This is a genomic window from Paenibacillus sp. MAHUQ-45, from assembly GCF_058133325.1.
The window spans coordinates 345,124-402,794 of record NZ_JBYUPV010000002.1; the positions used below are offsets into that span (position 1 = coordinate 345,124).

Here is a 57,671-nt window from a genome sequence, read left to right on the forward strand (position 1 = left end):
GGCACCGTCGGGAACGGGAACTCTTCCATGTCTCTGGGAAATGTGTTGAGAGATACCGTCCTCAAACAAGAGGATCTTAAGAACATTATTCATTTAATAGAAGCGGGCAGCTATATGCAGGGAAAACACCTTGTCGAGAACGGTCAGGCCTCCGTGTTTGTTTATGTACCGGAAGATTTTACGAAAGCGGCCTTAAGTAATGAAAAAACGAAAATCGTTCTTATTGGTGATAACGATAAAACGTTGGATAAAGAAATCATCGCGACGATTCTGGATCAGTTCGGTGCAAGCATTAGGACTATGAACGTTGAACAAAGGACGATTCTTCAGGCCATCAGTAGCAAGGGCAATGCTATTCCTAAGGACAAAGTCGAGCAAGTGATGAGCCAATTGTCGAGCAGTGCGGAGCTTTCTCTGAAGATCCCTAGCGTCACAACCAATGAAGCAGCTGCGCCTATAAGCGCCATGCAATATTACTCGATCGCTATGGTTGTAATGTTCTCCATCATGACAGCATTTGTACTGGTTCACAGCATCGTAGATGAGAAGCAGAGCCATACCCTGTTCAGAATCAGGTCTACACCAACGCTCAACATACAGTATGTGCTGGGCAAGCTATTTGGCATTATTTTAGCGGTGGTCATGCAAATGAGCATTGTGATCATTATTAGCCGGGTTGTATTCCAGATGAAGTGGGGGAACCCCCTTGAACTCTTTGTAATCACAGTGGTTTATGCGTTTGCTATTGGCAGCATTATTCTTCTATGGGGTTTTACTGCAAAAGACCATGTGGCGGTGTCCAGCATGGCTTCTCCTGTGCTGTACATTTTCAGCTTTTTGGGCGGCAGCTTTATCAGTAAAAGTGGATTACCAGACAGCTTACGGTTCTTTCAGGAGATCATCCCGAACGGAAAAGCGATAAATTCCTATTTGAAGGTTAGCCAAGGTGTTGGCCTTGATGGCATGTATATTGATTTGTTGGAGCTTGTAGGGATAGGCACGATATTTATGATCTTTAACATTATGGTATACAGCGGAAAAGGATGGAATAAACGTGCAATTTATAGTCATGGTAAAAAATCAACTGACGCTGATGTTTCGGAATAGAATCGCGGTACTTGCGACGATTTCGGTGCCCTTAATTCTGACCTTCTTATTCTCTTTTGCACAAGGGAACAGTCAGTCAAGCTTATACGTTGCCGATGCCGACCATAGTGTGTATTCGCATCAACTCATGGATATGATCGGGAAGCATGAGGATGTGAAGATTGTGCATTCTGATGAAGCTACGATCACAAAAAAGGTGGATGAGCAGGATATCCCCTTTGCTTTGGTGGTGAACCAGGGCTTCGGCAATTCTTTGTTATCACATAAAGATTTGCCTATCCACTTTGTACAAAATTATGAAAACGGTGCAGGCACCATTCTGAAAGAAATCATCAAAGGAGAAGTTAGTACACTTCAAAAAGTCGTCAGAGATGCAGCCGTAGTCTCTGTTGATCTGAAGCTGGATGTCTCCGAGCTTACAACAAGTGTAATGAAGGGCATCAATGAAGACTCTAATATCACAATAGATGACCAAACCTTAAATAGTGGAGAGAAGACCCATGATAATGTTACAGCAAGGTTAATAGGCTTCCTTGTTATGTTCATTTGGTTTGTCGTCATTCAGGGATTGCGAACTTTCATCGATGAAAGAGAGAACAATACGCTGAGTAGACTGTTAAGTACACCCATCGACTACAGGAAGTATCTGCTGTCCAAAATGACGGCGACTTATCTATTTGGTGCCACTCATGTACTGGTCATATTACTTGCCGGCAAGTATTTGCTGAAGGTCAGCATCGCGGACAATATGCTGGCGATAGGGGTTCTGTTCGCCGCTTATTTATTTGCGTTAACCAGTATCACTTTGGTTGTTATCCCGTTTATGAGAAGTCAGAAACAATTTACGTCCCTCGCTTCAATGATCATAGCCGTAACGGGTATGCTGGGCGGTTCATTTTTCTCCATGGAAATGGCACCGAAAATCATGCAGATGATCTCTAAGTTCACTCCGGAATCATGGGCCATACAATCCCTATCAGCGGTTATTTTCGATCACCATGCCATTGGCTCACAATGGGTTCCGCTGGGTGTATTCGTGGGGATTGGCATGCTGGGATTAGCTGCTGGCCTACTCTTTATGAGCAGGGAAATCAAACTGCTGAAAGGTTGAATTAGGATTGAAAATATTAGTGGGGAAGTGATTGGACAGGATGGAGCTTATAGGCGTTGTGGAATTAATAGTTGGGATTCTCATTAACGTATTCATTGAAACACTTGGGCGGATTATTTTTAGAAAAGATGACAGGACGTCCAGAGTAATACTGAGAATCATTGGGATCTACCTTATTATCAATGGGGTTTCCAGAGCGTTTCACGTATGATTCAGGTATATTTTGTAAAGGGCAGATTTATTGACAGCCGTAATTATATGTAATATAAATTAATGACTAACTAGATGTGATATTGAGGTGTGGACGTGGATAACAATTCTGTGACTGATTTTTTGCAGAAAATGAAAGGGGAGGGAAGGAGTCCGCTGAAGGTACTGCCGAAGAATGCGGCCATCGGTGCGGTTGGCGGATTTATTGCGATTGCTCTTTTGTCGTTTTTGACGAAATTTACTCTGGAAGCATGGATCATGGCACCATTCGGAGCAAGCTGCGTGCTAGCCTTCGGTGTGTGGGATGCCCCATTGTCACAGCCCAGGAACATCATCGGTGGACATTTGATCTCTACATTGATTGGTTTGGTCTTGTATCATCTGTTCGGACAGGGGATAGTGGTGATGGCTGTCGGAGTAGGACTTGCGATTGGACTGATGATGCTGACCAAAACAACACATCCCCCGGCAGGTGCAGACCCGCTAGTTGTGATTACGGCCGGTAGCGGTTGGTCTTTTCTATTCACACCAGTGTTGGCTGGGGCAATCGTCATTGTTCTTGTAGCCTTGATAGTCAACAACCTAGACAAAAAACGCCGGTATCCGACGTTTTGGAGATAAAGCCAGTATTCAATTCACGGCTGTAAGAAAGCCAAGGTATAGTTCAAGAAAAGCTGAAGGGCGAAACACATTTGCGGCATGACCGGCACTGGGGATTTCATAGTATTTGATGCGCGGGTTCAACTCGTGAAGGTCATACAAGCAGGATTTATACAATTCATCCCGTTCCCCCATGACCCATAGAATCGGAATTTGCAGGCGGGCGATGATGTGCTTGATTGGAATCTCCAAGCGGTGCCGGATCGCCTCCTTGATAATCGACTCCTCCAGTTTCAGACCCCATGTGTAGTAGATACCTTCCGAAACGACTGAGTAATGATTGTCCCAGAACTTTCCTTTGGGATAGATGGCGCGTGCATAATCCTTTAGCCAGCTTTTATAGTTGGAGCTTTTCTTATGATAATGAGTATGAAACACATCGAAAAGCTCGGAAGGATTGTTATAATGCCCGCCAATATAGCAAATGCTCTGCACGTACTCCGGGTATTGCTGTGCGAAGAGTATACCGATATACCCGCCATAACTCAAACAGCACAAATGAGCACGCGTAATGTTATTAGCTTCGTAGATTTCTTTTAACTGCTGAACGAGCAACTCCATGGAAAAAGCTTTTTTCTCTCCACGGTCATCTCCGTGTCCAATCAGGTTGTAAGCGATGCACCGGTAGGTTTTGCCGCATTCCGTAATCTCTCTCTTGAAGCCGCTGATCGTGCCTACCAGGCCATGCACAAAAATAATGACTTCCCTATCCTCAACATCAGTATGATTTGTCTTTCTCTTTAGGAGTATCACTGTTTTATGAACCTACCGCTTTGTGGTTACCCTGTTCAGGTAAATTTACAATCCAGAGTCTGACGGCAGCTACCGCTATACCTAGCAACAACATAACTATGCTTTCTTTACTGGCATTTTTCATAGGGTAATCGCTCATCCTTCCCTGTATTATAATGTTGTGTAGAGTGATCCGAATTACATAGTTTCTGTGATGTTATTGAAAATCATCAATCAGACTATCCTCTAGACGTTGAAGCTCCGCGTGACCGAGGAGGGGTTGAAATGAAGCATCATTCATTCTTAAAGCATTTCTTCTGCGAAATGAGTATAAAATATTTGTTTTGCAAAAAGCAAATAAATACGATGACTATGAATTAGCAGAACTGCTGGGATTTCCTCAAGGGGGAATTGAGATGAAACTATTGTATGAACAGCATTCTAACTGGTGAGCCTGTAGACTAAAGCCCATTGCGGCCTTCGTTTACAGGTTCTTTCGGTTGCAATGATTGTTGACTTAAAGTGTCCTTTAAGATGTATGCTGTGATTAAGCTTTCGCTGGATAGCTTGTAAAAAATGAGTAAACTAAAGAAAAAGGAGCATGAGGAATGTGAGTGAACATAGAATGCAAGTGCCCCTACAGTCGGGGTTTGGTGCTACAACGACTGCGCAAGAGGTCATCGGGAATGTGGATTTGAAGGGCAAGGTCGTCATTGTAACGGGTGGCTATTCTGGGATTGGTCTTGAAACGACCCGTGTTCTGGCGAATGCTGGAGCTAGTGTGCTTGTTCCGGTGCGTAACATAGAGAAGGGGCAGGAGGCGTTAAGTGGTATTCCCGGTGTGGAGCTGGATACGATGGATTTGATGGACCCGGCGTCTATTGACGCTTTTGCCGAACGGTTTCTCGCCACCGGGAGACCTTTGCATATTCTTATTAATAGTGCAGGCGTCATGGCTACTCCACTAAGACGCGATGCTCGCGGATATGAGTCGCAGTTCTCCACGAATCATCTCGGACACTTCCAATTGACGGCAAGACTTTGGCCAGCCTTAGAACAAGCGAATGGGGCACGGGTGATCGCTGTCTCTTCACGGGGGCACAGGCTTGGCAGTGTTGAGCTGGATGATCCCAATTATGAGCATAGGGAATACGATAAATGGAAAGCCTATGGTCAATCCAAGAGTGCCAATATATTATTTGCGCTGGAACTCGATAAACGCGGGAAGTCCCGAAGCGTCCGCGCCTTCTCGCTTCATCCGGGACTGATCCCCGATACTGGCCTCGGCCGGGATTTGACCTCTGAAGAAATTGGTCCCAGACCTGTAAAGGACGAGCAGGGCCGTACGCTAAGCAATGAACAAAATGCCCACTTTAAGACGATTGAGCAAGGTGCGGCTACTAGCGTGTGGTGCGCAGTAAGCACACAACTCGAGGGGCTTGGCGGCGTCTATTGTGAAGATGTGGATATCGCCGAAGCCGTTCCCGCTGACAGTCTTAAACCTTCGGGAGTGCGTCCTTGGGCAATTGATCCAGAACTGGCCACCCGGTTATGGACGCTGAGCGAGGAATATACAGGTGTGCAGTTTATAATCTAGTTCTATTGCGGGAAACCGTGAAGGAATAACAGGAGAAGTACAGATCGTCCTAACCAACGAAAGTTGGATAGACGATCTGTTCTTTTATTTGAGACCGATCGGTGAAAATAATTATTTACCGATCGGTCTCAATATGTTAATATCACTTTGAGAGGAGGCAAGAGAGGGATATAACTAAAATAATATAAAAAATTTTTACTATATATGAGAATGATCATTCTCGATAGAATGCGGCATTCAAAATGAAACTACACATATACAAAGGAGCGAGTGACAATGGGTAAATTGGATGGGAAAGTAGCATTGATTACAGGGGGAAATAGCGGTATTGGTTTGGCTACGGCAAAATTGTTCATCGCAGAAGGAGCCAAAGTAGTAATCACCGGCCGCAACCAGGTCACATTGGACGCGGCGGCAGCAGAACTGGGCGAGAATAGCCTGGCTGTTCAGGCCGATGCGGCAGACCCAATAAGTGGCGAGCAAGCTGTAGCAGCTGCAGTAAAGAAATTTGGCCGATTGGATATTGTATTCGCCAATGCTGGTATTTCCGCACAAACACCAACAGGTGAGACAGAACTCTCCGTCTTTGAAACAGTACTAAAGGTTAACGTTACGGGGGTCTTTTTTACCGTTCAAGCGGCTGTGCCTCATCTAAAAGATGGGTCTTCTATCATCTTGAATAGTTCGGTGCTTGCTACGGCTGGAAGTCCTGGATATGCTGCATATGCAGCCAGCAAAGGGGCAGTAGGCAGCATGGCAAGAGTGCTAGCCTCCGAACTGTCACCCCGCGGAATTCGTGTGAATACGATCTCTCCAGGGGCGACACGCACACCGATTTGGGGACAATCTACTACAGAAGGGATGAATCAACTGGAGTCTGTCCTGTCCCGCTCGATCCCCCTTAACCGTCTCGGTGAGCCGCAGGAGATTGCTAGTGTTGCCTTGTTCCTGGCCTCTGATGATTCTTCTTATATTCAGGGAACTGAAATTAGCGTAGATGGCGGTGCGGCTGCTTCTCCGTTCGGCGCTCCAATCTATCTGAAAAAATAAGTGTCGCTTCATCTAAAAAACTTACAATTTGTCTAAGGCTGTTTCCTTGCATGCTATGGGGAAGCAGCCTTTTTGGCTTAGATGCTAAGAAACGGGAAAGGAGGGTGAAAAGTAGCATCTGTAATAAAGTGATAAGAAACCCCTGATTGACCTGTCGGGACTCTGAGGCCTTTTGGCATGTTTTTATAGTTCTCATGTTGGATTTTCCCACCATGTCTTTCAATTGTTGATAGCGTTATCAATGCTTGATTTAACTGGGTTTTTCTCAGAATTATCGGTGAGATAAGCTCGCAAAACCCGCTAAAAAGCAGGTTAAAAATTAAAAATTGAGTCCGATATTAGTATAACCAATTAATTTTTTTGGTGGGATATATTACTAGAATAAAGGAGAGAATTTATGTTGTATTCGTACCACAGGAAGAGGAAAAACAGTTTGAAAAAGACGGTTATTGCAGGACTGATCAGTGCACTCGCACTCACAGGCTCCTTCAACCTTCAACCGCAACTAGTGCAAGCACAATCCGTACATAAGCAAGCCGAGCAGGAAAACTATCTTATGTCTCTAAATCGTCCTGTATATGCTTCTTCATCATCAGGTGCTCACAAGCCCGATCTGGCTGTTGACGGCAACAAAGACTCCAGATGGGAAAGTATCTGGGGTGTAGACCCACAGTGGATCTACATAGATCTTGGGGCAAGCGCTTCGATCTCCCGTGTCACCATAGATTGGGAGAATGCCTACTCCAAAGCATTTGAAATCCAGGTATCCGATGATGAAAAGAACTGGACACCTGTCTATTCAACTAAGAACAATCAGAGCACGAAGACGGATGAGTCCTTCTCTGCCAAGGGACGTTATGTTCGTCTATTCAGCACAGAGCGTTCACAACCGGCCTATGGTATTTCGATTTTTGAATTCCAGGTATTCGGTACGGGTGGAGTCAATTTACCTCCCAAGCCCGCTGCACCGAATATTGCTCTGAATAAGCCTGTAACGGTTTCCTCGGAAGAGAATGTTGAGAAGGGTAAGGAAGGATTGCCAGAGAAGGATTACCGGAAGGAGAATGCGACCGACGGGAGCCGTGGTACACGCTGGTCCTCCAAGCATACGGACTCGGAATGGATCTACGTGGATCTGGGTCAGAAAAGTGAAATCGGTAGCGTCGTTCTGGATTGGGAAGGAGCTGCCGGACGCGCGTATGACATTCAGGTGAGCGATGATGCGCAGAACTGGACCACGGTTTACCGTCAGATGAATGGTTTCGGCGGCAAAGAAACCATTGATCTCTATGCCGATGCGCGCTATGTGAGAATGCTCGGGCATGCTCGTACTACAGAGTTTGGCTACTCACTGTTTGAATTCGAGGTGCATGCATACCGCGAAGGAGATTCAAAGCCAGTGCATGAGATTCCCGAGATTCTGGCTCCAGCCGCTGTCAAGGTAGGTGCAGGAAGCTACGAGATTAACGATATTACACAATTGTCGCCAAAATCTCCGAAGTACCGCACTGCTGATATCCAGTCGCCAATTCCGTCTAACGGATGGTGGCAAAGTATTCTGATCTCTAACTTGGGCGATGGAAACAGCCTCATCACACTTCCATTTAAGAGCCATTACACGAAGCAGGGCTTGGCGATTCTGAATCCTGGAGCCGGATATACTTCTGGCGATGGTGGCTCGATGAATGCGGACGGAGATCCGGATCTCTATCTCAGCACCAATAGCATTAGCCCGGCGGATATGAAGACCAAAGTCTCCGGATACGGTGATTACTCCGCGAGTGTTATTCTGAGTGATGACGAAACAGCTAAAATCAAAACGACCTTCGTCAAAGGTTCGCCTTATATTTACAACACTTTCGAGAACCCAGACGCAGTTATTCTTCAATCACCGGCAATTACAGGTCTGTTCGATGACCAGGGTCAGCCGCTGCAAGTAGAAGACGGCGAGACCTGGACGGCTGATCATATCGGGATTACCGTGACCAACAAAGATAAGGCGCCTAAGCCGCAGACGTTTGTACGTAATTACGGTGTGTTCGTTCCTCCAGGTACGACATTCACGAAACTGGGCGGCATGCTGAAAATCAAGCTTGGTGAAGGAGATTACCTGTCTCTGGCTGCACTGCCTTCCGCAAGCGACCTGAAGTTGTATTATCAGCACGGTTATGCTTTTGTCACCGACACACAGGTAGACTATAACTATGATCAAAATCAAGCACTTGTAAATACCAGCTTCACTGCGGTGACTGAGTTGAAACGTCCTGGTTTCTCTGACGAAACGCTTGCAGCACTATTGCCTCACCAATGGAAAATCACGAACTCGCCGCTTACCGATCTGACCTATCCTTCCATTAGAGGCGATATGAAGGTGCATAAGGGCAATGTCTTCACAACGACAGATCGATTTAACGGGATTGTGCCGCAATTTGCAGAGCCGAACAATTCCAGCTATTCTCGTTCTGAGCTGATCGCTTATTTGGATATGCTGGATGCAGATATGGCCGGAGGCCTGATGATTCTCGATCCTTATTGGCAGGGTAAGAAGCTTCACCCACTGGGAGTCGGAGCGTTGATCAGTGACCAAATTGGCGATACCGAGAGAAGAGATCGTTATTTGGGTTGGATTAAAACGATCCTGACAGATTGGTATACGTACTCCGAGGATGAACCGAAGCATTCTCACTACTTCCACTATTCACCAGAGTGGGGCGCGCTCATGCCTTACCATAGCGGATTCGGCATGAATGTTGGCTTAACCGATCATCACTTTACTTACGGATACTACGTCTTTGCTTCTGCTGTTCTGGGACAATTCGATAAGGAATTCGTAGCCGATTATGGTCCGATGGTAGAGACACTGATTCGTGACTATGCGAACCCTTCACGTACGGACAACCTGTTCCCGTGGTTCCGTAACTTTGATCCATATGAAGGTCACTCTTGGGCAGGCGGTTATGCCGATAACCAGAGCGGCAACAACCTCGAAGCCGGTGGAGAGTCGCTATTCGGCTGGGTAGGCGAATATATGTGGGGTGAAGTTACCGGAAACGATACTTACCGTAATGCGGGGATTTGGGGCTTTACCACTGAAGAGAAAGCTGTAGAGCAATACTGGTTCAACTATGATAAAGACATCTGGCTCAAGGATTATCCGCATCATATTGTAGGCCAAGTCTATGGTAGTTCCTACTTGTATGGAACCTTCTTCTCTGGAAATCCGCAGCATATTTACGGTATTCACTGGCTGCCAACCGCAGAGTGGATGACTTATTATGGTCGCGAGCCAGAGAAAGCGAAGGCGCTATATGATGGTCTCGTTATCGATAACAACGGACCTGAGGACGTCTGGCAGCATCTTATTTGGCCATTCCAAAGTCTGAGCGAGCCGCAAGCCGTTCTGGCCAAGTGGAATCCGAAAGATATGCAGAAGAATGAAGTATTCAATACCTATTGGTTCGTTAATAGCATGGCTTCGCTTGGAAATCGTTCCACAGATATCTGGGCTGATGATCCAGCAGCAACCGTATACTACGATGGAACGAAGTATACTGCGCAAGTGTGGAATCCATCTGAAGTGGACAAAACGGTCAACTTCTATAATGCAAGTGGCAAAGTGGGAACGGCAACGGTCTATCCTTCCGCTATCGTCTCTGTAGATCCGACCAAAGAAACCAAGCTTACCGGTCCTGAAGCTGGTGCTGGTGTTCGTTACCTGGATCGTTCGGCATGGACAGCCAAGGCATCCAATAGTGCAGGCGGTGAAGGGCCTGAGAAGATGCTCGATGGCAAACTGGATACTCGTTGGTCCAGTGGTACAGCTCAAACCGACAAGATGTGGGTTCAAGTAGATATGGGACAAACAGAACAATTCGATACACTTTTCGTCAACTCAGGGACTAACTATGGCGATTATGCCAACAGCTATGCGGTTTATGTCTCCGAGGACGGAGAGGATTGGGGACAGCCAATAGCTAGCGGCGTAGGTACAGCACCAAGTATGGCGTTGTCTTTCCCACTGCAGACGGCCAGATATGTTAAAGTAGCTTTGCAGGATTCTTCCAACAGCTGGTGGTCCATTTCCGAAATTTCAGCTGCACAACTCAATAAAGGGAAAGAACCCTTGCAGGAGACTCCAAGCATTCCTCTAGAGGATCGCTCTCAGTGGAAGATTACGGCTTCTTCCAGCAACGGTGCAGAAATGACAGCCAATCTGGTAGACGGTAGCAACGATACCCGCTGGAGCACTGGAAAAAAGCAGACGAATGGCCAGTGGTTGAGCGTTGATCTGGGGCAGACACAGACTTTTAATACGCTCTTGTTGAATTCCGGCCATTCTAACTCGGATTACGCCCGGGGCTACCAAATCTATGTATCGAACGATGGTGTGAATTGGGGCCAGCCTGTAGCAAACAGAAAAGGAACCGAAGGTTATCAACGTATAACACTGCCGGAGCAAAAGGCACGTTACATCAAGATACTTCAAACCGGGCAGGCCAGCAACTGGTGGTCTGTCGCAGATCTTGAAATTCGTAATTCCGGAATTGCCAAGCGACAAGCTTTGCCAAGTGAAGCTCCAGAGAATGACGCTCCGATCGTCCTGGACCGTGCGGCATGGACGGTTACAGGTTCTACTTATGGAGACTCAAGTCTGCTGAATATCCTAGACGCGGACAAGCATACAAGCTGGACCACTGGTGCGCCACAAGCGGCAGGTCAATGGCTCCAAGTAGACTTGGGCAGCGTTACTAGCTTCAAGCAAATTGAGCTGGACTCTGCTTCCAGACCGGATGATTATGCTGCTGCTTATCGGGTATATGCTTCCCAAGATGCCGTGCAGTGGACAGAAATTACTTCCGGAACAGGTAGTACTGCTGTTCAAAGTTTGAGCTTTCCTGAGCAGCAAGCGAGATATTTCAGAATCGAGCTGGCAGGTCCGTCGAATTATTGGTGGTCGATCTCTGAATTGAATGTCTACAAATAAAGTGGATATGTTAGAATGGGCCTTTGGTTCATTTTAGAAAATGCAAAACTCAACAAAACAGCGATTCCCCGTTATCAGGGAGTCGCTGTTTTGCATTGCTGCTCCATTGCAGCAGATAAAAGTTGTTGCCTTACAGCCACTCTTGGAACTTGCGGATGTACCATTTCTTAATGAGTTGTGTCACCACGCAATAAGCCAGCAGAGTAGCAATCAGCCAAGGGAAGTAGGAGAATGGCAGAGGCTGAAGGCCGATGCTTGCTCCGAATCCGCTGAACGGCAGATAGATACCAAGCGCCATAATCACACCGGTCAAGATAATGACAGGCGCGCTGGCCCGGCTTTGGATGAATGGAATTTTCTCAGTGCGAATCATGTGTACGATCAGTGTCTGTGAGAGCAATCCTTCGATAAACCAGCCGGATTGGAACAGCGTCTGATGATCCATGGAATTCGCCGAGAAGATATACCACATCAACGCATAGGTCGTGATATCAAAAATGGAGCTGATCGGGCCAATAAACACCATGAATCTGCTGACGGATTTAGCATCCCATTTTTGCGGTTTCCGCAGGTATTCTTTGTCCATTCGGTCCCATGGAATAGAGAGCTGTGACACATCATAGAACAGGTTTTGGATCAGCAGGTGGATTGGCAGCATAGGCAGGAACGGGAGAAATGCGCTGGCTACCAATACACTGAACATGTTGCCAAAGTTGGAGCTGGCTGTCATCTTGATATACTTAATCATATTACCGAAGGTAATGCGGCCTTGAATGACACCTTGCTCTAGCACCATCAGACTCTTTTCAAGCAAAATAATATCTGCAGATTCTTTGGCAATATCGACAGCTGTATCGACAGAAATACCGACATCCGCTTCTTTCAGGGAAATGGCATCGTTGATGCCGTCTCCCATGAAGCCTACCGTGTGACCATTGCTTTTCAGCACACGTACAATGCGTGCCTTTTGCATCGGATTCACCTTGGCGAAAACAGTTGTTTTCTCGGCGACTGCAGCCAATTGCTCATCCGTCATATCATCGATAAAGCTACCGATCAGAATATCATTAACTTTGATGCCTACATCCTTACAGACTTTCCGTGTTACGGCAGCGTTGTCGCCGGTAATTACCTTAACGTCCACACCGCTTTCCTTCAGCGCACGGATGGCGGTTTTGGCTGATTCTTTCGGCGGATCAAGGAAAGCCAGATATCCGACCAGAACGAGCTCCTGCTCATCAGCAATTCCGTAAAGTTCCTCTTTGGCTTCAGTTTCCTTAATCGCCACAGCAAGCACGCGCAGGCCATCTTCATTCATCTGCTGTACCAGAGAATGCACTTCCTCAATAAGCTCTGCAGTGAGAGGGATTTTGCCTTTAGCGCCATCCAAGACATGCGTACAAATGCTCAGCATTTCTTCCATAGCACCCTTGCTAACCAAAAGATGGTTTTTATCCGTTGTTTCGAGAACTACAGACATGCGCCGACGATTAAAGTCGAAGGGGATCTCATCGACCATGCGATAGTTATGTTCTGCGCCCAGTGCAGGCGTCAGCTCGGCATGCTCGAGAACGGCAACGTCCAGCAGGTTTTTGAGTCCGGTCTGATGATAGCTGTTCAAGAAGGCGTACTCCAGTACCTTGCTGTTCTCCTTGCCATGAACGTCGAGATGTTTCTCAAGGATAATCTTGTCTTGGGTTAGCGTTCCTGTCTTATCGGTACATAAAATGTCCATGGCTCCAAAGTTTTGGATCGCATTCAGGCGTTTGACTACGACTTTGTTGCGGGCCATCGTTGCGGCGCCCTTGGCCAGATTGCCTGCTACAATAACCGGAAGCATCTCGGGAGTCAGGCCAACAGCTACTGACAGACCGAACAGCAAAGCTTCCCACCAGTCTCCTTTAGTAAAGCCATTGACGACGAAAATAATCGGTACCATGATCAGCATGAAGCGGATCAGGACAAAAGTAATATTCTTTACGCCCTTGTCAAAGCTGGTAAGAGGAGATTTGCCAAGCAGCGTACCCGCCATGGAGCCAAAATAAGTGCCCGAGCCTGTTGCAACAACAACAGCTGTAGCAGTACCACTGATAATGTTGGTGCCCATGTAACACATATTTCTCAGTTCAAGCGCGTTCAGAGGTTTATTCTGCTTGCGTGACTGTGAGATGGCTCCACGGGGAAGGATGTCCAGCTTCTCCACGGGCATAGCTTCACCGGTCAGGGCAGATTCAGCAACATGCAAATCTTTTGAAGCAATCAGTCTTACGTCTGCTGGTACCATATCGCCTGCTGAAAGATGAATAATGTCGCCAGGCACTAGAAGCTCCATATTAATATCTTTCCGCTCCGATTTACGGGTTACCGTGGCGGTCGTTTTCACCATAGCCTTCAGCTTCTCAGCGGTTCGTGAGGAGCGGAATTCCTGCGTAAAGGTGATTATTGTACTAACAGTAACCATAGTAACGATGATAATAACGGCTTGAACATCATTGTCAACAAAATAGGAAAAGGCTGCGAGTGAGAGCAGGATTAGAATAAACGGATTTTTGAAGCAGGACAGCAGCTGAATGTACCAGGCAGGTGTTTTGTCATGAGCAATCTGATTTTCGCCGTATTTCTCCAGTCTCCGCTTCGCTTCATCTTCCGTCAGTCCTTGCTGATGAGTGCTGTAATCCTCCATGAGATCCTCTTGTGAAGAGATGGAAGCTTGAATGAGACGTTCAGCAATGGTTTGAGTCATATTGTCTTTGCCTTTTGTGTTTTTGAACATGTGAATTCCTCCTTGCGCAAACAATTACGGTCTGCGTCTTGTAGCGGTATGAAGTGCAAAAAAGCTCTCCCTGAGATCAGAGAGAGCTTTAGATACACCGCTTCTTTTCACGCTCACATGTCAAAAACGCATACTTAAACAAACCCGGCGGAGATACTTTTTTCGCAGGGAATGAAGCAGTGTAATGATTGGAGCGTAAAGAGAACGCGGTTCTCTCTCTGTACAAACTTGTGATTTACAACGATTCTCCTACAACTCGGACTGCCATCCATGTGGTATCCCCCCTTAATCAGTCAAATAAAAAACCCTCTAGACAAACTAGAGGGTTAAATAAACGCGCAAAAAAACAGCGTATTCCCCCTAGTCGAGCTTTGGCACTATACAACGTAAAGAGTGATTACACTCTTAGCCACATTATGAAAAGCCTTAATCCGGCAATCCCTGTTCTACCCATGGGCATCTTTCGATATTTCTGGGCAGTGGCCTATGTTCATATAGGAGCCTCACCTAACGAGGACATATTCATTTCCTCTGCAATAGTAATCCTTGAAAATATTAAAGTCAAGAGGTTTTTTTGAAATATTACTCTATATATGTATGTGTTAGGAGAACCGTGTGTGATTACTATTTTGATAGTGAAATGCCTATTGACAACCTGCGCTTGCCAGCGTAAAATCACCTAGGAATTGAATAGTCCTCGTTAGGCGAGGCTCCTATACAAACACAGGCTGCTGCTCGGGAACATCGAAAGATGCCTACGGGTAGAACAGGGATTGTCGGCATAAGGCTTTCCATAAGGCAGCTAAGAAATGATGATATTTCTTTACGTTGTATAGTGCCAAAACTCAACCAGGGGGGAGCCGGAATCTTTTTTGCGTGCGTACGCTTAAGCTGCCCTCTAGTTGATCTAGAGGGTTTTTATTTATGAAAGGGGGAATATCACATGGACAGTAGTAGGTATTCAAAAGCAGTTTATATGGATCATTACTTGGTTTTAAGAAGAAAAAAGACTGGCCGTTTACTAGCGCTGCGTTCATGTGCCCCTGGTTGGTTCGAGCTTTTCGTTTCATGGAACGAAAGGACAGTACCGTGCTGACAGGTTTATTTGGTATGCAGATCTAGTGAATATCATATGGCCGTTCGAAGCTCTTCTTAACTGAAGGGCTTTTTTTGTTTTCCCGAAAAATACGTATAAGAGGAAGTGGAAATCATGATGATGGAACTGGAAATGATGATGAAATTGGGCCTGGCGCTGCTGTTCGGAATGCTTATTGGTATAGACAGACAGATCAAACACAAGCAACTTGGCTTGCGCCCTAGCATGGTAATCTGTATTGCTAGCTGTCTGATCACCATTGTATCCAATCAGGCATTTAGCAAATTTGGCGGTCCGAATCATCCCAATATGGACCCGATGAGACTGGCGGCTCAGGTGGTGAGTGGTGTTGGTTTTATCGGAGCAGGCGTTATTCTTCGCAGAAGTAATGAGGTCATTTCCGGCCTGACTTCAGCAGCGCTGATCTGGTCGGCCTCAGGCTTAGGGATTGCTATCGGGGCGGGATTTTATGCAGAAGCTTTTGCCGGCGTGATGTTGCTGATTCTTGCGGTCAATGTCATCCCAATGCTGATCAAATCTGTAGGTCCAGAAGCACTGAGTCGGCATGATGTGGGTGTCAAAATTGTAGTTGAGCCCAACTATCGGATGACTGAATTGATCCAGATGATAGAAGGCAAGGACCAAGAGTCATTGTCCGCTAAGCGCGAATTCAAAATCCGTTATATGAAGCTGAAGGATCTCGATAATCAGTGCCAGCTGATTGATCTGACGCTGTCTGTGCCCGATAAGCAATACACCACCGAAATCTATTACTTTATTAAGAAAATCGATCATGTACAAAGCGTAGAAGTAGAACAATTGTAAGTGAAAAGGAGGAATGAACATGCTCAAGCTGCATCAATACAAATTCCGTGAGGAATACACTTATTACATGCTCCAAGCACTGAAAGAGGGCGAACGGGAAGGATTTCGCAAGGATTTTTTGAATTTGCATCCCTCGGATCAGACCGATTTTTTCCTCACCCTGGATCAGCAGAGACGCGAGCGGATCTACACGCTACTATCGCCTGCTGAGTTTGGGGAAATCTTCAGTGAACTGGCACCGGCGCGGCAAAAGAACATCATTCAGGAGCTGGATCAAACGTATGCTGTCGAGATGCTGAACGATTTGCCTTCGGATGATGCTACCGATTTCTTCGGTCTGCTGTCACATACACAGGCTGATTTTTTCCTTGATCGCATGGAGAAAGAAGAAGCAGAGGACATTAAACATCTGCTTGCCTATCCTAAAGGCTCTGCGGGTTCCTTAATGACAACCGATATTTATACAATTGACGGGGCAGATACAGTAATGAAGGTGTTGAACGATTTGCGACTAATGACCAGCGATGCGGAGACGATCTATTACCTGTACGTTACGGATCATAACAAATGTTTGTTGGGCGTGGTTTCCTTACGGCAGTTGATCGTTGCTTCGGAAAAGCAGTTGATTCTGGATCTTATGAGCTCCAAGCTGATCGCAGCTTCCCCGGATACACCTCGCACAGAGATTGTGGAGATTATTAAAAGATACGGTCTGCTCGCCGTCCCTGTGGTAACGCCTGACAACGTACTTATGGGCATTGTCACATTTGACGATGTGGTATAATTTTCATATTAAACCATAATTACAGAGAAGGGATCTAAAATGAAAATAATGATTATTGGTTCCAATGGTTCAGGTAAATCAACGTTTTCAAGAGAACTGGGAGAAATATTGCAGCTGCCTGTGTACCATTTAGATTTGTACTTTTGGAAGCCGGGATGGGTTCAGACTCCGAATGAGGAGTGGGTTGACCTGATCAAAGGCCTGGTAGAACGAGAGGAATGGATCATCGATGGTTATTATGGAAGAACGCTAGATATTAGAATGCAGGCAGCGGATGTCATCGTATTATTTGATTTGTCTCCATGGATCACTACCTACAGAGTGATTAAGAGGCGAATCCAATATCATGGCAAGAGCAGGCCGGATTTGAATGAAGCATGTCCGGAGTCGATCGATTGGGAATTTATAAAATATGGCTGGAATTTCAGGAAAGAACGGCTGCCCGGAATCATGGATAAGCTTCAAAACTACTCCGATCAAACTCAAATTATTATCATAAAAACGCCCAAAGAAGCGGTACAGGTATTAAATGAATTTAGAAGCAAAGGTAGGGGAGTTTCAACATGTTCTCGAAATTAAAGCAATGGTTTAAATCGTCCAGTAAAACTACCCGTCCAAAGCCACAGAAATCATCCAACCCAAGAGCATCCACAAGATCAAATGCACCAAAAACCCGGAGAATCGAAGCCTCCAGAATAGGTGAACTAGGGGAATATAAGATCAACATTCAACTGGACCAGCTGCCCAGAGACACGAAATACATTAGCGATATTATGATCCCAAATCCTAATTCTCAGACTGGATATTCGCAAATCGACCACGTTGTTATTTCACCGTACGGCCTGTTCGTCATTGAGACTAAAAACTATAATGGCGAGATCAAAGGAACCCGGTCTGATAAGTATTGGCGCGTAAGCAACAGATTCAACATGTACAACCCCTTGAGGCAGAACTATGGACACATAAAGGCTCTAGAGTTGGTCTTGCACGGATTTCCCGGGTTAACCTACATATCTATGATTTCCTTTACGATGCGTTGCCGTTTTAGCATTGATCCGGAATTGCGCAAGATTGAGTCCAATGAGCTGATTATATATGATACAGAACTGTCCGAGTTTATTCAGCGAAAGACCAATCGGCTGCGGCAGACATTGGCTACACATGAGCTTACAACGGATCAGATTCAGAAGATTTATGATAGTATTGCAAATGCAAATATTCAAGATACCGCATTAAGAGCAGCCCATATTGGAAAGATAAAACAGTCTCAATAATGGGCTGACCAGCCCACCTCAATTATAAAAAAACATACCAATTAAACAACCGACCCTCATGCAGGCCTTTGTAATCACAAGGGTCTGCATGAGGGTCGAAGTTGTAGTTGGGCAGGATACTCACATGAAAATAAGGAGTAATATGCCGGCTACGAAGCAGTAATATGAGAAGTATTTCAAATTCCCCTTAGCCATGATTCCCATAAACCAACGCATGGAGAAATAAGTCACGATTAATGTAGTAATAAATGCTATCGCATAAGGAATAGCCAACGCTGAGCGGTTCGGATCATGGGCAATATCGGAGACGCCCAATACCAGTCCGCCCAAACTAACAGGAATATAGAGCATGAACGAAAATCTTAATGCTGTTTCCTGCTTCATCCCCACAGCGATGGAGGAGATGACGGTGGCACCGGAACGGCTAATACCAGGGATAAGAGCTACAGCTTGGGCAAGACCGACCAAGACAGCATCCTTTGCTGTTAAATCACCATCCTGTTTGCGACCGCGAAGATTACGAATCAGCCACAGTGCAACACCCGTAACGAGCAATGCGATGGAAACCGTGTGCACGGAAGAGAAAATCTCCTCAATCTGATCTTTAAACAATGCGGCCACGATTACCGCGGGCAGAGTGCCAATGACGACATACAAAGAGAAGAGGAAGTCCGACTTGTATTCTGGTTTACGAGTGCGGATGAATCCAAAGAATCCACTGATGAGTCTTCCTATATCTTTTCGGAAAATAAAGCAAATCGCAATCAGTGAAGCTGTGTTCGTCAAGATTTCAAATGACAATCCGTTTTGTTTTAAACCTAGCAATTTTTGTGCAATAATCAAATGTCCACTCGAAGAAACGGGGATTGGCTCAGTTGCCCCTTGTACAATTCCTAGAAACAGGTATTTAAGCCACAGTATAATATCTTCCATTTTACCTCCCAATATATTTGTAATCTTTGTCATCATATCGTATTTGTTGGGGGGATGACAATAGAACCTTAGAGCCAGACGACAGTCCAGCAGCGTCAATGGAGGGTAACAATCTCTTTTTTTACCTATCAGATCAAAGAAGGCAGGGGATTGTAATATTCATCCAGAATTAATGTGGTGGGGTGAAGATGAACAATGAAAGATCAACAAATCGACACGGTATGTAGTAATTTACAGCTTGGGGAGATCGTGAATGGTCCTGTGGCGTTGTCCGGCGGGTTGATGCACCGTATGTTTGAGATTGTGACGACAACTGGAAAATATGTTATTAAAGCATTGAACCCGGAAATTATGCGCAGACCAACGGCTATGCAGAACTATGTGAGCTCTGAACAGATTGCTAATGCTGCCGCCGCAGTTCAAATCCCGGCTCTTCCAGCTAAACAATATCATGGAACTTCTATTCAGCAAGTGGATCAACAGTTCTATCTTGTATTCGATTGGATACCGGGCAGGAGTCTGAAGCCTGACGAAATACAGACAGATCATTGTGAAAGAATAGGTTCCATACTGGCAGATATACATAGGACCGATTTCTCAGCATTGGATCTAAGGAATAACAGCTCAGAGGTTCGACAGTTGATGGACTGGAGCTTTTATTTGAACAAGGGAAAGGTAAGTCATTCAGAATGGGTTGATCTCCTGCATGAAAACATCGACGAACTTTATGTTTGGGATACTTTAGCTATTGAATCAGCCAAGCTGCTTACGCAAAGCACGGTTGTTAGTCATGGAGATTTAGACTCCAAAAATGTGTTGTGGAACCAGGATGATCCGATGCTGATTGATTGGGAGTCAGCGGGCTATAGAAACCCTATGCAAGATTTAATTGAGACTGCTTTGTATTGGTCTGAAAATGAACATGGGGATATTGATAAGCAAAGATTCTTTGCTTTTTTAGGTGGCTATAGAAGGAAGTACGGAACGCTACAAGCCAACTGGAGCATCGTATTAGCGAACGGTTTTTTAGGTAAGTTAGATTGGCTGGAATATAGCTTGAAGCGGTCGTTATGGATAGAATGTACGGATGAAACAGAACAGCAGTTAGGAACTGAACAGGTCTCAGGGACGATCAACGCGATTAGACGATATGCGGAAAAGATAGCTGAGATTGAGAAATGGCTGAACGAAGATATGCGAATAAAATAAGGTCTCAAATATATAGCATCCTTAATTAGAATTGGTCTAAAAAGAGAAATACTCTTTTCGAAAATATTATTATTATATAGTCAAATCACACAAATGGTGGTGGTATGCGTGTTCCTCAAAAAAGCTACATTTTGGCTTTCGCTTGCAAGTATTGCAATCTGCTTGCATAACTATTTAGGATATGATAGCAAAAATATTCTTCTATTTATTTCAAATCCCATATTGGTTAATACGATTTACTTGGAGCCGTTTAACCATTGGTATTTCAACTATGAAAGTGCAACGATGAACAGTGGTAGTGCCGATATTTCCGTTGCCTTTCCCGCCTATGTCATTCATTTTCTTTCATACTTCGTAGTAGGGTTACTTATTGATGGTTTAGTCAGATATAGAAAGCGGAAAACTAGAGGCAAAGTTGATAATTAACATGCCAACCTCATGATTGCGATAGTCATATGATTCGTCTTCTTATAAGCATTAAAAGACACTCCTGCAAGAGCGTCTTTCGAGTGAATCACTGTTGTAGATAAGTTTTCACAGTTAAAGTAACGTTGCCAGAACCTCGCTGACCACTAGCTTTTACGTTAAATTTATCATCAGGTCTTGTAGGGTTATAAACTCCTGTAAATGTTCTGGCTTTACCAACCTGAACATTTGAGAACCATGTAACAACTTGTCCGGTTGTAATATTGTTTAAGCTAAAGTTAACACCAATAATTGTGCCTGATGAATATTCGACGTAGAAATCAGGCTCACTACTTGTAAATGAAAAATCCGAACCAAGTTGCACACTCTGAGTACCATTAGTGTTCTTAGATACGCCTTTAGTGCCGTTAGTGTTCTTCGGTACCCCTTTAGTACCGTTAAAAATATCGGTGCCAGTGGTTGCTACTCTTGAAGAAACGGTTTCTTCAATTGTATTATCACCATAAACTACACTGAAATTTGGTGATAATGTGTAGCCATCTGGCGTTAATCCATTTTTTATTGGTATCAACAGGTTTCCATATTTGTCATAGACATTGCCATTCACTAACTGATACCCTTTGCTTAAAGTGTTAACTTGTTCTTGTTTGACAGAATTATTATTAATAATACCATTAGCAGAGGCGACAGCACTGATTCCTAGGGTTAATACACCAGCAAGTAAAACGACACGGATTTTTTTGATTTTCATCAGAAAAACCTCCTGTTAAGAAATAGATTCATTTTCATTTTACTGCTCTCAATCACTAACCTCCTCATACCGGATATCGATCGGCTCCCCGTTTGTCTTGACCAGATTAATACTCATTGGAGCACGGTCTATGCTCCCTCCGCTAAGTAATAAGTGATTTCCGCCTTCCACTTCATATTTACGGATGTATAACCCGGAACCGATATCTTCAAAAGGATAACCCTCGAAATCTGACCATGTTAAATGCTCTCCTTTTTGAGCTAAAGTGTGCAGCTTGTGCAAGGAGATAACTTTATCATCGCCTGGCTCACGCTTAAGGCTATAGGTTGAAAAGGTAATCACAACAGCCAAAAGTGCCGCAATCCCCAAGAGATATTTCTTATTCATGTGAAAGAACCCCCTTCTTTTACAGGAACTATTCCCATTATTTTACCATACTCCATCCTGTCAGTCCCGCGAAGAAACTGCAGATGGCTGAGAATGGGCAGACTCCAATCTGGAAAGAGAGTTAGACTAGATGAGCAAACAAACGGGTCTTCTAATATGCAGTTTTCTGTTGCTAGTGATTCTATCTGCTTGTAGTAGCGGCGAACAAACAGTATCTAGTGAAAAAAGTATTGACAGAGGTAGTAACTCCGGGGCATCTGTTGGTACAGAAATGATGGATACCAAGAGAATCGTTGAGACCGAGCAGATCGTTATGAAACCAGAGAGGGTATATAAAGTGGTGATTGACCCGGGTCATGGCGGTGAAGATCCCGGGGCCACCGCTGTTAATGGCCACTTTGAGAAGGAATTCACGTTAAGCATGTCTAAAGCCATCGCTGATGTACTGGAGCAAGACCCAGAAATACAGGTTGATCTGACACGGACAGATGATACATTTATATCCACTCATGAACTGTATAGGCCCAAGTTGGCCAATGAGCTGAACGCCGACCTGTTTATCTCCATTCATGGCAACACTTTCGACGATTCTTCGGTGTCTGGTACGGAATCCTTCTATTATCATGACGAATCTCTGGCGTTCGCCGAAGTCATTCACAGGCATGTTGCAGCGGCTACGGGCTTCAAGGATCGCGGGGTCAAGAAAGCAAGTTATTTTGTGCTAAGAGAGACGAATATGCCTGCCACACTATTGGAACTGGGATATTTAACGAACCCGGGGAATCAGGGACAGATGTGGAGCTCTGCTTTTCAACAATCGGTTGCTTCTGCTATTCATGAAGGAATCAGAGAGTATTTGAAGCTGGACTGAACCCGGAACTCTTGTCGAGATTTCGAATGAACGAAGTAACATTGCCCAAGCAGCAGGCTCCTTGTGGGTTATTAATCTCACAACCACAGCGCTTCGCTTGAACTTGTTCACGAATATGGTCAGTTGGTTTTGGTTGTTGATTTTCTTGAATCGCTTGTATGATTTGTTTTCTTGTCCATCCAAAACAATAGCAAACAGGCACATCCAAGTCATCGTCTTTCTGAAACACAGAAACTTTGAGCTTATCTTTGTTATAGGTCTGTATATCGTTAAAATAAACCACTTCACAAGATGGATTAGAACAGAATACGTATGACAATTCGGGATGAATTGTTTCTAACGCTGTTGGTTGTAGCATGGCTTTTAGTGTAATCAGTTGAACGCTTTTTCCCTTTTGCTGACAAACAGGGCATTGGCTAAGCATTGCAGATTTATCGGCAGTCGTTTGACAACAGCTACTCATTTCTAACCACTCCTTATGCTTTGTACTCTTACTACTATAATAATCATTTGCCCATAATGGCAATAATCTTTTAGAAATGAGTCGTATGAAGAGGAAATATGTAGAAGAAAGTTGAAAACATATGCTAAGATAGAGCTATCATTCCAAATGAGGTGAATAATATGCTGCATCAGATTAGCGGGGGTACATCTTCTCTTGAACTTTATGATGATTACCTCGTAATAAAGCCAAGTAATGTACAGAAATTGGGCGGACAGACTAAGACTATTCCATTGGACTCTGTAGTAACTATTAGTATAGTTAAGCCATTTTTAAAAGTTCCCTATTTACAAGTCATTACCCCTAACCTTGAAACCTCTAAAAAGGATAATCTGAAAGGTGCAGACGCAAACGTCGTACTCATTCAACCAGGAAAAATGAAAACGGCGGAGAAGATCCGTGATTACATCGCAAGTTATAAATCAGGTCAAGTCAAGCGTTCGGCATCTCCGGCTTCTAGCGGATCGATTGATGATTTGCGGCAACTCGCTGAGCTTAGGGATTCCGGTATTATTACCCCACAAGAATTCGAGGCAAAGAAGAAGCAGATTCTTGGATTATAGAAGACTTATAGAAAAGGTATCTTTGTAGATCACAAGGGTGCCTTTTTTGTGTATTTCTTCATATAATGTAACGTTCTCTGGCATTATGATGGAAATAAATTGAATACAGGGAGGGACGGCTGTGTTTCATCCATGGAGTCTTGTGATACCGCTGCTGATATTATTGCCCAGTCTACTATTCTTTAAGTTAGAGCCACGAAACATGCCCAGTGAAAAGAATAAGAAGCTGCTTTACACGGTAGCAGAAGGTGTTGGAAGGGTTGGGGTAATTGTAGTTCCCTTATTCTTCGCAATACATCTTCAAGAAACTTACGAAATCATTTCACTAGTCGGGATGGTATTGGCTCTTTTACTGTACTATTTTGGGTGGGGGAGGTACTTTAGAAATGGTAGGGAGTATAAACTGCTCTATTCGCCAATGCTGGGTGTTCCTGTACCACTAGCGATTAGTCCAATTGTTTATTTTCTATGCGCCTCCGTGGTCCTGCACTCTGTATATATGCTGATCTTCAGCGTTATTCTGGCGGTAGGGCATATACCGAGCAGTCTTAGGGAGTGGGAGCGGAGTAAAGTTATATAAATTATGAAAGCGAGCAACTCATGAATTATAAAAATGAACAATATAAAACCCTGCTTGATAAGGGGAATGCAATTGCGGAAAGCGGCAACCCAGAGGGGGCTATCGAGTTTTTTCAGCAGGCAAGGGAATTATTACCGGAACGTTCAATTCCTTATTTCGTTATCGCCAATGCATTGGCGGATTTGGATAGGCATGGTGAGGCTATTGGTTTTTATAATAAAGCTATTGAAATTTTAGAGAAGCCGTACTATTTGTACAATAAAGCTAATTCGCTGGTGAGCCTGAACAGATTGGATGAAGCAATAGAATGCTATGGAAAAGCAACCGAGCTAGACCCTGCATTTGGTTCAGCTCATTTCAATAATGCTAACGCTTTAAAAGAGCAAGGGAGATTTGACGAAGCCTTAGCAGCCTATGATCAAGCTATAAAGGACAGTCCTGATCATTCGGGGGCGCATTATAACAAAGCCAAGCTTTTATATAACTTAGAGTTCGATAATGAAGCAATTGAGTCTTTTGAAAAGGCTATATTACTTGACCCGACTAACGGAGATATTCACTATGACCTGGGGATTGTCTTTTATGTTCAAGGACAGCTGGAGCAGGCAGTGCATTGTTTTGGAAAAAGTATCGAACTTAATCCAACAGACCTGGATGCCCGCTATAACCATGGAGTGGCTCTGACTAAATTAGTCCGAAAATAAACTCTACTCATTCCGGTGTTCAGTAGACAAAATACATCACTTAACCGGCTGCTCTGTTTTCACCTCAGCGACCGGACAGAAACCCGGATTGGTCATACATAACTCTTCAGCGAACTGGGGCTGGAGCCTGGAGAGTTCTGCAAAATAGCTGCTGATAATATGATTCTCCCCTACAGAACCGTTCTGGAAGGACAGCGAAATTAGGGTCGGAACATGTTTGTAGTAGTACTTTTTTTCCTGTTTGGGCAGCTTGAAGACCGTCGGCGGAGCATAGGTAACGACATCGAAGAGATTGGCATAGCGGGAGCTTTTCCGAACATAATTTGTAAAAGCTTGCACGAACTCAGGATCACCTACACGGGGAGACCCATATGTAAACAGGTTCGGGTTGGTGTGATTTGTGTTTGCCGCAACATCTATAGCACACAAAGTCGCCAGTGCTGCTCCGAGGCTGTGGCCGGTAATGTATAATGCCTTATTTGGAGACAGCTTACTCAGGGCGGAGAGAATTTCCTCGCGGGCCGAAGAATAGATGTTCGTGAAGCCACGATGTGTAAGACAATCTTCCTTAATATAATCGAACTTTACTTGTGTGGCCATGGCATCAGAGATCCAATTGCTCGTCGAACTGGTGCCCCGAAAAGCAACAATAATCGCAGTCGCCGATTCCAGGATAAACCCGAAGCGTTCCCAAACGTTGGTGATAGATTTCGCCTGAATTGTATCAACGACCGAGTAATTCAATGGCACAACAAAGGAACCGTCCTTATTGCTGTACTGGTCATAGGTCTGTTTACAAATGGCAGCCAGAAAGATCGCCCATTGCTCCTGAATATTCATGTACCCATCAGCCTCCCACCTTTCTTTTCTACACTATATTAGCGGGATAAAGGAGAGGTGCCTACGTTGGATTCCATTATATGTTTTGTTTCTACAGGGCAGCCTTAAGGCTGTCTTTTTTGGTGCATCAGTTGGGAATGGAATCGGGCCTGACTGACCCATCTTTGGTCCATCTCCGGGTGGAGGCGGGAAATCATTCTGTGGATGGACTTTAGGCTATCAACATTCCGTTACAATCAGTGTATAGCTTGTCAATAATCATAGAAAAGAGGAACGTTATCCAGAATAAATTATTTAGATGTCAATGCATCAGTCTGCTGTAAGATCTGGTTTGGCTTGTTGAGTTTAGAATTTCTTAAATTCAACATACTGATTAATAACGGATGGTTAGAAAGGAAGGTAACAAATATGCGACGCTTTAAAAAGCTATTGTTGGTTCTACTTTCCATAGTTTGTGTACTGCTGCTCGGTGGAGTGATATATGCGGCAACACCGCTATCGTCCTGCCAATTTACAGATCATGTGGTCTCCGATGTATCCTCTGAAGGTGTGGGGGGAAGCGCGACTGCAACGGGAAATCGGTTAATGAATGAACATGTTCAGTATGTAGAGACTAGTGATCATGTGCGGTTAGCTTATCGTGAATATGCTCCGGCTAAACCGAAGGCAGTGGTGATCTTTTATCATGGTTCAGGTGCTAATAGTGCAGCCGGTTATGAGCCGATTGGAGAAGGTCTGAGTACGAAATATGGTATAGCAACCTACTTACCGGATATCCGGGGACATGGTCTGTCTGAGGGGCCAAGAGGGGACGCGCCGAGTAAAGAACGGGTATACGATGATGTGAATGTGTTAGTTGACAACGCGCATAAAGAATTTCCTGGTTTGCCTGTTTACTTAGGTGGTCATTCCGCAGGAGCAGGGTTGATCGTCAATTATATTAATTCGTCTGCCCACCAGTCAGTGGACGGCTATGTGTTCGTTGCGCCAGACTTTGGACTGCGGTCGAACACAATGTATGAGGGTAATGGTAATTTTGCAACGGTATGTACCAAGGCGTATATCGTCAATGGACTTACAGGAGGATTGTTTAAAGGACATGCTGTAGGGGTGCGTTACAATTATTCTGAAGAACAGTTGAAGTCAGACATTGGATTGGTGCAGAATAACAGCGTCATTATGTCACTGGCCCTGAATCCTCGTCATCCTTCGGAGGAGGTTGCTGCAATCGACAAGCCTTTCGGGTTGTGGGTTGGGGCAGACGATGAGATCATGAATCCGCAGAAGGTTGTTGATTATGCAAGCAATGCCAAGCAGGTAAAGGACCAGTCGTTCACGCAGATTGTGCCTGGCGAAAAACATTTAACCATCCTGAATGATACAGCAGATCTAATAGGTCCTTGGGTGCTTAAAAACCACTAAAGACATTATGGAGAAGGAAATTCGTAGTTTAAAGTTCTATGTTGGTTATATAAAAATTTAGGGTGGAGGCTTAAATTGTGACTACAAACCAAGTGTCTTCTTTATCAATTAAAATACTGCGTTCAATTCTCCTTATTATTGGAGGTTTGGTGAGTATCGTGGTAGTATTTGCTGCCCTCACTCTACTTGTTCCCATTAAAGGGAGTTCATTAATAATCATTGGAATTATGACTTGGTCGGTATTGGGTCCGCTCTTTGTTGTTGCTAGTTTGGCTGTGGTTATCGTTACTTTGGTGTTGCGCAAAAAGGTGAAACGATGGTTTGCGAATACAACCGTTGTTTTGTCCGTGCTCGCGTTATTGTCCTCCAGTGGGATCGTTGGGAATTTTATAAAGGAAACATATGACAATGGCGGCTCGATAAATGTGCTATCGACGATTTGGCCATTCTCGACAAAACCTGCCGTTCCTGATCTCACGGAAACTTATCAGGTGGCTGATGGTAAAGAGCTGAAGGCACTCGTGTATAAGCCTTCAGTCCATACCAATGCAGCACCGGTTATCATGTATATCCATGGCGGTGGTTGGATCAGCGGCCAGGCATCAGATTTGTCTTCCACCATGAGGTGGTATGCAGATCAAGGTTGGCTGGTGGTAAGTGTAGACTATCGATTAGCTACAGATCAATATGCAACATGGGATAAGGCGCCTGCTGATGTTGCGAATGCGCTAGCTTGGGTTTCCAAACATGCAGGAGAATGGGGTGGAGACAATAATAGGTTAATTGTAATGGGAGACTCAGCAGGCGGTAATCTGGCTGTCAACCTCGGTTGGGCGGCAGCAATTAACGAGGCTATGCAAGATCGTCCTGATTCTATAACAAATCCAAAGCCGAAGGCGGTAATCGCTGGATATCCTGTTGTGAATCCCGGTTATTCTTATGACCACGGGCAAAAATGGTGGAATGGTCAAAGTCCAAAGGATTTTACAGCAGATTACATCGGTGGTTCACCTGAAGAGCACCCAGAACGGCTTTCAGCCATCTCCTCATTATCCTACGCATCTCCTTCTGCACCACCTACACTTATAGTTGCAGCAGAAAACGATGACTTTATTCCAGCACAAGGAACTTATGAGGTAGTACAGAAAGCAAAGGATATGGGGGTTAACATAACATTAAGAAAATTCCCATCTACGCATCATGGATTTGATGTAATCCCGGGAACCCTTGGAGACATGGCTAAAAAGTCAGTTGTCACTCAATTTCTAAAAGAACAAGGACTTGGTCCAAATTAAAAGTAAGACCTATTTAGCTAAACAACAGTCTTGGACAAGTAGCCGTTACTATAGCGGTTGCTTGTTCCACCTTTTCAAATGAAATCTAATGAAAGTGACCGCCAGAATCAGAAGAAACGGCAGGACATAAGCCAGATTGTTGAGCAGTGGCCATGTGAGGTTAACGAGCTCCTCAAGTTCAGCCTCCTTGGTATAAGTCGTTACCGATAGCAGCAGGCAGATGAAGGCAACGGGAAAGGCCAGCAGGCGTTCATTTTTCAAGCGGAGAAGGTCTCTAAGGGTTTTTATTAGGATCAGCAGAAGAATTGAGGCTTTGAAATAAAAACCGACGATGAGCGCAAAACCAATGACAGACTCAATCCGTTCAATAATCTCCTGAAAATAGATCAATCTGGCCAACTGGTATAATGAATACTTCAAATCCCCGGAAAGGGGGCCCAGAACCATAATGCTGCTAAGAACTGATGCAATCAACGTCAGGGCGTTGACAATGAGCGCAAAATACATATGCTTGCCGAGCTTGGGCTTGTCTTCACTTTTCACGAACGGCAAAATAATGGAGAATACAATAAGCTCGGAATAGGGAAATCCATAGACGACATAGGCAGCATTGAGGATCGGTCTGATTCCATCAGGCATCACAGGGAGCAAGTATTCCGGGTGATACAAGCCGCTAACGAGAACCCAAACCAGGACGATGCAGCCAAACATCAGCGTTAAGAAAAAAGTAGCCATGCGTGCGATTACTTCAATTCCAGCCAAAGCCGTTAAAGCAATCGTCACAAAGAACATCGTGTTGACGGCATAGGTGGGGGTTTCTTTTAACATCGTAGTTTTGAAAAAGGTTCCAATCTCCAGCACAATCCCCGCGATATTCCAGAATAGTACACATGAAAAAGGAATTAATAGCAGAAGGGTCGGAATGTTGCCTAACACGGAGCGGCTTTGTTCCACTAGTGACAGATTTGGCGCTTTTCGGTTCAAGTAAAGAATGCCAGATAGCAGCAGCATCCCCATCACAGAAGCAATTAGAAGAGAAGTCCAGGCTCCATTGCCGGCAACGTTAGTGAGTGGTGCAGGGACGATGACGATGGAGGAGCCTGTCATGTAGAAGAGGAACAGCATGGACATTTGCAAAGAGCTGATATGTTCTTGTTTTCTCATACGTTCCTCCTGATCCTATAGGCTTATGAATTAACAGGGTTTAGCCAGTGTATGAACTGCCGGGCAGGCCCCCTAAGTACATTGAAGATCGAGTCCAAATTAGGCCATGACTTCGCTGTGACAAAAATAAAAGCCAGGTACAGCAGAGGCACCAGAAAGGCTCCATACACAAGCAGGTCCCGGGCACGGGCTTTTCTGAACTTCGGAAGATCATGCGCAAACATAGCGGAAGCTAACAACAAGACAGTGATGAATTTCCCTGCCACCTCTATTTCTCCTTTGTTCCGAAGATGGTACCTGTATTCATACCGGTACTTAATACTTTGACATTAACTTTGGTCCGGAATTGCATTTGCGCGAGTTTTTGGTCCCAGGTTGGTTTTAGCCGGTTCCAGAGCTTTGGGTTGCGTCTGTAAATCTGATTGCCAATTCCCAGTACATCCACCTTTTTTGTCTTGAAGGTTGTGAGGGTATGTTCCAGTTGCTTCTCAACCTGTTCTTTGATGGTTTGCTCGAAACGGCTCATATCTTTGTTCGTCTTCAAGTGTGAGCAGCTGAGCTCACCGATCGTTCCTTCGAATGCAACATCTACGTCGACAAAGACGTTATCATCCTTCACCGTTGGGGTAAGCTTGCTGCTGAAAGTAAGAACTTCAAGGGATTCATTTTTGTGTGTCTGTTTGCTCGTATGATTCATACAAGGGAATTCCAGTACCCCATACCTGTAACTGCCCGTCAGCATCATGAACGTTTCCGTTTCCAGCTCCCCCAGAGTGCCGACCATTTTACCATTCTGAATTAAAGCGACCCCGGAGACTTTCGCTTCTTGATCTGGACCGCTTTTAACTAGATAAGGAATGGCCGAGGCTTTAGAAGGGCTGCTCAATTGTATAGCCAGATCATACAGTGGAATATCGGAAGTTTTGGCGGAGTAATGGGCGCTGGTTGTCTCCATCTTTTTATACTGTTGACCAATGGTGTTCTCAATAAACGGCTTAGTGTTCAAAAATTGGCTCGCTGACTGCTCGGCAATCAGGGGCAGGATCGTACCACGCGGTTCATGGTCTCTGGAGAAAAAATCAAGAACTTCCCGGATGCTGGAGCTTCTGGCCAATTGCTCCCCGATGAGGATCACGCGCATATGATCCCATTTGGCCTTTCTTCCGAATTTCGCAGGAATCTCCCGTATAGCCTCAAAAAAGGTCTCTCCGCTGGTACGAATATTAGTCCCCTTTGATGCAGAACTAGTCGTATCTCCTCCAGCCTCCATTTTGTTGGAAGGATTATAGAAATGAGTCGTGATCTCAATACGATTGTCTTCGCCTTGGTCTATCGCAATCGCTTGGACATACCCATACTCATCCAACTCGTTATTATCCCAGCATCCGCTAGTCAAGCTGAGCACAAGAAGGGATAGCAGAATGGAAGATAGCCGTCTCATCTGAGCTTGTTCCTTCTCGAAGTCTTTCTATAGAAGTGCCGCCCCCGTGGCGAATGCACCAGTAAGCGTCTAGGGACCACGATAATCGCATCGCGCAGTCTCTTGAGGTCTAGCGGAGCCAAAGAGTCGAGGTACGGCTCTCCCAAAGAGCGCAGTGTCGTCAGATGCAGATAGATCAGGATCACCCCAACCATGATGCCAAGTCCACCGAATGTGGCGGCGAGGAACATTAACGGGAAGCGCAGAATTCGCAGGGCGATCGCCATATTGTATTGAGGAAGCGCAAAAGAGGCGATGCCTGTCAGGGCAACCACAATGACCATAACCGGTGAAGCAATCTGTGATTGTATGGCTGCTTGTCCGATGACCAACGCACCGACGATACTGACAGCCGATCCGATCGGCCTTGGCAAGCGAATCCCCGCCTCCCTCAGAAGCTCGAAGAAAAACTCCATGATTAGGGCCTCAATCAACGCAGGGAACGGAATACCTTCTCTTGTATTAAGGATTGCGAGCAGTAGAACTGTGGGAATGAGTTCAGAGTGAAAGGTGGACAACGCAATATACGTGCTGGGCAGCATCAGCGCCATAATGAAGGCAGCGACCCGAATCAACCGGATTAACGACGAGAAAATCGTCCGATAGTAGTAATCCTCGCTGTTGGTGAAGAATTCCATAAAGTTCGCCGGGCAAATCAGAATTGAAGGGCTCCCGTTAACAATTGCGATGATCTTGCCATCAAGCAGCGCGTTAACAGCGGTATCTGGACGTTCCGTATATCGCACCTGCGGAAAAGGGGAGTAGAGAGAATCATTGATCCACTCCTCAAGATAAGAGACCTCGATAATCTCTTCCTGGACGATACCGTCAATACGTTGTTTGAATTCACTTAACGTCTCAGGTTTCACAACGCCTTCCAGATAGCCATAGGACAACGTTCTTTGAACCTGCTTGCCAGCGGTGAAGAGCTCGAATTTGAGATTAGGGGATTTAATCAGACTTCGAATGACACCGATATTGCGTTCCAGACTTTCTATGAAGCTCACATGGGGGCCCTGGACGGTTGCTTCTGTAATGGGCTCAGAGGCTTGACGCTGTTCTACATCAAGGGCATAATATGCGATTGCTCTTGGCCAGCCATTGAAAAAAATGACGACTTTTCCATCCAGTATGCCGCTAACGACTTGTTGAAAATCATCCATAAGTTCAACGTATGGTGAAGCCACGCCCTTGTTTTCGAAAAAATCGATGACATCGTCAAGGGTCACCGTCGTGGCAGGCCCGAGCTCGTGCGGAACCAGATTTTGCAAGGTATCCTTCACAAAATGAACCAGTGTGGACTTGGTCAAGGTGTCAAAATATACAGAAAAAGCCGCTTGTTCCAGCCCCGGCCCATAGTTCCACGTGAGGATTTTTAAATCGGTGCAGTTCACAAAATACTCTTCTATGGTTCTCAAATTATCTTCCAACATTGAAGAAATGGCAGGGGAGGATGAATCACTGGATGAATGCACACCTTCGGCAGAAGCTGGTGATGAATGATTTGTTGAAGGGATTTTCTGAGTGGTCAGTTTCCGCATGCTGCTCTCCTATCAGGAATAAGATGTTGAAGCATTTACATCTTTTCCCTAAGGAGAGAAAACTATGCGGAAAGGCTACTCTTTCCAATACTTCTTCTTGTCTTCTTCAGTAATGGATCGGATGACCCGGCAAGGATTTCCTGCAGCGATCACGCCAGAAGGAATATCCCGGTTAACTACACTGCCCGCCCCAATGACGGTATTATCACCGATACTTACACCAGGCAAGACCACGACATTGCCACCAAACCACACATTGTTACCCACTGTAATCGGGTAGGCATACTCTAATCCTTGGTTACGTTGCTCCACATCCAGTGGATGCCCGGCGGTATAGAAGCCGCAGTTCGGCGCTATAAATACGTTATCTCCAAATGTCACTTTGGCTGCATCTAAAATAACACAGTTATGGTTGACATAGAAATTGTCACCAATCTCAATGTTGTACCCGTAATCAACCCAGAATGGCTGTTCAATATGAAAGCTTTTGCTGGTTTTTCCTACCAGTTTCTCAATGAGTGCTTTACGTTCAGTCATGTCTGAAGGACGTAAATGATTGTACTCATGGCAGAGATCCTTAGCCCATATGCGTTCCTCCATCAATGCAGAATCATAGTTCGCATCATACAATAACCCGTTTTTTGCTTTTTCTTTTTCGTTCATAAGATCCTCCTGATCCTAAGAATGCTCTGAAATTAACCTTGACTTTTGATAGCACTCTTATTATATTTCTATTATTATAACACTTCTTAAAAATGATTTAAAAAGGTTTGTTACTATGATAACTGCATTCCACAATACCTGCAAGCAAAAAAAACAAGATACAAGGAGATCTAAACAATGACAACGAAAAGAATGGACTGGGATGCTGGGACATGGATCAATGCTCCAGAGTCTACCTATAGAGAAGGAGAATTCCTGAAGGTTATGCCTGAAAAGGGAAGAGACTTCTGGAAGAAGACGCTATATGGCTTCGAATTTGAGGATGGCGCTGCCTTATTGACGGATTGGGAAAGCAGTAACGCGGTAGAGGTGTCGTTTCAACTCGGTTCTTTTAAGGAGCTATACGATCAGGCAGGCATACTGTTGTATCATGGCCCGGGGCAATGGATAAAAGCGGGGATCGAAATCAATGATGGCATCCCCCAGCTATCCGCTGTGGTAACCGATGGCTATTCCGACTGGTCGCTTGCGGCTGTACCCGAATGGGCCGGGGAAGAGGTCACACTGCGCGCTTCGATCATGAAGGATGCTGTGATTATCCGGGCACGGACGGAGAATCACGGCTGGCGTACGATTCGTGTAGCTCGTTTTCCATACGAATCCGGGAACCAGGCCGGTCCTTACACCTGTTCGCCAACCCGTGCCGGCTTTGAAGTCACGTTCACTCGTTGGGACTTCAAAGCACCGGATCAAGACCTGCATGTCGATCCTCCCTTGGAAGGTGGACACTAGGATGAGATTACCGATAAATGAAGCACGCTCATATTCCTATCCAGGGATGGTGGCGATCGTCACCTCGCGTTACAACGGGCAGCAGAATATTATGGCCTCCGGCTGGCATACTTACATAGGATCATCGCCAGGAATCTATGGAATCTCCATTCGCAAGGAGACCTACTCGTACCAGTTGATCCAGCAGAGTGGCGTTTTTGGTGTACATTTTATGCCAGCGAGATGCTCGGAGATGATTCAGGCTGTTGGCACATTCAGTGGGCGAGATATGGATAAGTTCGATAAATTCAAGATCGGTTACGAGGAAGGTCTCAAGGTAGATATTCCTATGCTAACTGAGGCCTACTTTGCCTATGAATGCAAAACTATAAATATCACAACCTATGGGGATCATGAATGGATCGCAGGGGAAATCGTGCAGACCTATCAGGACAAGGAGTGTTTCTTGGAAAATGGGCTACCTGACCTTGCGAAGCTGGAAATTCCACTCTATGTAGGGCGCTCTAGCTATCGAACATTAAATCAAACGACCGAGGAGAAAAACCATCCGTTTTATCTTCATAACAATGCCTGATAAGCTTAAAAAATGAGTCATATAAAATCAGGCCAACTAAAAGAAAAGAATGGACGGGAAATCATCCCCCTCCATTCTTTTTTTAACATCCGATCATAGAGCGTTGTATGAAATTTTGCTGAAGCCACTTAAAGTTAAGAGCTTGTCGCTTGGCCGCCATTCACATGCAGCACCTGTCCGGTCACAAACCGGGAGTCGTCCGAGGCCAGATAGACAAAAGTCGGAGCGACTTCGAACGGCTGCGCAGGACGCTGCATTGGATTGGATGCCGCGTAGGAAGCCACTCTGTCTGCCGTAAAGCTCGAAGCGATAAGTGGGGTCCACACTGGCCCGGGAGCAATGGCATTTACACGAATCCCCTGCTTTGCGACATTGTGTGCAAGGGCGCGTGTGAAGCCGACAATTGCTCCTTTGGTTGCGGAATAGTCAATCATCAGCGTTTCTCCGTTATAAGCGACGACAGAAGTGGTATTAATGATCGAACTGCCAGGCTTCAAATGCGGCAGCGCAGCTCGTGTAGTATAGAAATGCGAATAAATATTGACTTTAAAAGTGTCATCAAACTGTTCATCGGTAATATCTAGCAGGCTGTTCTGCTGGAACTGGATGCCAACATGATTGCACAGAATATCCAGCTTGCCAAAAGTTTTCACGGTCTGTTCGACTATTGCTGCGCAATGCTGCTTATCTCTTACATCCCCGGGCAGGAGCAAGCAGCGCCGTCCTAACTGTTCAATCCTTGTTCCTGTTCGCTGTGCATCCTCATGTTCATCCAGATAGGAAATCGCGACATCGGCACCTTCTTTGGCAAAAGCTATGGCCGCTGCTGCTCCCATGCCACTATCTCCCCCAGTGATGAGCGCAACCTTATTTAACAGCTTTTCGCTACCTTTATAATTAGGATTCTCCACCAGTGGCAGAGGCACCATCAGTCGCTCCAGACCCGGCTGGCGAAGCTGTCGCTGCTCCGGCATATTGAGCGGTACCTCTTCATATTTTGTGATCCTCCCGTAATTGGGAAACAGAGGGTAGGGCTCTGTTTTTAAGTGAGCCGCAAAATATCGCTGGGCCTGCTCCAATTGCTCCATCTTCTGTTTATTGTCCATTGTTGCCTCCCGAATGAATTCATACATCATCTTATGTGCAATAGGCATTTGTGGTGATCTCATCCCATTGTTGAAAATATTCGAAGTACTGGCTCAGATCGAGCAGCGCCTACGTACATTGGTAACAAAAAAGCATGCCAGGAGGACCTATGATCTCTTATTATTTTAGCCCGCAGGTGTATTATTTGCTCATACAGCATGACAATGGCTATGTAGATATGCACTACGCTTCGAACCATTCATGGCCAGCACCCGTCATTGAGCTTAGACCGCCTTATTATACTAATCCGCAAATCGTCCTTAATTACCCGTTGATCTGAGTACCCCGAGCAGCGATTCTAGCAAAGAAGTTCCTTGCTCCGCGCAAGAATAACCTGATTCAGTTACGATACCCTCGTGCTGAATCAGGTTATAGATTGCTGAAGTATATTTATAAAATAGATGTTGGTACATACAAATTGCGATGCTAAACATTGTGGGCTAAAATGTGGATAGCTAGAATGAGGGCGGTGGAAATGCTTGGTTGAGATAGATAACAATGTTAGATCTAAAGATTATGTAGCACTGGACGGGCTGTGCTTCAAGCTTCGAGAGATGGAGCATATTAAGCATCAAGCGAACCATTGGGAGCTACGGCTGCAATTTATTGAATCCCATATGATTCTTGTGGCGGCAAGCGGTCAAGGCTGGCTAACCATTGATGGAAAATTCACCGAGCTTCGACAAGGCAGCGTGTATGTATGTGCGCCAGGCCAATTGGTGGAAGCGGCAGTGAACACTCTTGATGAGCGAGGATTCTATCATATTCGATTTGATGTTATGGAAGACGATGGGTCTTCAGGCCACTCCATGCAGATTATTACGAGGAATAGCCCGTTTCCCGCCAAAGGGGAAGTTATCGTTACCTCACCGGTCTCTGTCCATACGCTGTGCGATGCGATTTGCCAAAACATACAGGATGAAGATCGCCTGAGACGGTTTCGCGGCCAGATCCTTTTTCTAGAATTGCTTCATACGATCCTGCAGGATGCGCATCCTGTAGAGGGTAATGATTCAGAGACGGCGCTGGAATTTGTTAAAGAGTATATCGAGCGGCATTATCAGCAGGAACTCACAATCGATCATTTGGCTAAAGTGGCGGGAATTAGTACCCGTCATTTTATGCGTTTATTCAAAAAAAAATATGGCTACAGCGCGATCGACTATTTGGCCGTGTATCGAATAGAACGGGCACAACAGCTGATGCGATCAGGTGGGCAGCATCGTCTGCGGGATATTGCCCGGCATGTAGGCTACCACGATGATATTTATTTTCGGCGCAAATTCAAACAGATCTCAGGTGTGCCACCAGCCACATTTATAAAGAATAGCAGGGAAAAAGTAGTAGCCTATGATTTTCCCAATATTGGGCAATTGATTGCGCTCCAAATGAATCCGTTCGCCGCACCAGCTGATCACCCATGGACGGATTATTACAGGCGAAAATACCAGATGGATGCCCTGCTGCCACTAAGTTCAAATCCATCGATCAAGAGAGAAGAAATTCGCCAAGCTAAGCCTGATTTCATTATTGGTGTCGACATTCTGGTCTCTCCGGAGGAGCAGGACTTGTTGAAAGGCATCGCACCAGCCTATTTTGTACCGTGGATGGACAATGATTGGCGTACCCATTTACGCCTGATTGGGCATTTTCTGGACAAAACCGTAGCAGCGGAGACGTGGCTGGAGAAATATGATCGAAGGGCCCTTTTTGTCAGGGAGCAAGTGAAGCACGTATTCAAGGAGGACAGTCTCCTCATTCTGAGAATCACCGGTGATCGCTACAATGTTTTGGGCAAAAGAAGCCTAGCCACGGTATTCTATGATGATTTGCAAGTCGCGCCTGTGCAAGGAGTCGATCTGTTGAGAACCGATCAGCAGTTAACGCCGAATGGACTGGCAGATTTAGACCCAGACCGTTTATTACTGATTGTAGATGAGGATACTCAGTCGCAATTAAGCTGGCGGGCACTCATGAATTCTACGCTATGGAGGGATCTCAAAGCCGTTACGAGCAGCAAGGTAGACTTCCTGCCATCTTATCCTTGGGTTGAGTATACGGCATTCACCCATGAGCTAGTGCTGGATGAAGTATTAAAAATTTGGCGGGATCGTGCATAGAAAAAAGTCGCTATCGTCAATATTCCACAAATACAAATTCCTCTATACTCCTAATATATGATAATGATAATCAATTTTAATTAGAGATTGTCATCCAACCATCAAAATATCAGGAGGGTCATCGAAGAATGAAGCAGCAACGCAGTCTGATCACAGGATTAATCCTCGTATTGCTAGTCATGTTCAGCACAGCATGCGGAACCAATAAAGCAGATCATGCTGGCAACGCCGTTAACGTGGGAAATACAGCAGTGAATGCTCAAAAAGCGAATGAAGCAACTACAGGTGAACAGCGTGTGATTACAACTCTAAAGGGAGACCTGAGTATTCCAACAGATCCGAAACGGGTCATTGGACTTTCAGTTGTCTACCCAGAGTTTTTATATGCACTTGGCGTAACACCGATTGCGGTCCAAAACTATCATCCGGAATTTCCTTCTTATTTAAAAGAACCGTTCAAAGATACGCTGAAGATGGGCATTGGCCAAACTCCTAATTTTGAAGCCATTCTGTCTTCTGCGCCGGATTTGATTATTGCTCCTACATGGTGGTCCGATAAAGATTATGATCAGCTCTCTAAGATCGCACCAACGGTGCTGTTGCCACAGCGCGATGATTGGCGTGATGAGTTACGGGATATCGCCGGGGTTCTCGGCAAAACCGAAGTAGCGGATAAAGTCATTCAGGATTTGCAGACAAAAGAAGCTGCAGCCAAGGAGAAACTCCAGACTCTAGCTGAAGACGAGACCGTGTTGTACATGATGATCATGGCGAAGGAAATCGTTATTTATGGCGAAAAAAGTGATCGGGGCAGCTTCATCCATAAGACACTAGGTCTAAAGCCGATTAAAGAATACCCTCAGGACGAGATCAGCCTATCCATTTCATTGGAAAAAATACCGCAATATAATCCCGACCATCTCATCTTGCAGTTAGATGATGACTCCAGTGAAGAAGTACGCAATAGATATAATGACATGCTCAGCAGCTCTTTGTGGAAGAACATGACCGCTGTGAAGAAAAATCAGGTGCACATGATGGGAGGCAAGGAGTGGTTCAGTCTGGGGATGTCTCCACTTGCAGACAATCATGCTATTGACGACGTTATTCATGCTTTTGAACAATAGACATTAATCATGGGAGTGGAGGCAATGGGCACGGTTGATTTTCAACAATTGGAAGAGAAGTTCTCCCTGACTTTGGGTGAGCTTGAGAACACCGTGCTTTCTATCCCTGCGAGCGATTTACTAATAGCCGAACATATGCAACACCTAATCGACACCTACGGCTCGCTCATCAAAGCTAGAGAACCTGCTGCTGCGGCAGCTTTTTTTGTTAGCTGGTTCGCGGGTATATGCGGGGCAATGCAACACATGCTGTACCTGGGCAATGAAGTCCTTCTGGATTTGTCATTGTCTAATTTGACCGTACAATTATACGTAGATGGACAGTATCCCCTTTTTTCATTTAAAATCAATGAAACGCGATTTAGCGAGGTTCCGTTAGCGGACCCTGAGGAAGGGCACAAGAGAACGCTGCATATTTTTTACAAGGAACAGATAACGCCTGTGATTCAACTACTATCCGGGCTGGTTCCGATCCATGCTGCTGCATTATGGGGACAGATTGGTAATGCGTTATATGCTCAACTGGAAGAAGAGCTGGCCCAAGCTTCGGATGAAGAAAGTGGAAATCGAATCGTTTATTTTTATGAATGGCTAACACAAGATATCGATCCCAGCGCGTTCGGTCTCCGCAACAACCCGTTTAACAGGAAACCGAGATTTATTGAACACCCTAGTATCCCTGATCGCAAAATAAGGATGAAAACCGCCTGTTGTCTGGCTTATTGCTTGGATGGCGACTTTGGCTACTGTTACGAATGTCCGCGGTTAAAGGAGAAGGATCGGGAATTCATGAGAACGAATAAGTAATAATGGTATGAATGAGTGTTAGAAGAAAATGATGAAGAGGTGCCGAGCATAGTGACGCATAATAATCAACTAACCATAACCCGACTCACGCAAGCTGATTTACAATCTGCATTTGAACTTTTTACAGCCTCAATTACAAACACTTTTGAAAAAGAAGGAATAATGCATTTAACGGATAATCTACACAGTGAAATTGAAGTGAAACAACAGAAGGCTCTGGCATCTCTGGCGGAGCATTCAGATGTCTATTTTCTTGTTGCTAAAATCAACGAAATGGTCGTGGGTACGATTTCTTATGCCCCCTGTGGGGAGGTTATTCGCGCATTATCTGACAATCAGCTAGATGATGTGGGCGAACTGGGCAGTCTATATGTATTGCCAAGCTATCAAGACCAAGGTGTGGGTTCGGCATTAATTAAGGAATTAATAACTTATCTGGCGTCACAAGGGACGGAGCAATTTTGTCTGGACAGTGGCTACAGCAGCGCGCAGTCGAGATGGAAGCGGAAATTCGGAGAGCCTTACAAGGTTGCAGTTGACTACTGGGGCCCTGGTTCTGCGCATATGGTGTGGTTGTGTCAGGTGGGTGATTTTGTAGAATGAGTTAGCGGGCTAACACGTACATACAGCTATACATATGAAAAAGGTGGTTCCAATCCGGAATCATCTTTTCGCATTTCATTAGGAGGGGAGCCACGTTCCCATTGTTCACGCTCCCGCTTGTAGCATTCAAACCATACCCAAAAAGTAGCCACCAGCTGCCCCGCAAACGATAACAATCCACGGTGGCAATTTCCAGAAAACGAGAGGTAAGGATCTCTTCTCTTGACGTGCTCTTTTTTTCATCTCTGAGCGTGTCTTCTGACAATTCGCTAGCAGTAATCCTTATAAAAAAAGAGCATAAGGTCTGACCGTTACGGTTCCTATCGTCTGATGCTCATGGGACTTGGCTGTATGTGGAGTGGGTTCATTCTATTGTTAATATACCTAGGGAAGATGCCGATGTATGGTATGTTTGCGATGTTATCTCTTATTGGTCTCGGCATGGGGCTCATTGCTTCTCCGAATAATAGCTTTATTATGCAGCGGACACCTGCAGAGCATGTGGGCTCGATTGGAGGACTGATCGCGTTAACCCGCAATGCGGGCATGGTCTTCGGATCGGCGCTTGGACTTGGCGTGGTGAGTGGAGAAACGGGGCAGGACAATAAGCTGGAAGCGTTCAAATTGGTGTTCGAGATTAATATTTTCATCTGTCTCGCCGTTATTGTCATGCTGGTCGGCATTAACAGATGGATACTACTTCGATCCATTAAACGGTTATCTGGCTGGTCCTTGCTCCAGCGGCCGAGTGCTGGTAGTGTTTTTTTATAAGAGTTTTGTCCTCGTCATGCTATTCCAGTTAATGGTATGATTAAGTTGAAAATGTTTTTTCTACGCTTACATACTTAAGGTAAGAATAAGGAGATGAGAGCATGACAATCAATACTACCGCGAAGCAAATCCAAATTATCGAATATGATCCTTCTTATGCTGGGGCACTTGCTGAGATGTGGAATCTCAGTACCGAAAGCTGGGGAGGCGGTACCAACCAACGAACAGAGGACACGGTGCGCCGGGAGATGGAGACTTCGTCCAATCTGTATGCCTTTCTCGCCGTTGATGGCAAGGAGGTTGTAGGTTTCTGTAGCTTCGCCCACTACCGTTTTGATGAAGGAGCGTTGTATGTACCGTTGCTCAATGTACGGCCCGATTATCACGGTTATAAAGTCGGCCGTAATCTGATCTTGAACGCAGTCAGCAAGACGGTCGAAGCGGGCTGGCCGCGGCTGGATCTCTTCACTTGGGCGGGCAACACTAAGGCAGTGCCGATGTATAAGAAGTGCGGATTCTTCTGGGAAAAAAATGATGATTATGTTCACCTGATGAACTTCATCCCAACCATTTTGCAGACGGAAGCGCTCGCCCCTTATTTTGAAGAACTGGACTGGTATGGGGACAGTACCCGCGAACTCATCGTCGAGCCGGATGGCCGCCGGGAGCGTGGCTTCGATCTTATGGAGTACACTTGGAGTAAGGGAGATCTCTCCCTGCGAGCAGCATTTGAAAAGACGGGTCGAGGTCTAACCGCTCTCGATACACCAGATTATACAATCTCCACCGAAATCGACGATCATGATCTTGTATTCGGTTCCAACTATAACGTTCGCTACCGCATCAAGAACTGTTCAGCTTCTGATTTGGACATTGAGATCAAGGGCCAGGATGACAAGAATATCCGCTTTGCCCTGGAGGCTGCACACACGATTGCTCCTGGAGATACGATTATCGTGGAGGGCGAATTCGCGCTTGACCCAGTACGGGAGGAACAAAATGACAAGAAGACCCATCCGGTTGTTAGAAGCCAGTGGTTGATTGGGGGCAAGCAGGCCGAATTCCGTATCGGTATTGCTCCGAAATTCCCGCTCAAGATGAAGATGGAGCTGCCAGCCAAGGCGCTGTATCCGGGCATTCCTGCGGAGCTTTATCTGAACGTAGAGAACAATTTTGCCTCAGAAGCGGAGTATACTTTGGAATTGCCGGAAGATGAGTGCATTGAATGGGCCGAGCGTACGGTACGCTTCACGGTCCCAGCTAAGGGCAAAGCAGCGATTCCGGTATTCTTCACGTTGCGATCATACGGAGTGTACTCGCAAGAGGTGGAAGTGACGGCTAGTCCGGTTGCTAGTCAGTCGGTGACTTTTACAAGTAAACTGTCTGTCTTGATAAAGGGCACAGACGGTCGCTTCGGTGGGGAGAATGTGGATCAGTGGGTCGCTGTGAATGGTGCGCTCTCTCTGCACCAGAGCAAGAACGACAATAATATCTGGATTGAATATCCGGGCTCTCATCATAGCTTCTGGTGGCCCTATCCGAAGCTGGGTAAGCCGTTCACCGACGAATTCTCCAAGAAGCAGGCCAAAGAAGTGAAGATTTACCCGGAAGGAGATGCTCAAATTCTTGAAACTCTGTACGAGTCGCAAGATTTCCCTGGCCTAGAAATTAAGTCAGTGGCCAAGCTGTTCGCCAGCGGTATCGCTGAATTCCATCACGAGATCACCAACACTACCAGTCAAGAGCTGGAAGAGAACCTGTATTTGCAGTCGAACTTCGGTTTCTTCGGCAAACGGCTAATCCTGCCTTACCAAGGTCAGTATGTGGACATGGGCGATGCTTACTCCAGTGATCCAGGTCGTTGGGACAGTGCACAAATTACGGAGAACTGGCTGTTCAACAAGGAAGAGAACGGGGCAAGCGGGATCTACTGGGACCCTTCCTTGAAGCTGCTTCGCCCGGAATACCCGCTTGGGCTGGAACATGATCTGGGCCGGATTCCTGCCGGCGACGTCGTGCGGACAAAGACAACTGTGTTTGCTCTGAACACTTTCAAGAAGTGGTCGGATTTCCGTTCCTTTGCCAGGAAGCAGCATGAGCCGGTTGTTCCTGTGCTGGCTGATCATCTCGAACTTGCACTTGGAGGCGGGAATCCGTTCGCACCTGGGGAGCTTCATGCAGAATTAATTGAAAGAAAGATGGTTCCGCTTGCCGGGAACCTCGAATTGTATGTGCAAAACGATGGTGGGGCAGAGTCGAAAGTCGCTGACATAGAGCTACACAGAGAGCATGATTTGCGCTCCGCAGGCTTTGAGTTCTCTCCTGAGGAAGAGGAAGGATCAGCGTACAGTGAGAGTGAATCTAATTGGAAGGTCCGTGCCGTCTATCGGGGGGAGGATCGGGTTCAGGCGCGCTCAGCGCTCTGGTTCCCTCAGAAGGAAACAGAGGTCGTATGCGGAGTGGAAGAAGGTCCGGCGGGCCCCATCTACACGGTGAGCAATGGAGTTCTCTCCATAGCGGCTGCTCCCGGCTTTGGGAGCGTTGTGCATTCCCTGAAGTATCAGAATGAAGAGTGGCTGGACAGTTCTTATCCGGAAGCGGCCCCGCGTTCCTGGTGGAATCCCTGGTATGGCGGACTTGGTGTGGAAATTCCTGGCTTGGGCGGCTTCAGCCGACAACAGGAACCGAGAAGTGCGGCTTGGGTGGAGAGAACAGATCATCACGGGAACCTCTGGAAGGGCCTCCAACTGACGACTATCATCGAGAAGCAGGAGGCGAATCGGGGGATTACGATCCACCAGCATTACCTGATGCTACCTGGTGTCCCTGTTCTCTGTGTCATGCACTCGGTGACCAACGAGAGCGGTAAGGCCCTGCCGTATTATTCACTCACGGACGATAACTACTTCCAGCCTTCGCCTGTCTTCTCTGAAGGATGGTTGGAACTTCCCGAGGAGGGGAGATTCCTTCTTGGAAAGCTGGGTGCTGGCCTTGATTCCAAGGGGCTCTTGCGAATCGGAGCGGCTTCTCGTAAGGACTTGCTGCATATAGTCAATAATGCTGACAATCAGAACGCTTCAGCGTATGTGAACAACAAAGTATTCAATCAAAGTGTGCATCGCCATCTTTCCCTTCGGGATGGAGAAACTGCTTGGACACAGCCAACCTTCCTAATCTTGGGTGGCATGACTCTGAATCCAGAAGATGTATGTGATCTTCAGAAGATTACCTTTACTAGCCCTATTGACACAAAGGAGAACTAACATGCCGATTATTGACATTCATATTCATCTCTCGGATATCGACAGCTTTCATCAAACAGCTAAAGAGCTGTCCAAAGTCGATTATAGCGCTGCTGGCCTCAAGGCAGAGTTCGATAAGAACGATGTAATTCTCGGTATTGGAATGGGCGTCACGGAGCAGAGTAAGGGTGCTTTTCCTGATTCCAGTTCTCCCAATCCGATGCCCCTGGACCTGGAAGACACTGTACCTCCATTCCTGATGGAATGTGTTGGAATTAATCCGAACATGCTCGGCGGTAAGCAGGCTTCGGAGGAACTGGATCGGATCGAAGCACGCCTGCAAGCTCCCGAGGTAGCTGGGATCAAGTTGTATGCGGGATACTATCACCATTACGTGTATGACAAAATCTATACCCCAATCTATGAGCTGGCAGCAAAGTATGATGTGCCTGTGGTAATTCATACCGGCGACACATACTCGATGAACGGCTTGCTTAAGTATTCACATCCGCTCACCGTAGATGAACTGGCCCTTCAGCAGCGCGGCGTGAATTTCATGATCTGCCATTTGGGCGATCCGTGGGTGATGGACGCTGCCGAGGTAGTAGCCAAGAACCCCAACGTCTACGCTGATCTATCCGGCCTAGTCGTCGGTGACCGGCCTCATTTTGAACGCTTCATGAACGAACCGCTGTTTATGGACCATTTCCGCCGGGCGCTGGTGTACTCCGATCATTACGAGAAAATGCTGTTCGGAACCGACTGGCCGCTCGCGCCGATTGATCTGTACGCGGAATTCGTGCGCCGGCTTGTTCCGGAGCAGCATCATGAGAAGGTATTCTACGAGAACGCCTTTGGATTGTTCCCACGAATTAAGGAGCGGATTGCGGCGCTGTAAGAGTGGCAGAGGCGGTAGTATGGTTAGAACGTGGTAAGCAAATGAGAAGGTAATTTAAAAGAAGGAAACATAAGCGAAAAAGCCATCCCCGAAGAAAAAAAGGGGATGGCTTTTTTATAATAAACGGACCCTTAGTAAATCAAACGCTTGCCCAGCAACAAGTAGGCCTTATTGTAAAATAGCGAATTGCCGGGAGGTATTTCGGTATACGGTTGGAGACAATCCTTTCTTAGCCGTAAATTGTTTGATAAAGTAAGTGTCATACTCAAACCCCGTGGCACGAGCAATTTCGTTTAAGCTCATACCTGTGTGGGTGAGAAGCTCCCCCGCAACTTTCAAGCGATGCGATAGCAAATATCCCATTGCTGTACATCCGCATCTTTCCTGAAACATATGATTAAGCGATACACGATTCAAGTGAGCACATTTCGTTAAATATTCCAAGGTAATCTTATTGGAATAATTGGTGTGTATATAATCCAGCACTAGATCAACAGGGGATTGTTCATTTTCGTGGTTCAAGTCCTCAAGCACACCCAATATCTGAATGAGATATTTTTTAATTCTACATACCCAGCTTGCATCGCTTTGCGCGTATACTTCTGTTCCAAGTACAAAAAACCATTCAAGTAATTGTGGAAAGGCCTTCTCGGTAACAATGGGTACTCTGGTTCGTGTCGGATTGTCCTGAAAAAGCGAAAGCCCTATTTGTATTTTTTTATGAATAGGAAAATAATCTTCCGTTTCAGAAATAGGGATGCTATTAAGCACATCGGGATGATAACTGAATGATTGTGCAGAGGCATTATGCTTCTCAAGTATTTGTATCGTATCATCTTGGGACAAACACAGAACGCCAGGTGCGGAAACAGCTATCGGTCGGTCGTTGAGCACACCAATGATGCTACCGGATGTAATGAAGATTAATGTAAATCGATCTGGATAAGTAAGACAGTCCAAACCCTCGTTGGCAACAAATTCAATATTTACCGTTCTGTCTTTGTGGCGGTCAATTTGCGGCATCGTAATCTCCTGACAGATAGTATAGTCAATTTATACACTTATAACAGTGTAACACAAAGATTCCGGGGATATAATATCACCAATGATGATGAAAGGTGGTTATTATAATGACAATCAATATTGCAATCAATGGCTTCGGCAGAATAGGCAGGCTTGCCTTTCGGCAGCTTTTTGGTGCGGAAGGATATCGGATTGCTGCCATTAATGACTTGACAAGTCCGAAGATGCTAGCGCATTTGCTAAAGCACGACACGACACAGGGGCATTATAACAAAAGAATCGATTACAGCGATAATAGCTTAGCCGTGGACGGCGTGACCATTCCGATTTATGCCGAAAAAGATCCTGGAAAGCTCCTGTGGAAAGAATTGCAGGTTGATGTGGTTCTGGAGTGTACAGGCTTTTTCGCATCAAAAAAAGCAGCTACTGCTCATATTGAGGCAGGTGCTAAAAAAGTGGTCGTTTCAACCGTTGCCGGGAATGATGTTCCCACTATCGTATATGGTGTTAATGAACACACTCTTACTAAAGAGGATAATATTGTTTCAGCCGCATCCTGCACCACGAACTGTCTAGCTCCAATGGTCTATTACTTGAACGAGTTGACACCAATTAAAAAAGGTCTGATGACGACGATCCATGCTTATACAAACGACCAGAATACCCTTGATGGCCCTCACGCCAAAGGTGATTTGCGACGGGCGCGCTCTGCTGCAGGAAACATCATCCCAACGTCAACCGGGGCAGCCAAAGCGATCGGGCTTGTGATACCTTCCTTGAATGGAAAACTGGATGGTATATCCCAAAGAGTGCCGGTTATGGCTGGCTCCCTGACAGAATTGACAGCAGTCGTGGAAGGTTCTATAACGGCGGAGCAGGTCAACCAGAAAATGGAGCAGTCCCAATCGGACCAATATGGATATACAGAGGAAGAGCTTGTATCGTCCGACATTATCGGCATGACCTACGGTAGCTTATTTGATGCTACACAAACAAAGGTAATGGAACTAGGAACAGATACCTTGGTAAAAATAGCAGCATGGTACGATAACGAAAACTCCTTCACCAGCCAAATGATTCGCACCGCCAAATATCTCGCGGAATTGTAATTATAGGTGAGAATGCCTTTGGATTGTTTCCGCGAATTAAAGAGCGGATTGCGGCGTTGTGAGAGCAGGGACGGTGGTATATTTGGAGCAGATGAAGTGAACCAGAAGTTAACACAAGTGATTTAGGTATAAAGCGAAACAAGCCATCCCTAACTTCGAAGGGATGGCTTGTTTTGATCCAAGTAGGATAGATTTGCGGAATCCGCATTACCCACAAGGAAGCTTTGAGAGATGCTACTGCATCTAACAGTTTTTTAGCCTAATAATCTTGAGAGCAGAATAATCTCTGCCAATCGTATGATGCGTCTTCTTCTACGCCTTCTAATAGTGGAACTTAGAATAAGAAAATCTGTGCCAACCGATGAGAGGGTCCCAGTATAAGTGCCCCCGGTGGTAGTTACCTGCACGGTTTTCCCTTGTAATAATTTAGCTTGTTTGCGAAAGCTCATGGCTTATCCCCCTTTCCTTCACTGATAAGGAACGCTTTATAAGATATTCCTGATAAGTAAAGTGTGAAAGGTATAAATGTTGAGAAAGGTAAGCTTTGAGGCGATTATCCTAATTAATACACCTTTCTTCTAAGGTGCCTTCGAATTAAATTCTTCTATAGTTATGGGAATAAAAGCTTGTAAGATGGTTTTTCTTGAATGTGTAAAGATTTGATCTGCTCTTAATTCAAAGCTTAATCCGTCTAATTCCTTCTCTACCAAATAGTTCTTAGGTATCTCAATGCTGAACTCGTAGATTGTACTGTCTGCTTTCTGTTTAACGGTTTTCTGCTGAATTAATATAGCTATTTTTTCTATCGCTTCGGGTACTTAAAATTCGATATTATTTTATTATGAGATAATATTTATGTCGACTAGATTGCCGCGAAGAGACTAGCATTTTGATAACCGACATGAGCAATACTTCCCCGTTGACTTTACCCTTAGGGCAAGGCGCATAGTAGACATAGAAGAAAGCTTTGATGTATACAGCATTTCGTACGTATTTAAAATAGTAATAATGGAGGTGACCTTGATGCTCTCGATTGGTGAATTCTCGAAGATTTGCGAAGTCTCTACCAAAACGCTGCGATATTATGCCGAAATTGGCTTAATAACCCCGGATGAGATTAACCCTGAGAACGGGTATCGGTATTATTCGATTGGGCAGCTAAAAAAGATGCTTTTGATTAACCGCTTGAAATCGTACCATTTCTCTCTGGAGGAAATTAAAGCCCTTCTGGAAGTAGAGCAGGATCAATACGAGGAGAAGCTACGTGCAGCCCTTCATCACAAGCGAAGAGAGATCGAGAACAAGATACGGGCTTTTGAATATACACTGCAGCAAATGAACAATGACATTTTAAATGTAGAGAATGGAATACCGATGATGGCCTATCTTGACCAAATTGAAGTGCAGCTTGTTGAAGTCCGGCCTTTGAATATTCTCTATACGCGCCAGATGATGAGCAGGGAGGACTATGCACTGGGGTATGGAACGTACTTTAGCAGGCTCTATGAAAAGATAGCTATAGACCAACTCACCTTGCTGGGTACGCCCATGACAATTTACCACAGCCAGGAATACGATCCTGCTGGCAATGATACAGAGTTCGCGATCCCGGTAAAGGAGGCTATAAAAGGAACCAGAGATTTTTCGGGTGGGTTGTGCGCAAAGGCTATGGCTAAGGGTGCCTACTCAGAATTAACTTCGGTCTATTCGAGGCTTCGGGAATGGGTTGATACGGAAGGATATGAATTGGTGAAATCCCCTTTTGAGATATATGTAACCGACCCCAATCAAGCGACCACGCCTGAGGATACCGTTACAGAGGTGTATTTTCCAGTACAGAAAAAATAGCAGCAAGATCCGACATGTACAATAATGTTCTTTAAAGAAACTCTAATTGTCCAATGGAGAGAGGTATCTATTATGCAAAAAAACTACTGGCCCGCAGCAGAATGGCAAGCCGCAGAACCGGTAACCTTGGGTATTAACGCTGAACAGCTTTCGGCACTTGAACCTACCATTAAATCAGAGTACAACAATATTAACGGTATCGTTATTGTGAGACATGGACGCATCGCCTATGAAAAATATTTTAATGGCTACGGCCGAGAGCATAAGCACCATGTGGCCTCTGTAACGAAAAGTATTCTATCTGCTCTTATCGGCATTGCTATAGATGCAGGATATATTAACAATGTAGACCGGAAGGTGCTGGATTTTTTTCCGGAATATGTACCTCATGCTGAGGATACGCAGAAAAGTGAAATTACCATCCGCCATCTGCTCACGATGACAGCACCCTATCCTTTTGAGGATTGGCACGAACCGCTGGACAAGATGTGTATGGCGCCTGACTGGATAAAATATACGCTGGATATGCTGGGGCAGCAGGGGCTTATTGGCGATTTTAAATATTCCACCGCAGGAGCGCATCTGCTCTCCGCCATCCTCACTCGCAGCACCGGACAAAGTGCCCGTGAGTTTGCCAACGAACGTTTATTCAAACCCATCGGCATACAAGAAATCCCGGATTATGATATGACTTCATTTGGGTTCGACGATTTATTCGGGAAAGATGTGAAAGGGTGGGTCCATGATCCAAGCGGGATCTCCACAGGAGGGTGGGGGCTAACGCTGACTCCTCGGGATATGGCGCGTTTTGGATATCTATATCTGAATCGTGGTCTTTGGGAGGATGCTCAGATCATTTCGGGGACATGGATTGACGATTCAACAGCGCCGAACGCTTATAATTACGGTTATCTGTGGTGGTTGCGTGAAGAGGACGGAGTGTCTGCCTACTCAGCGCTGGGCGATGGCGGTAATGTCATTTGCTGCATTCCAGACAAAGACCTGGTTGTAGCTATTACATCTGAATTCATCATGAATCCTCGCGATCGGTGGACACTGATTAAGGAATACATTCTCCCGGCGGTAATGGAATAATAAAGAAACCTTCCCGACTAGTTTGCGTCTATAGATTACGTAGAGGTCTAGAGGGTAAAGTACTTTAACACGGGAGGTTCGTCGATTTATGAATAAAAAATGGCTATTAGCTCCTATTCTTGCCGCATCATTGTTTGTAGCTCCTGTAACCAATGCGGCAACGCCTGCCTATTTTGTCTACACTACAGCTGAAGGTGGTCAATCTACCAGTTCAGCGCTGATTAAGGATGGCGTAACTTATGTCTCATCCGGCCACTGGGAAGCGGCGGGACTGCGGGGCGTGTGGGACCAGGGTCACAAGAGAGTGGAGTATACAGGATGGGGAAAAAAGATAGCCGTCCGCATAGGAAGCAAAACAGGAGTACTGGATGGTAAATTGGTCAGCTTGGGAGGGGCCCCTTTTAAAACCAACGGGCAACTATATGTACCCGCTGATTTCCTTGTAAAGTCATTAGAAGGTGAAACCGTCAGTTGGGATGCAGACAAGAAAACCTATACGGCCAAAGAAATAAAGAGCTTTTCCAGTACTAGCGCACAATTCGGTGGAAATACGTACACGGTGGACAAAAAGGCTGGGCGCTTATATGTCACTGATTCCTCTGGACGTATCCGCCTGCTGGCGAACCTCGGATCGGAGCTGTACGATATGGTGGCGTTTGATTTTCAGAAGACACCGAAGGGCCTGATTTATCTGACCCTAACCGATGTTTACGGAGAACCTCATATCCGTAATAATTGGTATACGTTGATTATCAAGGACGGAGGGGTCATTCGCCAAGCAAGTGTAGGATACTTTATGCGTTACGGTAATAATGTCAAAATTGCGGGGAATCAACTTGTACTAACAGATGGGAAAACATTGCGTCTGATCGAAGATGGAACGGGAAATGTAACCCAGACCCTTGACCTGACCAAGATCGGTGGCGTATCAGACACCTATTTGGTGGAAGGAATGGATGATGATTTTCTACTGATCCGTCCCAATCAACAAGGCTTCCTCACACTAATAGATCGTAAAACAGGGACCCAAACGTTGCTATACAAAGAACTGCTGGATCCCGAACAGCAAAACTTCGCGGAAACCAATGATCTTCCCTTCTTTGGGGACAATCTAAAGTTTGTGAAGCGAGAAGGTAATGCGCTGCTATTTACGAACGAATATGTACGAGATGGCAAGGTGTACAAATTTAATTTGAATGGGGATAATAAATAATAAAACTACAGCTATATAAGTCGAACAAAAGAAAGTAACAAAAAGCGAGGAGGAACGAAGGAGGAAGTTTGGAACTGAAGGAGCGAAAGCGACCACCTAAAAGCTTTCCGAAGGAAAGCTCGCATCGAAAGCTGAAGCTGTCCGGATTTCAACTGCAAACAGCGGTACAATGGAAAGAAATCTGGAGACAACAGCGGCCGAAAGTCCAAACATTCCACCGTAGTGACGGCCAAGCCTTACGTTCGGAACTTAAGTTCGTCTTATATAGATGATAGTTGAGCAAGAACAAGGAAAGGGACGAATAAGAGAATGTTTGTTTTAAGATTTACCCAAACGTTATTGAAAGATATGAAAATTACACCTGTAGAGTACGAAAATATTTCACCATTCTTGAGTTGGCATGCGAATATTATTCGATTGAATAAACGAAAACATATCTTATTTGTCAATGACCTTAGTCGACTAAGTATCATAATTGATGGCGTTAGAACTTCGCAGTTAAATATTTTATTAGATAAATTCCATTCAACACTGTTTGAATACTTAGTAAGCGAAGGAATAGAGCAGAAGCTAATAGAATCGTATTTGAAAGAGGGACTCGAAACGAACATCTCAAAAACGAACAGTAGAAGTGTCTTAGGGACAATGAAAGAAATAACAATGTATTGTGATGTAACGCCATTGGAATTTGCAGATGAAGAAGAACGGGGAAAATGGCTGAATAGAACAATACATAAACCCATTGACTATAAAAAACCTATTCATGTATTTAAATAAGAGATTGGAAAATACGCTTTATAAAAGTTTGAACCGAACAAGCCAGAACATGATGAGTCATGTGTTCTGACTTGTTTTTTGTTATTAAATATGATAATTTGAAATCAAGTTTTATCTAATGATATTAAGTTTCATCTAATGAAACTTAATGAGAGGAGCCAATCTATGTCTGAGGAAATGAAAACACGCGTACAAGAGCAATTTGGCAAGAATGCTGAGAAGTATGTAACAAGTACTCGTCATGCCAAAGGGGAGGATCTGACATTGCTGGTATCCGCAGCGCAGGCCACCAAGGAGATGACTATCCTTGATATTGCTACAGGAGGAGGCCATGTAGCTAATGCGCTTGCTCCACTTGTGAAGCAGGTCACGGCTTTGGATTTAACACAAGAGATGTTGAATTCAGCCAGGGCGTTTATTCAAGGGAATGGTCATGAGAATGTGGAATTTGTGCAGGGGGATGCGGAGCAGCTACCTTTTGAGGATGCTAGCTTTGATATTGTGACTTGCCGGATTGCTGCCCATCATTTCCCTGATGTACCTGCTTTTTTGCGAGAGGCGTACAGAGTTTTGAAACCAGGAGGCAAACTGCAGCTAATTGATAATGTATCTCCGGAAGATGGTCGTTTAGGGGAGTTTTATAATGAGGTTGAGCGATTGCGGGATCGCAGTCATGTTCGTGCTTTGTCCAAATCAGAATGGATTGGACATTTAGAACAAACTCATTTCCAACTGGATGCTTTGATTTGCTTTCAGAAGCCTTTCCAGTTCCAGAGCTGGTGTCAGCGAATGGGGCTTACGCAAGAAGAGCAGGATGAAGTCAAATCCGAATTCTTTAAGGCATCTCCTGCTACATGGGAGTTTTTCCGCATTACCGCAGAGGCCGGAGAAGTCATCAGCTTTGTTGGGCAAGCTGCGTATTTTCAGGCTTCGAAATCATAACTAATAGTAAAATAGTAAAGCCGGCGATTCCCATGTAAGAGGGAAACTGCCGGCTTCTTTTAGTGCGCCCGACATGGGCGATAACATGGCGATAAAAGATTATTGGTCATTTTACTTTGACAATTCTACAAAACCTTCTCCAAATACATCTCTTACGTCATGAATGGTCAGGAAGGCGTCTTTATCAGCACTTTCAACGATTTTTTTGAGTGTGGACACTTCCTGTTTGCTAATAACAATGTAGAGCACTTCTTTGGGCTCCTGGCTGTAATAACCTTTTCCTTGCAGAACGGTCACGCCTCTGTCCATAACCATGTTGACCTGTTCAGCAATTCTATCCTGCTCTTTGGAGATAATCGTGACTGCCTTCTTAGGATTCAGTCCTTCAATAATAAAGTCCATCACCTTCGTACCGACATAGAGCATGATAATAGTTACCATTAGTTTCTCTGTCCCGATAATGAAATAAGAAGCAAATACAACTATCAAATCAAAGAACAGCAGGGCGTAACTAATATTCCAATGGAGATATTTATTTGCGATCTTTGCGAGAATAGTTGTACCCGCAGTACTGCCGCCAACCTTAATGATCAGGCCAATGCCTGTCCCAACAAGTATGCCTCCAAATATTGCATTCACTAATAATTGATCGGACTGAATTCTCCAATCGTGGGTGAGATGGAGGAACATCGAATGAACCAAGACAGCGATAATTGTATAAATAATCATCTTCTTATCCAGGAATCGATATCCGAAAATCAACAATAAAGCATTAATTATTAGGTTGACCACACTGGGTGACCATTGGAATAGATAGTACAAGATAATGGAAGTACCAGTAACTCCACCCTCGCCCAGTTCATTGGGAATGACAAATACATTGACGGCCAAGGCAAATAGAAATGCTCCAAGTATTAAGTAAAAAAGATCGTGCGTTATTTTCTTCAACATCATTACCATCCTTACATTTCGCAATAATCACAATACTATAGCTTATCTATGTGAGCTTAGGCAATCCTTTTTTTTCAATAACTAAGGACTCAAAGAAAGGCGATGAGTGCTCGCCAATTGCGATTATGCACTCTGCTGTATAAGGATAAATTTCCAGCCGTAATCACTCCATCTTTAACATTTCTTTAAATACGTCTTGTATAATGAACTACTATATAAGACGAATAAAAGAAAATAACAAAAGCGAGAAGGAACGAAGGGGGAAGTTTGGAACGGTAGGAGCGACAGCGGCCGGAAGTCCAAACATTCCACCGTAGTGACGACCGAGCCTTACGTTCGGAACTTAAGTTTGTCTTATATAGTTAAGAAAGGAGCAAACGAATTGCAGAAAGACATATTAATCGTCGAAGACGATATGAAAATAAGAAAGCTCTTAAGACTGTATTTAGAAAAAGAAGGATATGGCGTAATGGAGGCTCAGAATGGGGAAGAGGCCAAAGTCATGTTTCAACAGGATGAACCTTGTTTCTTGATCACTGATCTAATGATGCCGAAGTTTAGCGGAGAACAATTATGCCAATGGATCCGACATGAACAGAAAAGCGACATCCCGATTATCATGCTTACAGCTAAAATCACGGAATCCGAACGGATCGCAGGTCTACAAATGGGCGCAGATGATTACATCATCAAGCCATTCAGCCCGCAAGAAGTCGTTGTGCGGGTAAATACGATACTCAAACGGATGGCCCATCGCTGCAGCAAGATTAGTTACCGCGGGCTAACGATCAAGACGCATTCTGGTGAGGTTAAATATAACGGAGTCAGCATAGCATTAACACAGCATGAATTTAAATTGCTGCATCTCCTTATGAAGCATCCCAATCAGATCTTGTCGCGTGAGCAAATTTTAAATGAGCTTTATCCCAATGATGAGAGGTCTGTGATCGACCGTACGGTTGACGTCCACGTTGGGAAGCTACGAGAGAAGATTGAGGTGTCCTGCCAGACGCCGTCCTTCTTTCAAACAGTACGTGGAATGGGGTATCGCTTTGTTGCCTATTAAGAAACTGCAAATATGGAAGCAGTATGTTGCTTGGAAATTGATTTGGGTCAATGTGCTGGTGATGCTCGTTGTGATCTGGATAGTCGGCGTATCTGTCAAAGACTTCGCATGTGTATTGGTTGCCAAGTATCAGCTTGTGGGCGATGTTAAAAATGATTTTTTCCAACGCACCATGCAATTCTATCTTATTAGGGCAAGTGTGCTTGCCATTGTTGTGGCTGCCATCATTCATTTTGTCTTTATCAAGAAGATTCTGTCTCCTTTGAAAAGATTAACAGAGTCGACTCGTCAGTTAATGGAAGGATCATATCCTGAACCCATCCAAGTATCCGCTGAGGATGAGATTGGAGAATTGACGAACCGCTTTAATGCTATGACACTAACCCTGCAGCGAACAGAACAAAATCGTAAAGTAATGCTTAGCAATGTATCACATGATTTAAGAACACCACTGAGCAATTTAAATGGTTATTTAGAGGCGTTAAGCAGTGGGGTAATCGAAGGTGACCAGGAATTGTATTTATCCTTGCTGGAAGAGTCGCAGCACATTACACGGCTTGTGGAGCAGCTCCACCAACTATCCCTTTGGGAGGACAGGGGAGCTGACAGTATGATTTTTAGCCAGATTCCCATTGATGAGTTCATTACACGAAGCTTGCAATCTTTTCAACTAGAACTCCAGCGCAAAGAGATTACATTAGATATTTCTCTTGAACCACATGTCATTGTTAGTAATGAGGATGGCTTGCGGCAGGTGCTCACCAATCTGATACAGAACGCAATTACTTATAATTCTGGACATATAGTTTGGATATCAGGGGTGGTGGCAGGCGAAGAATACCGAATTACAGTATGTAATTTGGGAGAATCGCTGTCAGAGGAGCTGCAGGAGTTAGTCTTTGAACGTTTTTTCCAAGCCGATGATTCAAGACAGCGTAGAGAAGGGATGAAGGGTAGCGGACTTGGTCTAGCGATCGTGAAGGAGATTATGGGGAAACTTGGAGGCCAGGTTGAGCTGACTTCAGACAAGGATAAGCATTCTTTTTCAATTACGATACCGCTCAAACTTGGCAAGAACTGAAGTATCAATTCACTGAATGGGTGAGAAAGGAGGGCAGAGGCTATGAATAATATCCAGCTCGGATCACTATTAATAAATGGACGGCTTGTGATGTATATGGTTTTTGGAGTCATCGGGTGGCTCGTGCTGCATTATCGGTTACGGCATATTCCAGAGCAAGATCGGTTGACATCCATTGCAAGCAATGCATTCTGGATATGGCTGCTTGTATGGAAAGGAAGCTTTATGTTTCTTTATCCCATTGAATTTATAGAGACGCCCATGAGCTTGCTATATTTTGATGGTGGCAAACGTGGAATGTGGCTGGCGAGCCTGCTTGCGATTTTTTACGTATGGTTTCAATCAAGAAAACAGCAACTGCCTGTGAAAGTATGGATGGATATCGGATTGTGGTTCATCTCTGGATGTTGGTTAGCCTATCCCATCCTGCAGGTTATAGCCGGGCATCAGCCTGTTCTATATGATAGATTAAGCGCCTTATGGTCAGGTGTGTTTTTGTTAATCTTATTCCTAACACGGAAAACCTCTCGGGCTAATGACCGGAGTGGATATGCCATCTGGTTTCTCATTGGACATGCACTTCTTCAGTTTCTGCTGCCTGATCGTACATCTTGGCTGCTGTCTTTTAGCCGGCTGCAAATCATTTGTATTGTAATAGCCGCAGGTCTAACCGTATGGTCCTATTTCCAAGAGAAGAACGAGAAAGGAAAATAATATGAATCAAATTACCATTGTAGTAGCTTTTGCCGCAGGAATGCTGTCTTTTTTATCCCCCTGCATATTTCCGCTCGTTCCTGCTTATGTATCCCATTTGACAGGGTCATCGCTACAAGACGGCAAGCTTGTCGTACATAGAGGGAGATTGTTCTCCCAATCGCTCTTTTTTATTTTGGGATTTAGTTTGATTTTTATCGCTATGGGTGCTTCGGCAAGCTTTATTGGCCAATTTTTT

52 protein-coding genes and 2 riboswitches (2 of these 54 only partly in view) are annotated in these 57,671 nt (G+C 45.1%); of the genes, 37 read left to right on the forward strand and 15 right to left on the reverse strand.

The features are described from left to right. The 3 genes from AC3Y23_RS05240 to AC3Y23_RS05250 form a co-directional block, all read left to right on the forward strand. On the forward strand, nucleotides 1–1,107 hold the 3' portion of the coding sequence (locus tag AC3Y23_RS05240) for an ABC transporter permease (protein ID WP_379196389.1). It extends 177 nt beyond the left edge of the window; only the last 1,107 of its 1,284 coding nucleotides appear in the window; its start codon lies beyond the left edge, outside the window; its stop codon occupies nucleotides 1,105–1,107. Then, on the forward strand, nucleotides 1,070–2,218 hold the full coding sequence (locus AC3Y23_RS05245) for an ABC transporter permease (protein WP_379196391.1): 1,149 nt from the start codon (nucleotides 1,070–1,072) through the stop codon (nucleotides 2,216–2,218). Before AC3Y23_RS05240 ends, AC3Y23_RS05245 begins: the two co-directional genes overlap by 38 nt. 342 nt (nucleotides 2,219–2,560) lie before the next feature. Then, complete coding sequence (locus AC3Y23_RS05250; protein WP_379197108.1) at nucleotides 2,561–3,049, forward strand: HPP family protein; 489 nt, start codon at nucleotides 2,561–2,563, stop codon at nucleotides 3,047–3,049. 9 nt (nucleotides 3,050–3,058) lie between these two features. Here AC3Y23_RS05250 and AC3Y23_RS05255 read toward each other — a convergent pair whose 3' ends face one another. Further along, nucleotides 3,059–3,838: an alpha/beta fold hydrolase gene (locus tag AC3Y23_RS05255; RefSeq protein ID WP_379197110.1), complete on the reverse strand. Its 780-nt coding sequence runs from the start codon at nucleotides 3,836–3,838 to the stop codon at nucleotides 3,059–3,061. Between the two features lie 583 nt (nucleotides 3,839–4,421). Here AC3Y23_RS05255 and AC3Y23_RS05260 point away from each other — a divergent pair. The 3 genes from AC3Y23_RS05260 to AC3Y23_RS05270 all read left to right on the forward strand — a co-directional run bounded on the left by AC3Y23_RS05260 (nucleotide 4,422) and on the right by AC3Y23_RS05270 (nucleotide 11,451). Next, complete coding sequence (locus AC3Y23_RS05260) at nucleotides 4,422–5,417, forward strand: oxidoreductase (protein ID WP_379196393.1); 996 nt, start codon at nucleotides 4,422–4,424, stop codon at nucleotides 5,415–5,417. 276 nt (nucleotides 5,418–5,693) lie between these two features. Continuing rightward, complete coding sequence (locus tag AC3Y23_RS05265; RefSeq protein ID WP_379196395.1) at nucleotides 5,694–6,467, forward strand: SDR family NAD(P)-dependent oxidoreductase; 774 nt, start codon at nucleotides 5,694–5,696, stop codon at nucleotides 6,465–6,467. Nucleotides 6,468–6,900: 433 nt separating this feature from the next. Then, nucleotides 6,901–11,451: a discoidin domain-containing protein gene (locus tag AC3Y23_RS05270; protein ID WP_379196396.1), complete on the forward strand. Its 4,551-nt coding sequence runs from the start codon at nucleotides 6,901–6,903 to the stop codon at nucleotides 11,449–11,451. Between the two features lie 130 nt (nucleotides 11,452–11,581). Here AC3Y23_RS05270 and mgtA read toward each other — a convergent pair whose 3' ends face one another. After that, entirely contained in the window at nucleotides 11,582–14,224 is a 2,643-nt protein-coding gene (gene mgtA, locus AC3Y23_RS05275) for a magnesium-translocating P-type ATPase (protein ID WP_379196397.1), read from the reverse strand. A 349-nt stretch (nucleotides 14,225–14,573) separates the two neighbouring features. After that, nucleotides 14,574–14,746: riboswitch (M-box (ykoK) riboswitch) on the reverse strand. A 167-nt stretch (nucleotides 14,747–14,913) separates the two neighbouring features. Next, nucleotides 14,914–15,088, forward strand: a riboswitch (M-box (ykoK) riboswitch). Between the two features lie 346 nt (nucleotides 15,089–15,434). Here mgtA and AC3Y23_RS05280 point away from each other — a divergent pair. From AC3Y23_RS05280 to AC3Y23_RS05295, 4 genes are read left to right on the forward strand one after another with little or no spacing between them, the layout of a single operon-like run. After that, a complete protein-coding gene (locus tag AC3Y23_RS05280; RefSeq protein WP_175372527.1) occupies nucleotides 15,435–16,145 on the forward strand; it encodes an MgtC/SapB family protein in 711 nt (236 codons plus the stop codon). A gap of 19 nt (nucleotides 16,146–16,164) precedes the next feature. Continuing rightward, complete coding sequence (locus AC3Y23_RS05285; protein ID WP_379196400.1) at nucleotides 16,165–16,929, forward strand: magnesium transporter; 765 nt, start codon at nucleotides 16,165–16,167, stop codon at nucleotides 16,927–16,929. A gap of 39 nt (nucleotides 16,930–16,968) precedes the next feature. Beyond that, nucleotides 16,969–17,508, forward strand: coding sequence for a DNA topology modulation protein (locus AC3Y23_RS05290; RefSeq protein WP_379196402.1), 540 nt, complete (start codon nucleotides 16,969–16,971; stop codon nucleotides 17,506–17,508). Further along, nucleotides 17,493–18,203, forward strand: coding sequence for a nuclease-related domain-containing protein (locus AC3Y23_RS05295; RefSeq protein WP_379196404.1), 711 nt, complete (start codon nucleotides 17,493–17,495; stop codon nucleotides 18,201–18,203). Before AC3Y23_RS05290 ends, AC3Y23_RS05295 begins: the two co-directional genes overlap by 16 nt. 120 nt (nucleotides 18,204–18,323) lie before the next feature. Here AC3Y23_RS05295 and AC3Y23_RS05300 read toward each other — a convergent pair whose 3' ends face one another. Further along, nucleotides 18,324–19,136: an undecaprenyl-diphosphate phosphatase gene (locus AC3Y23_RS05300; RefSeq protein WP_379196406.1), complete on the reverse strand. Its 813-nt coding sequence runs from the start codon at nucleotides 19,134–19,136 to the stop codon at nucleotides 18,324–18,326. A gap of 195 nt (nucleotides 19,137–19,331) precedes the next feature. On the opposite strand from AC3Y23_RS05300, the gene AC3Y23_RS05305 reads away from it, so the two are divergent. Further along, nucleotides 19,332–20,345 carry an aminoglycoside phosphotransferase family protein gene (locus AC3Y23_RS05305; RefSeq protein WP_379196408.1) on the forward strand — a complete coding sequence of 338 codons (1,014 nt, stop codon included), beginning with the start codon at nucleotides 19,332–19,334 and terminating at the stop codon, nucleotides 20,343–20,345. A gap of 514 nt (nucleotides 20,346–20,859) precedes the next feature. Here the strand turns inward: AC3Y23_RS05305 and AC3Y23_RS05310 are convergent. Together AC3Y23_RS05310 and AC3Y23_RS05315 are read right to left on the reverse strand one after the other, a co-directional pair. Further along, nucleotides 20,860–21,522, reverse strand: coding sequence for a hypothetical protein (locus AC3Y23_RS05310; RefSeq protein WP_379196410.1), 663 nt, complete (start codon nucleotides 21,520–21,522; stop codon nucleotides 20,860–20,862). Between the two features lie 48 nt (nucleotides 21,523–21,570). Beyond that, a complete protein-coding gene (locus AC3Y23_RS05315; protein ID WP_379196412.1) occupies nucleotides 21,571–21,909 on the reverse strand; it encodes a hypothetical protein in 339 nt (112 codons plus the stop codon). A 130-nt stretch (nucleotides 21,910–22,039) separates the two neighbouring features. On the opposite strand from AC3Y23_RS05315, the gene AC3Y23_RS05320 reads away from it, so the two are divergent. Further along, the gene (locus AC3Y23_RS05320) at nucleotides 22,040–22,780 is read left to right on the forward strand and encodes an N-acetylmuramoyl-L-alanine amidase family protein (RefSeq protein WP_379196414.1); all 741 of its coding nucleotides are present in this window, start codon (nucleotides 22,040–22,042) and stop codon (nucleotides 22,778–22,780) included. Here AC3Y23_RS05320 and AC3Y23_RS05325 read toward each other — a convergent pair. Continuing rightward, nucleotides 22,755–23,243 carry a putative iron-sulfur cluster-binding metallochaperone gene (locus AC3Y23_RS05325; protein ID WP_379196416.1) on the reverse strand — a complete coding sequence of 163 codons (489 nt, stop codon included), beginning with the start codon at nucleotides 23,241–23,243 and terminating at the stop codon, nucleotides 22,755–22,757. The two genes, AC3Y23_RS05320 and AC3Y23_RS05325, sit on opposite strands and share 26 nt — an antisense overlap. 161 nt (nucleotides 23,244–23,404) lie before the next feature. On the opposite strand from AC3Y23_RS05325, the gene AC3Y23_RS05330 reads away from it, so the two are divergent. The 3 genes from AC3Y23_RS05330 (at nucleotide 23,405) to AC3Y23_RS05340 (ending at nucleotide 25,129) form a co-directional block, all read left to right on the forward strand. Then, complete coding sequence (locus tag AC3Y23_RS05330) at nucleotides 23,405–23,845, forward strand: SHOCT domain-containing protein (protein WP_379196418.1); 441 nt, start codon at nucleotides 23,405–23,407, stop codon at nucleotides 23,843–23,845. Between the two features lie 121 nt (nucleotides 23,846–23,966). Next, the gene (locus AC3Y23_RS05335) at nucleotides 23,967–24,425 is read left to right on the forward strand and encodes a hypothetical protein (RefSeq protein WP_379196420.1); all 459 of its coding nucleotides are present in this window, start codon (nucleotides 23,967–23,969) and stop codon (nucleotides 24,423–24,425) included. A gap of 20 nt (nucleotides 24,426–24,445) precedes the next feature. After that, nucleotides 24,446–25,129 (forward strand): tetratricopeptide repeat protein, encoded by a 684-nt coding sequence (locus tag AC3Y23_RS05340; protein WP_379196422.1) that lies wholly within the window; start codon nucleotides 24,446–24,448, stop codon nucleotides 25,127–25,129. A 36-nt stretch (nucleotides 25,130–25,165) separates the two neighbouring features. Here the strand turns inward: AC3Y23_RS05340 and AC3Y23_RS05345 are convergent, their stop codons facing one another. Beyond that, nucleotides 25,166–25,969 carry a lipase family protein gene (locus AC3Y23_RS05345; protein WP_379196424.1) on the reverse strand — a complete coding sequence of 268 codons (804 nt, stop codon included), beginning with the start codon at nucleotides 25,967–25,969 and terminating at the stop codon, nucleotides 25,166–25,168. A gap of 408 nt (nucleotides 25,970–26,377) precedes the next feature. Here AC3Y23_RS05345 and AC3Y23_RS05350 point away from each other — a divergent pair, with 408 nt between their 5' ends. Together AC3Y23_RS05350 and AC3Y23_RS05355 are read left to right on the forward strand one after the other, a co-directional pair. Continuing rightward, nucleotides 26,378–27,391, forward strand: a complete 1,014-nt coding sequence (locus AC3Y23_RS05350) for an alpha/beta hydrolase (protein WP_379196426.1) — start codon at nucleotides 26,378–26,380, stop codon at nucleotides 27,389–27,391. A 77-nt stretch (nucleotides 27,392–27,468) separates the two neighbouring features. Further along, nucleotides 27,469–28,686 (forward strand): alpha/beta hydrolase, encoded by a 1,218-nt coding sequence (locus tag AC3Y23_RS05355; protein WP_379196428.1) that lies wholly within the window; start codon nucleotides 27,469–27,471, stop codon nucleotides 28,684–28,686. Nucleotides 28,687–28,734: 48 nt separating this feature from the next. Here the strand turns inward: AC3Y23_RS05355 and AC3Y23_RS05360 are convergent, their stop codons facing one another. From AC3Y23_RS05360 to AC3Y23_RS05380, 5 genes are all read right to left on the reverse strand, one after another. Next, nucleotides 28,735–29,850, reverse strand: coding sequence for a GerAB/ArcD/ProY family transporter (locus tag AC3Y23_RS05360; protein WP_379196430.1), 1,116 nt, complete (start codon nucleotides 29,848–29,850; stop codon nucleotides 28,735–28,737). 23 nt (nucleotides 29,851–29,873) lie between these two features. Continuing rightward, the gene (locus AC3Y23_RS05365) at nucleotides 29,874–30,116 is read right to left on the reverse strand and encodes a hypothetical protein (RefSeq protein ID WP_379196432.1); all 243 of its coding nucleotides are present in this window, start codon (nucleotides 30,114–30,116) and stop codon (nucleotides 29,874–29,876) included. 2 nt (nucleotides 30,117–30,118) lie between these two features. Next, a complete protein-coding gene (locus tag AC3Y23_RS05370) occupies nucleotides 30,119–31,291 on the reverse strand; it encodes a Ger(x)C family spore germination protein (RefSeq protein WP_379196434.1) in 1,173 nt (390 codons plus the stop codon). Continuing rightward, entirely contained in the window at nucleotides 31,288–32,871 is a 1,584-nt protein-coding gene (locus AC3Y23_RS05375) for a spore germination protein (RefSeq protein WP_379196436.1), read from the reverse strand. Before AC3Y23_RS05375 ends, AC3Y23_RS05370 begins: the two co-directional genes overlap by 4 nt. A gap of 75 nt (nucleotides 32,872–32,946) precedes the next feature. Beyond that, complete coding sequence (locus tag AC3Y23_RS05380; RefSeq protein ID WP_379196438.1) at nucleotides 32,947–33,534, reverse strand: sugar O-acetyltransferase; 588 nt, start codon at nucleotides 33,532–33,534, stop codon at nucleotides 32,947–32,949. A 177-nt stretch (nucleotides 33,535–33,711) separates the two neighbouring features. Between AC3Y23_RS05380 and AC3Y23_RS05385 the strand changes: the two genes are divergently transcribed. Together AC3Y23_RS05385 and AC3Y23_RS05390 are read left to right on the forward strand one after the other, a co-directional pair. Continuing rightward, on the forward strand, nucleotides 33,712–34,326 hold the full coding sequence (locus AC3Y23_RS05385) for a DUF1349 domain-containing protein (protein ID WP_379196440.1): 615 nt from the start codon (nucleotides 33,712–33,714) through the stop codon (nucleotides 34,324–34,326). Nucleotide 34,327: 1 nt separating this feature from the next. Beyond that, complete coding sequence (locus AC3Y23_RS05390) at nucleotides 34,328–34,900, forward strand: flavin reductase family protein (protein WP_379196442.1); 573 nt, start codon at nucleotides 34,328–34,330, stop codon at nucleotides 34,898–34,900. 134 nt (nucleotides 34,901–35,034) lie between these two features. On the opposite strand, the gene AC3Y23_RS05395 is transcribed toward AC3Y23_RS05390, so the two are convergent. Beyond that, nucleotides 35,035–35,988 (reverse strand): SDR family oxidoreductase, encoded by a 954-nt coding sequence (locus AC3Y23_RS05395; protein ID WP_379197112.1) that lies wholly within the window; start codon nucleotides 35,986–35,988, stop codon nucleotides 35,035–35,037. A gap of 167 nt (nucleotides 35,989–36,155) precedes the next feature. On the opposite strand from AC3Y23_RS05395, the gene AC3Y23_RS05400 reads away from it, so the two are divergent. The 8 genes from AC3Y23_RS05400 to AC3Y23_RS05435 all read left to right on the forward strand — a co-directional run bounded on the left by AC3Y23_RS05400 (nucleotide 36,156) and on the right by AC3Y23_RS05435 (nucleotide 45,614). Next, on the forward strand, nucleotides 36,156–36,326 hold the full coding sequence (locus AC3Y23_RS05400) for a hypothetical protein (protein ID WP_379196444.1): 171 nt from the start codon (nucleotides 36,156–36,158) through the stop codon (nucleotides 36,324–36,326). A 199-nt stretch (nucleotides 36,327–36,525) separates the two neighbouring features. Beyond that, nucleotides 36,526–38,166, forward strand: coding sequence for a helix-turn-helix domain-containing protein (locus AC3Y23_RS05405; RefSeq protein ID WP_379196446.1), 1,641 nt, complete (start codon nucleotides 36,526–36,528; stop codon nucleotides 38,164–38,166). Between the two features lie 128 nt (nucleotides 38,167–38,294). Continuing rightward, nucleotides 38,295–39,293 carry an ABC transporter substrate-binding protein gene (locus tag AC3Y23_RS05410; protein ID WP_379196448.1) on the forward strand — a complete coding sequence of 333 codons (999 nt, stop codon included), beginning with the start codon at nucleotides 38,295–38,297 and terminating at the stop codon, nucleotides 39,291–39,293. A gap of 24 nt (nucleotides 39,294–39,317) precedes the next feature. Beyond that, nucleotides 39,318–40,100, forward strand: coding sequence for a hypothetical protein (locus tag AC3Y23_RS05415; RefSeq protein ID WP_379196450.1), 783 nt, complete (start codon nucleotides 39,318–39,320; stop codon nucleotides 40,098–40,100). A 15-nt stretch (nucleotides 40,101–40,115) separates the two neighbouring features. Continuing rightward, nucleotides 40,116–40,703: a GNAT family N-acetyltransferase gene (locus tag AC3Y23_RS05420; RefSeq protein WP_379196452.1), complete on the forward strand. Its 588-nt coding sequence runs from the start codon at nucleotides 40,116–40,118 to the stop codon at nucleotides 40,701–40,703. Between the two features lie 297 nt (nucleotides 40,704–41,000). Continuing rightward, nucleotides 41,001–41,474 (forward strand): MFS transporter, encoded by a 474-nt coding sequence (locus tag AC3Y23_RS05425; protein ID WP_379197114.1) that lies wholly within the window; start codon nucleotides 41,001–41,003, stop codon nucleotides 41,472–41,474. A 101-nt stretch (nucleotides 41,475–41,575) separates the two neighbouring features. Further along, nucleotides 41,576–44,737: a GNAT family N-acetyltransferase gene (locus AC3Y23_RS05430; RefSeq protein WP_379196455.1), complete on the forward strand. Its 3,162-nt coding sequence runs from the start codon at nucleotides 41,576–41,578 to the stop codon at nucleotides 44,735–44,737. 1 nt (nucleotide 44,738) lies between these two features. Continuing rightward, nucleotides 44,739–45,614, forward strand: coding sequence for an amidohydrolase family protein (locus AC3Y23_RS05435; protein ID WP_379196457.1), 876 nt, complete (start codon nucleotides 44,739–44,741; stop codon nucleotides 45,612–45,614). A gap of 168 nt (nucleotides 45,615–45,782) precedes the next feature. Here AC3Y23_RS05435 and AC3Y23_RS05440 read toward each other — a convergent pair whose 3' ends face one another. Next, nucleotides 45,783–46,637 carry a helix-turn-helix domain-containing protein gene (locus AC3Y23_RS05440; RefSeq protein ID WP_379196459.1) on the reverse strand — a complete coding sequence of 285 codons (855 nt, stop codon included), beginning with the start codon at nucleotides 46,635–46,637 and terminating at the stop codon, nucleotides 45,783–45,785. Between the two features lie 107 nt (nucleotides 46,638–46,744). On the opposite strand from AC3Y23_RS05440, the gene gap reads away from it, so the two are divergent. The 6 genes from gap (at nucleotide 46,745) to AC3Y23_RS05470 (ending at nucleotide 53,621) form a co-directional block, all read left to right on the forward strand. Next, complete coding sequence (gene gap, locus AC3Y23_RS05445) at nucleotides 46,745–47,746, forward strand: type I glyceraldehyde-3-phosphate dehydrogenase (RefSeq protein WP_379196461.1); 1,002 nt, start codon at nucleotides 46,745–46,747, stop codon at nucleotides 47,744–47,746. 1,023 nt (nucleotides 47,747–48,769) lie between these two features. Continuing rightward, nucleotides 48,770–49,594: a MerR family transcriptional regulator gene (locus tag AC3Y23_RS05450; protein WP_379197116.1), complete on the forward strand. Its 825-nt coding sequence runs from the start codon at nucleotides 48,770–48,772 to the stop codon at nucleotides 49,592–49,594. Nucleotides 49,595–49,666: 72 nt separating this feature from the next. Beyond that, nucleotides 49,667–50,689: a serine hydrolase domain-containing protein gene (locus AC3Y23_RS05455; protein ID WP_379196463.1), complete on the forward strand. Its 1,023-nt coding sequence runs from the start codon at nucleotides 49,667–49,669 to the stop codon at nucleotides 50,687–50,689. 88 nt (nucleotides 50,690–50,777) lie between these two features. After that, on the forward strand, nucleotides 50,778–51,902 hold the full coding sequence (locus AC3Y23_RS05460) for a copper amine oxidase N-terminal domain-containing protein (RefSeq protein ID WP_379196465.1): 1,125 nt from the start codon (nucleotides 50,778–50,780) through the stop codon (nucleotides 51,900–51,902). A 309-nt stretch (nucleotides 51,903–52,211) separates the two neighbouring features. After that, nucleotides 52,212–52,679 (forward strand): DUF6933 domain-containing protein, encoded by a 468-nt coding sequence (locus AC3Y23_RS05465; protein ID WP_379196467.1) that lies wholly within the window; start codon nucleotides 52,212–52,214, stop codon nucleotides 52,677–52,679. A gap of 165 nt (nucleotides 52,680–52,844) precedes the next feature. Then, on the forward strand, nucleotides 52,845–53,621 hold the full coding sequence (locus AC3Y23_RS05470; protein WP_379196469.1) for a class I SAM-dependent methyltransferase: 777 nt from the start codon (nucleotides 52,845–52,847) through the stop codon (nucleotides 53,619–53,621). A gap of 111 nt (nucleotides 53,622–53,732) precedes the next feature. Here AC3Y23_RS05470 and AC3Y23_RS05475 read toward each other — a convergent pair whose 3' ends face one another. Further along, on the reverse strand, nucleotides 53,733–54,572 hold the full coding sequence (locus tag AC3Y23_RS05475) for a YitT family protein (RefSeq protein ID WP_379196471.1): 840 nt from the start codon (nucleotides 54,570–54,572) through the stop codon (nucleotides 53,733–53,735). A gap of 382 nt (nucleotides 54,573–54,954) precedes the next feature. On the opposite strand from AC3Y23_RS05475, the gene AC3Y23_RS05480 reads away from it, so the two are divergent. The 4 genes in view from AC3Y23_RS05480 to AC3Y23_RS05495 are tightly spaced (at most 42 nt apart) and all read left to right on the forward strand, a layout consistent with a single transcriptional unit that may run on beyond the window. Further along, entirely contained in the window at nucleotides 54,955–55,638 is a 684-nt protein-coding gene (locus AC3Y23_RS05480) for a response regulator transcription factor (RefSeq protein WP_379196473.1), read from the forward strand. After that, nucleotides 55,628–56,719, forward strand: a complete 1,092-nt coding sequence (locus AC3Y23_RS05485) for a sensor histidine kinase (protein ID WP_379196475.1) — start codon at nucleotides 55,628–55,630, stop codon at nucleotides 56,717–56,719. The genes AC3Y23_RS05480 and AC3Y23_RS05485 overlap by 11 nt, the downstream gene beginning before the upstream one ends. Before the next feature lie 42 nt (nucleotides 56,720–56,761). Then, on the forward strand, nucleotides 56,762–57,433 hold the full coding sequence (locus tag AC3Y23_RS05490; RefSeq protein WP_379196477.1) for a hypothetical protein: 672 nt from the start codon (nucleotides 56,762–56,764) through the stop codon (nucleotides 57,431–57,433). Between the two features lies 1 nt (nucleotide 57,434). Further along, a protein-coding gene (locus AC3Y23_RS05495; protein ID WP_379196479.1) for a cytochrome c biogenesis CcdA family protein crosses the window boundary here: on the forward strand, nucleotides 57,435–57,671 show its 5' end (the start). The gene runs 486 nt beyond the window's last position; the window shows 237 of its 723 coding nt (coding positions 1–237); its start codon is at nucleotides 57,435–57,437; its stop codon lies off the right edge, out of view.

Coding starts and splice junctions, on each gene's coding strand:
- AC3Y23_RS05245 (WP_379196391.1), top strand. CDS start 1,070: ATGGTAAAAAATCAACTGACGCTGATGTTTCGGAATAGAATCGCGGTA.
- AC3Y23_RS05250 (WP_379197108.1), top strand. CDS start 2,561: ATGAAAGGGGAGGGAAGGAGTCCGCTGAAGGTACTGCCGAAGAATGCG.
- AC3Y23_RS05260 (WP_379196393.1), top strand. CDS start 4,422: ATGAGGAATGTGAGTGAACATAGAATGCAAGTGCCCCTACAGTCGGGG.
- AC3Y23_RS05265 (WP_379196395.1), top strand. CDS start 5,694: ATGGGTAAATTGGATGGGAAAGTAGCATTGATTACAGGGGGAAATAGC.
- mgtA (WP_379196397.1), bottom strand. CDS start 14,224: ATGTTCAAAAACACAAAAGGCAAAGACAATATGACTCAAACCATTGCT.
- AC3Y23_RS05280 (WP_175372527.1), top strand. CDS start 15,435: ATGATGATGGAACTGGAAATGATGATGAAATTGGGCCTGGCGCTGCTG.
- AC3Y23_RS05285 (WP_379196400.1), top strand. CDS start 16,165: ATGCTCAAGCTGCATCAATACAAATTCCGTGAGGAATACACTTATTAC.
- AC3Y23_RS05290 (WP_379196402.1), top strand. CDS start 16,969: ATGAAAATAATGATTATTGGTTCCAATGGTTCAGGTAAATCAACGTTT.
- AC3Y23_RS05295 (WP_379196404.1), top strand. CDS start 17,493: ATGTTCTCGAAATTAAAGCAATGGTTTAAATCGTCCAGTAAAACTACC.
- AC3Y23_RS05300 (WP_379196406.1), bottom strand. CDS start 19,136: ATGGAAGATATTATACTGTGGCTTAAATACCTGTTTCTAGGAATTGTA.
- AC3Y23_RS05305 (WP_379196408.1), top strand. CDS start 19,332: ATGAAAGATCAACAAATCGACACGGTATGTAGTAATTTACAGCTTGGG.
- AC3Y23_RS05310 (WP_379196410.1), bottom strand. CDS start 21,522: ATGAAAATCAAAAAAATCCGTGTCGTTTTACTTGCTGGTGTATTAACC.
- AC3Y23_RS05315 (WP_379196412.1), bottom strand. CDS start 21,909: ATGAATAAGAAATATCTCTTGGGGATTGCGGCACTTTTGGCTGTTGTG.
- AC3Y23_RS05320 (WP_379196414.1), top strand. CDS start 22,040: ATGAGCAAACAAACGGGTCTTCTAATATGCAGTTTTCTGTTGCTAGTG.
- AC3Y23_RS05325 (WP_379196416.1), bottom strand. CDS start 23,243: ATGAGTAGCTGTTGTCAAACGACTGCCGATAAATCTGCAATGCTTAGC.
- AC3Y23_RS05330 (WP_379196418.1), top strand. CDS start 23,405: ATGCTGCATCAGATTAGCGGGGGTACATCTTCTCTTGAACTTTATGAT.
- AC3Y23_RS05340 (WP_379196422.1), top strand. CDS start 24,446: ATGAATTATAAAAATGAACAATATAAAACCCTGCTTGATAAGGGGAAT.
- AC3Y23_RS05345 (WP_379196424.1), bottom strand. CDS start 25,969: ATGAATATTCAGGAGCAATGGGCGATCTTTCTGGCTGCCATTTGTAAA.
- AC3Y23_RS05350 (WP_379196426.1), top strand. CDS start 26,378: ATGCGACGCTTTAAAAAGCTATTGTTGGTTCTACTTTCCATAGTTTGT.
- AC3Y23_RS05360 (WP_379196430.1), bottom strand. CDS start 29,850: ATGAGAAAACAAGAACATATCAGCTCTTTGCAAATGTCCATGCTGTTC.
- AC3Y23_RS05370 (WP_379196434.1), bottom strand. CDS start 31,291: ATGAGACGGCTATCTTCCATTCTGCTATCCCTTCTTGTGCTCAGCTTG.
- AC3Y23_RS05375 (WP_379196436.1), bottom strand. CDS start 32,871: ATGCGGAAACTGACCACTCAGAAAATCCCTTCAACAAATCATTCATCA.
- AC3Y23_RS05380 (WP_379196438.1), bottom strand. CDS start 33,534: ATGAACGAAAAAGAAAAAGCAAAAAACGGGTTATTGTATGATGCGAAC.
- AC3Y23_RS05385 (WP_379196440.1), top strand. CDS start 33,712: ATGACAACGAAAAGAATGGACTGGGATGCTGGGACATGGATCAATGCT.
- AC3Y23_RS05390 (WP_379196442.1), top strand. CDS start 34,328: ATGAGATTACCGATAAATGAAGCACGCTCATATTCCTATCCAGGGATG.
- AC3Y23_RS05395 (WP_379197112.1), bottom strand. CDS start 35,988: ATGGAGCAATTGGAGCAGGCCCAGCGATATTTTGCGGCTCACTTAAAA.
- AC3Y23_RS05400 (WP_379196444.1), top strand. CDS start 36,156: ATGATCTCTTATTATTTTAGCCCGCAGGTGTATTATTTGCTCATACAG.
- AC3Y23_RS05410 (WP_379196448.1), top strand. CDS start 38,295: ATGAAGCAGCAACGCAGTCTGATCACAGGATTAATCCTCGTATTGCTA.
- AC3Y23_RS05415 (WP_379196450.1), top strand. CDS start 39,318: ATGGGCACGGTTGATTTTCAACAATTGGAAGAGAAGTTCTCCCTGACT.
- AC3Y23_RS05430 (WP_379196455.1), top strand. CDS start 41,576: ATGACAATCAATACTACCGCGAAGCAAATCCAAATTATCGAATATGAT.
- AC3Y23_RS05435 (WP_379196457.1), top strand. CDS start 44,739: ATGCCGATTATTGACATTCATATTCATCTCTCGGATATCGACAGCTTT.
- AC3Y23_RS05440 (WP_379196459.1), bottom strand. CDS start 46,637: ATGCCGCAAATTGACCGCCACAAAGACAGAACGGTAAATATTGAATTT.
- gap (WP_379196461.1), top strand. CDS start 46,745: ATGACAATCAATATTGCAATCAATGGCTTCGGCAGAATAGGCAGGCTT.
- AC3Y23_RS05450 (WP_379197116.1), top strand. CDS start 48,770: ATGCTCTCGATTGGTGAATTCTCGAAGATTTGCGAAGTCTCTACCAAA.
- AC3Y23_RS05455 (WP_379196463.1), top strand. CDS start 49,667: ATGCAAAAAAACTACTGGCCCGCAGCAGAATGGCAAGCCGCAGAACCG.
- AC3Y23_RS05460 (WP_379196465.1), top strand. CDS start 50,778: ATGAATAAAAAATGGCTATTAGCTCCTATTCTTGCCGCATCATTGTTT.
- AC3Y23_RS05465 (WP_379196467.1), top strand. CDS start 52,212: ATGTTTGTTTTAAGATTTACCCAAACGTTATTGAAAGATATGAAAATT.
- AC3Y23_RS05470 (WP_379196469.1), top strand. CDS start 52,845: ATGTCTGAGGAAATGAAAACACGCGTACAAGAGCAATTTGGCAAGAAT.
- AC3Y23_RS05475 (WP_379196471.1), bottom strand. CDS start 54,572: ATGTTGAAGAAAATAACGCACGATCTTTTTTACTTAATACTTGGAGCA.
- AC3Y23_RS05490 (WP_379196477.1), top strand. CDS start 56,762: ATGAATAATATCCAGCTCGGATCACTATTAATAAATGGACGGCTTGTG.